Raw genomic sequence first — 54,902 nt, forward strand, 5'->3', positions numbered from 1 at the left:
TTCCACCAGCCGTTCGGCAAGGCTTTTCTTGTTGTTCGAGGTCACAGTGCCGGACGCAATGAAGGACAGCCGGTTGCCCGCTGCCTCGATCACGCCCCAGCCGGTCCGCCTCAATCCGGGGTCGATGCCCAGCAATCGAATCGCATGTGTCATGGAACAAATCGGTAACAAAACTTGCCCGTTGACGCCAGCCAAAGCGCGCCTTACCACGGGAAAGCCTGTCCAAAACTCACCATCGAGGCAGCGCAAATACGCGATTTCATTCATTGGACCCGTTCGGTACCGCATCCAAGCGATGTCGAAACTTCCGTCTCTGCAATCCGAAGGCCCATGTTCGACATCTTCAGTTCCTACTCGCCGCACCTGATCGCGTTCCTGGCAGTAGTCGTCTTCATAGCCGGATGCGTGCGCGGATTTGCGGGCTTCGGAGCGGGCATGATTTTCATGCCAATGGCAACCAGCGTCATGTTGCCATCGACAGCTGCAGCTGCCTTTCTGGTGATAGACGGCCTTGTCGCCCTGCCGCTGATCTTCCGGGTCCTGAAGCTCTGCAATTGGTCAACTGTTCTGCCGGCGGTCCTCGGATCCGTGATCTTCGTTCAGGCAGGTGCCTGGCTTCTCGCCAATCTTGACGTGCTGCCGCTGCGCTGGTTCATCTTCGCAATTGTCGCCGGTCTTCTGCTGCTGCTGATATCCGGCTGGCGGTATCGCAGAAAACCCACCAGGCCTGTCTCGTTCGGCGCCGGTGCTGTCGCCGGAATTCTCGGTGGTGTTTCCCAGGTCTCCGCCCCGCCGATCGTGGCGTTCTGGCTCTCAAGCGCGAAGGAACCGGCCGTCGTTCGGGCGAACCTCATTGTTTTCTTCCCGCTCGCCAGCCTTGGCACCTTTGTCGCCTATGCCCTGAACGGCTTCTTTACCCTTGAGGTTTTCCACCTGCTGTTGATGGCCGTTCCCGTTTATGCGCTGGCAATCTATCTTGGTTCCCACGGCTTTTCAAAAGCCGATCCGCGCCTGTACCGCAAACTTGCTTATGGACTGATTGCGCTGGCCGCCCTGACCAGCATGCCCGCTCTGGATCCGTTGTTCCGCTGATCCGGCCGCCTTTGCAGAAACGCCTTCGGCACCAGACCGAACCACAGATCCCGGATTCCAAGGCTGTTCGTCACGTGAACAGAAAATCGGTTTCGCTTAGTTGCTCGAGCGTCAATTCGGACAAAAACACAGTGTCCTCATAAAGGCTCAGGATCACGCCGAAATCGGTTGCCTGAAGATCAAGGTCCTCGAAGCCGATGCCGTCATAGTCTGAAAAACGGAGCCTGTCCCAGCCACTCCTGAAATCAGTGATCGTATCGGTGCCAAAGCCCTCACGGAAGATGAATGTGTCCTGCCCCCAGCCACCTTCTAGCCAGTCATTCCCTGCCCCTCCGGCCAGCTGATCATCGCCATTGCGCCCGAAAAGCCGGTCATTCCCCTCACCACCAAAGAGTTTGTCCTGTCCGCCGCCGCCATCGAGACGATCATTCCCGGCTTCGCCATACAGCCGGTCGGCCTGCGAACCGCCAAAGAGCCGATCCGTCCCGAAACCGCCATAAAGCGTATCCCGGCCTGCCTCTCCCTTGAGCAGATCATCGCCCACCCCGCCGAACAGTCGGTCCTGGTCCCTGCCGCCGTACAGCTTGTCGTTGCCTAGACCACCGATCAGGAGGTCATTGCCGTATTCGCCATAGAGACTGTCGTCGCCACTGTCACCGTAGAGCTTGTCCCTGTCGCGCCCACCGTAAAGGACGTCGCTGCCATCGCCGCCGTGAAGCGTGTCGCGGCCGTACTCGCCGTAGAGGCGATCGTTGCCGGCACCACCGAACAGGCTGTCCGCGTTTTTGCCGCCGTAGAGCACGTCATTGCCACCATTGCCGTGAAGCGTGTCATAACCCTGACCGGCATAGAGACGGTCGTTTCCGGTTCCGCCGCGAACATCATCCTGCCCCTGGCCACCATGGATGAGGTCATTGTCGCCGCCGCCGGAAATCGTATCGTTGCCCCTGCCACCGTTGAGCCTGTCGGCACCGCTCCCTCCGTTCAAGGTGTCGGCGCCACGATTGCCCTTGAGCCAGTCGTCGCCGGCCCCGCCGCTAAGCGTGTCATTGCCGCCAAGACCGACAAGGATATTGTTCCGGTCGTCTCCCTTGATCACATCGGAGAAGCCCGACCCGACAACATTTTTGATATTTGTCCGTCGAGTTTCTCCGGCGTCGCCACTTGACCCCGGAGTGTCATCGTTAAGGTCGATATGAGCGGCTTGCGCGGAATTCGCGTAAGTCACCCAGTCTTCCCCGGAGTCGCCATCGATGGTGTCGATGCCTTGGGAGCCGATGAGCGTCTGTGTGCCGACACCGCCCTGAAGGATTTCCGGGCTGCCTTCTTCAAGCTGACCGGCAATTTCCTGGTCAGCGTCACGCCCGCTGGTCCCGTTCTCGTCGTTCTCAAGACCTGCAAGGTGAACAGCGTGTCTCCCGGCTTCACCTGACGCCCCCTCCTCAGACACGGCCGGATCTGTTTCGGTCGCCGCGTCCAGCCGGTCGGCAACCGGGAAGAAATCCTCTACTGCACCCGGATCCAGGAGATAGGCAAGAAGGTCTGGTAAAAAGGGGTCATCCAGCAGGTCCGCAGAAGGGACACCACCTCCCGACCCCACGGAAGATCCCTGCGCAATCAGGACGTCATCCGGAAACAGGTCCTCAAGGGAGCCCATGTCTTCAACCGGCTCACCGACGTCTTGGCTCTCGGCTGCATCCTCTGCACTTGAGAGAAACGTCTCCTGCTGATCCGGCGCCTCAGCAGTCGCAACCAGGCTATCGGCGCCCTCCGGCCCGTCCGCGGTCTCGACGGCGAGTTCCGCCAGCTGCCCGGTAAAACCTTCAAGAACAAGGGCAAGCGCGATTGCAACATTTGCAATGAGAACCGTCTGTGCAACACCACGCAGCAATCGCCCGCGGCTTGAAACCGCAACCGGCGCTTTTGTGCTGGACCCTGCCCAGCGTTCAAGGATCAGGTTTTCTCGAAGATTTGCGTCTTCGCTCTGCAGCAGTGCAACGTCGGCTGTGTTCTGCTCTCGCTCGGCAGCGTCGATTTCAGCAATTTTTTGCGCCAGTTCTGCCAGCTCAGCCTTGTCTGGCAGAGGATCCAGAAGGTCGCTCGGTTTTCCAGCTCCGCGTGGCCGCGGTGTAAAGGTCTGCATTCGTCTGCTTCACCACTCGAGGAGCACATTCAGGCTCAAGTCCGGCCCACTCTTTACATAATATGTAAAAAATGAACTAATATGGTGAAACAGAAAACTTTACCAATGGTAATTTAGGAAGGTCAATCAAGTCTTAAATCGACAACTTCCCTTGCCATTTTTCGCATTTTACAGCCATGAGGCGAGTTAATTCTGCCTCGAATGCTTCACGGGTTTCAGATGCCTGCGCGAGAATACTAAGGGCCACAATCGCGGCATCCACCGCTTCTTCCCGCACCTCGGCGAGACCTTGCCCCTTATACGTGCTGCCTGGCGCGCCCGTCGCAGAAAGCACGGCCTGAGCCACTTCTCCGGCCTCTTCGGCAAGTTTGAGTGCCCGCTCCTGCAGCGTCTTGGCATCGTTTTGCGTAAGCTCAAAAATGTTGAACATGACTTCTCCGGACCAATCGCGCCGCCGCGCAATCAAGACAAAACAAAACCCCGGCAAAGCCGGGGTCTTCAATTCTCAAATCGAGACGATGCTCAGGACGCCAGCGCTGCCATCGTGTCGTCATCCACGTCGAAATTGGCAAAGACGTTCTGAACGTCATCGTCGTCTTCGAGCATGTCGATCAGCTTGAAAAGGGTCTGTGCCTTTTCAGCGTCTACCGGCGTCAGGTTCTGCGGTTTCCAGATGATCTTGGTGGATTCCGCCTCACCAAGCGCATCTTCAAGCGCCTTGGCAACCTCATTGAGATCTTCGAAGGCCGTATAGATGGTGTGACCGTTTTCGTCGGACTGAACGTCTTCAGCACCGGCTTCGATCGCCGCTTCCAGAACGGCATCAGCCTCGCCAGCTTCCGGCTTGTAGACGATCTCGCCAACACGATCGAACATGAAGGAGACCGAGCCGGTCTCGCCCAGGGAGCCGCCACATTTGGTGAAGTAGGAACGGATGTTGGACGCGGAGCGGTTGCGGTTGTCGGTCAAGGCTTCGACCACGACGGCAACGCCGGCCGGACCGTAGCCCTCGTACCGAATTTCCTCATAACTCTCCGCGTCACCAGCCTGGGACTTGTTGATCGCACGCTGGATGTTGTCCTTCGGCATGGACTGGGCCTTGGCGTTCTGGACGGCCAGGCGCAGGCGCGGGTTGGAATCCGGATCCGGGTCGCCCATCTTCGCGGCGACGGTGATTTCCTTGGACAGTTTGGAGAACATCTTGGAACGGGCCGCATCCTGGCGTCCCTTGCGGTGCATGATGTTCTTGAATTTTGAATGGCCTGCCATGGCTCTTCTCGGCTCTTTACGGATGATCTCGATGAAAACTGCGCCGCTTATAGGCAAGTTGGCGGCGAAAATCCAGCTCAGTGAAATTATCGATCGGCAACCGAGCTGCGACTGTTCCAGAAGGATGGCACCACCGGCTCCAGACGCCCGCCGATCCTGAGCGGCGCGATGCGCTCGGCAAGCCCGGTTCGGTCGTCGGTCTCGATGGCAACGCCGCAAATGGTCGGATCGCCGGAGGCCGGCGTGAAGCGGGCGCCCGGGATCTTGCGCTGGAACCTGTTGACCGGCTCTTCCTTTTCCATGCCGAGCACACTGTCATAGGCGCCGCACATGCCCGCGTCGGACATGTAGGCTGTGCCGTTTTCCAGAATCTGGTGATCGGCGGTCGGAACATGCGTGTGGGTCCCGACAACAAGGGAGACACGGCCATCCAGAAAGTGGGCCATGGCCTGTTTTTCACTGGTCGCTTCGGCATGCATGTCCACGATGATCGCGTCGGCAACATCGCCGAGCGGACAGTCATTGACTGCGCGGTCGATGGCTGCAAACGGATCGTCAAGTGCATCCATGAAGACGCGGCCCATGACGTTGGCAACCATCACCCTTGCACCATTGCGGGCCGTGTAGAGATGCGCGCCCCGCCCCGGTGTTCCGGCCGGATAGTTCAACGGCCGCAGCAGCCGGTCCTGACGTTCGATGTAAACAAGCGTATCGCGCTGATCCCAGACATGATTGCCCGTCGTCACCACATCGGCCCCGGCATCCAGAACGTCCTGGAGAATGGCCTCGGTAATACCAAAGCCGGCGGCAGAGTTTTCGCCGTTGACGATCACGAAATCGAGCTGGTTGTCCTCCACCAGCTGCGGCAATTCCTCAATGGCGGCGGTCCGGCCGACGCGGCCAACAAGATCGCCCAGAAACAAGATACGCATAAGTCCTCGCTGGATCAGCCGAAGGCACGATAACCGTCTTCGGTCAGGATTCCATCCAAAGGCTTGTCATGCGCTTCCACGGGCACGCGGTCAACCTCCTGAAGCGCAAAGGCAAGACCTATGCGCAAAAGCGGCCCGTTTTTTTCAAGGGCGGCAATGGCGTTGTCGTAAAACGCACGGCCGTAGCCGATGCGGTTGCCCTGCCCGTCGAACCCGGCAAGCGGCATCAGCAGCACATCCGGGCGCAGCTCTTCCGCCGCCGGTCCCGGTTCCATACAGCCAAAACCGGCCGGCACCAGCTCGGTGTCCCTGTCCAGATGGCGAAAGATCAGGGAGGGACCGACCATGACAGGCAGACAGAGCCTGTGTCCCAATTGCCGCAGCCGGTCGAGCAACGGCCGGGCGTCGATCTCATCCCGGATCGGCCAGAAGCCGGAGACAATCGCCCCCGGCGGCAATGGCAATGCACCGGCGTGATCGACCAGCATCAGACCGCGTTCGATCCGGTCTGTGACGGGCATCGCGGCCCTTCGCGCCAGCACTTCCTTGCGCAGGGCGGCTTTTTCATCGGCTGGGGAAAGAAGGTCGTTCATTGGGCCTCGGTTTGGTTGCAGCGATCGCCCCGCATCCCAAACCAGAGAACGCGCGGCCGCCCGACCGTTGGATCTGCAATCCCGGAGAACCTACAATGTAGGTGGGCGCCGTATGCAACGGACCACGGCCCAGCGCAGGGACAGCTCCCGAAGGAATGCGTAAGGCCCCGGGGATAATGTTCCTGACGTGTCGGGCAGCCGCAAGTACCGCATATAATCCGGCCCCGGCGCAATTACCAGAGCGTCATGAATTTCATCACAAACGAAATGCAGATGCGCTGACAACCAACCTTGTTCAGGAGACGTCGGACGACTTGAGGCTCTTGGACAGGCTGTCGGCCAGACTTTCGATGCGGGCCGCTGCCGTGTTCACCGCCCGGGACAGCTCTTCTTCGTTCTGGCTCATATCGTCCAGAGCGGCCACCTGCCGCTTTTTGGCGTCTGCCAGTTCTTCCTGAAGTGCCGCGACCTGCCGCTCCAATTCGGAGACCTGATCTGTGGCCATGATGCCAGCCATCACGGTCAGCCGCTGGTCGCCGATCTCGCCAAAAGCGCCGCGCAGCTCGTTGATCCAACCGTCGAACCGTGCCGCCAGCCCCTGCAGGCGCTCTTCCTCGCCGTCGTCACAGGCCATGCGGAAAGACTTGCCGTTGATCGTGACCGTGATTTGCGCCATCAGCCGTCAGCCCCCGTGCGCATCAAGGACACTGCGGATGGTTTCCATTGCAGAGACCAGCCGGCGGGAGACATCCTTGTTGGCTTCTTCCAGACGGGACGCCCGGGCTTCGCTTTCATCAAGGGAGGCGGCAAGTTGGGATCTGTCCTCGCCAAGCCGTTGCAGGTCATCCTGCAGGGCATTCAGCGACCGGTCGGCATCCATCCGGCGCTGGACAGCGGTTTCCAGATGACCGACGGCCTGGTCCAGGCGCCTGACCGCGTCAGCGAGGCTGGTTTTTTCCATGCAGTCCACTTCCGCCATTAATTACGTTGTCCCAAGTGTTTTTGCGGCGGTCCGCCCGGTCCTTTCAAGCATCAGACTGGAGATTTAGCGCTTCCGCCCCGGCATGACTGCCCAAAAAACGGGCAAATCGTGCAACGTTCCACAACGCAAGTCCATTGGCGAAAAAGCAAATCTTTATCAGGGCCTCGAGCTTAGGCACCGCATCTTCTCCCAGTCAATGCCACCATTGGCAGAATCCTCAACTCTATAACGCCCGGGAAGAAAATTTATTCCCCAATCCGCCAACCAGGGCCGTACGAGCTGTTTTATTGACTCAGGTGCGGTTCCTGATATTTGTCTGGCGCCTGATCGAAATTGACGATAGTTAACTTTTGAGCAACGTACCTCAAATCTGCCTTGCCGAGCACTCTGCTCAGTGTAAGGGGCTCCAAAGCAAGCAACGGGAAGAAGATGACCGATCTTGAGAAACACCAGCGCATGGCAAATGCGATCCGCTTTCTTGCCATCGATGCCGTGGAACAGGCCAAATCCGGTCACCCCGGACTGCCTATGGGCGCTGCGGATATCGCAACCGTGCTGTTCACCGAATTCCTGAAATTCGACCCGACGGCGCCGCACTGGTCCGATCGCGACCGCTTTGTCCTGTCCGCAGGTCACGGCTCCATGCTGCTTTACAGCCTGCTTTACCTGCTGGGTTACGAAGACTTCTCACTCGACGAAATCAAGAATTTCCGCCAGCTTGGTGCCCGCACGGCCGGTCACCCGGAATTCGGCCACGGGGCCGGCATTGAAACCACCACCGGTCCTCTCGGCCAGGGCCTCGGCAATGCCGTTGGCATGGCCATCGCAGAACGCCTGCAGGCCGACCGCTTTGGTGCGGATCTGGTGGATCATTACACCTATGTGCTGGCCGGTGACGGCTGCCTCATGGAAGGTATCAGCCAGGAAGCCCTCTCCCTGGCGGGTCACCTGAAGCTGAACAAGCTCATCGTCATCTGGGACGACAACGGCATTTCCATTGACGGCAAGGTCGACATTACAGATTCCACCGACCAGCAGGCACGTTTCGCTGCTTCGGGCTGGAACACGCTCAGTGTCGACGGCCACGATCCGGACGCGATTGCCGCCGTCATCCGCCAGGCCCAGGCCAGCGACCGTCCGACCTTGATCGCGGCCAAGACCACGATCGGCTTCGGCGCACCGACCAAGGCCGGCACCGCCAAGGTGCATGGCGCTCCGCTTGGCGCGGAAGAAATCGCCGGCACCCGCGAAGCCCTCAACTGGCCGCATGAACCTTTCGAGGTCCCGAGCGACATTCTCGATGCATGGCGCATCGCGGGCCTGCGCTCCGCCCAGGCCCACAAGGACTGGCAGAAACGTTTCGCCGAAGCCGACGCCGAAAAGCGGGCCGAATTCGAGCGCCGCAACCGCGGTGATCTTCCGGCAGGCTACGAAGCGGCCATGCTTGACTACAAGAAGAAACTGGCCGAAGACCAGCCGACAATGGCGACCCGCAAGGCGTCCGAGGCCGTGCTCGGCGTGATCAACGAAGTGGTTCCGGAAACCATTGGTGGCTCAGCCGACCTGACCGGGTCCAACAACACCAAGACGGCACAGACCGCTCCGATCACGCCGGACGATTTCTCCGGCCGCTACATCCATTATGGCATTCGCGAACACGGCATGGCCGCTGCCATGAACGGCATCGCGCTGCATGGTGGTCTTGTCCCCTATTCCGGCGGCTTCCTGATCTTCTCCGACTACTGCCGCCCGTCAATCCGCCTCGCAGCCCTTATGGGACAGCGCGTCATTCACGTCATGACCCATGATTCCATCGGTCTTGGCGAGGACGGCCCGACACACCAGCCGGTCGAGCATTTCGCTGCCCTGCGCGCAATCCCGAACCTCAACTTCTTCCGCCCGGCCGACATCACCGAGACCCTCGAGTGCTGGCAGCTGTCGCTGGAAAACCGGGACGGTCCGTCTGTTCTGGCCCTGACCCGCCAGAACCTGCCGTCCCTGCGCAAGACCTTCGAGGAAGACAATCTGTGCGCCAAGGGCGCCTATGTGCTGATCGACAGCGACGACGACGCAGCCGTCACGATCTTCGCCTCCGGTTCGGAAGTCGAAATCGCGGTGGACGCGCACAAGGAGCTGACAGAAGCCGGCATCGCCACCCGCGTCGTCTCGGTCCCGTCCTTCGAGCTCTTCGAGGCCCAGTCCGACGACTACAAGGCGGCCGTCATCGGCACCAGCCCGGTCAAGATCGCCATCGAAGCCGGCATTCGCATGGGGTGGGACCGCTTCATCGGCAATGACGGTGCCTTCGTCGGCATGACCGGATTTGGCGCCAGCGCGCCCTACAAGGCGCTCTACGAGCATTTCGGCATCACCAAGGATGCGGTTGTCGCCGCAGCCAAGGAAAAGCTCGCTTCTTAATCGAAATCAATTCCCGGCGACATAATTTCCTCCTATGTTGCCGGGCCTTCGTGCACGTGATGTGCTGTTTCAGTGACCACTCTATGTGGCTTTTAAACCGGTTTAAGCCCCGATCAGGCAGACCGGAGATTGCGGGAGTTGATTATGGTAACCAAGGTAGCAATCAACGGGTTTGGACGCATCGGCCGCAACGTGTTGCGCGCCATCGTCGAATCCGGCCGTACCGACATTGAAGTCGTAGCGATCAACGATCTCGGCCCGGTAGAAACCAACGCGCATCTGCTACGTTATGACAGCGTCCACGGCCGTTTTCCGGCTGAGGTTGCCGTAGACGGCGATACTATCTCCGTGGGTGGCGGCAAACCGATCAAGGTGACCGCGGTTCGTGACCCGAAGGAATTGCCCTGGGGCGAGCTCGGTGTGGAAATCGCGATGGAATGCACCGGCATCTTCAATTCCAAGGAAAAGGCAGCCGCCCACCTGGATGCCGGCGCCAAGCGCGTGCTTGTTTCCGCACCGGCTTCCGGTGCCGACAAGACCATCGTCTTCGGCGTCAACACCGATGCGCTGACCGCAGAAGACCTGGTGGTGTCCAACGCATCCTGCACCACCAACTGCCTGGCACCGGTCGCCTATGTCCTCAATGAAGCCATCGGCATCGAAAAGGGCTTCATGACCACGATCCACTCCTACACGGGTGACCAGCCAACGCTGGACACGCTGCACAAGGATCTCTACCGCGCCCGCGCCGCGGCCATGTCCATGATCCCGACCTCTACCGGCGCCGCCAAGGCCGTCGGCCTGGTTCTGCCCGAGCTCAACGGCAAGCTCGACGGTGTCGCGATTCGCGTTCCGACGCCGAACGTTTCCGTGGTCGATTTCAACTTCATCGCCAAGCGCGAGACGACCGTTGAAGAGATCAACGACGCCATTCGGGCCGCAGCCAACGGCAAACTGACCGGCATCCTGGGCTTCACCGACGACAAGCTTGTGTCGATGGACTTCAACCATGACAGCCATTCGTCTGTTTTCCACTGCGACCAGACCAAGGTCATGGACGGCACCTTCGTGCGTGTTCTGACCTGGTACGACAACGAGTGGGGCTTCTCCAACCGCATGGCTGACACGGCCATTGCCATGGCGAAGCTGATCTGATCCGCGACCGGAAAAGTGCCGGACAATTTCCGGCGCCTTTCCCACGATCTTGAACGGACCGCAGGGACAGGCGGCTGCCGCAAACCGGGCTCGATTTTCCTTTCAGGCGCGCGTCGGGTAGACTTGACTTACACTGGTAGAGTTAAAGTCTGGAGACACCGCCATGACCGCACTCCTGGTCATCCTCGGTTCGTTATTTGCAGTCGGCTGCCTTGTAGGCCTTCTTTTCTACAGGGCTGATCTTTCCAGGGAGGAGGAGCGCATCCCCTCGGATCAGGATTGGGCGCCCGGATTGGAGCCGTCCGATGCCGCGCATACCATCATCCACGACGCTCCCGGCGTTCGCCCTCCTTCTGCAAAAGATCCGTAGCTACCGTTCTCAGCAACTTCCGGAGACCCCGTGCTCGAACTTCTCACCGTCATTTCCCTGACCATTGTTGTTGCCATCGTTCCGGGCCCGGATTTCGCCGTGGTTCTGCGCAACGCGCTCATCGGCGGCCGTCTGGCCGGCATCATGACCGCGCTCGGCATTGCCCTGGCGCTTGGCGTTCACGTCACTTACGCGCTGGCCGGCATTGGCCTCATCGTGTCCCAGTCCATTCTGCTCTTCAATGCACTCAAACTGATCGGCGCCGCCTACCTGGTTTTCCTGGGCGTTACAATGTATCGCACCGCCTCCCGGGATATGCCTGCGGACGGGACTTTGGCCGGCATGCCGCCCCTGAAAGCGCTGCGCTGGGGCTTCTTCACAAATGTGACAAATCCGAAGGCGACAATGTTCGCGCTCAGCGTGTTCTTGCAGGTCACCTCTCCTGAAACGCCGCTTTGGACCCAGATCGGTTACGGCGTCATCATGGCCAGCGGCGTGTTTTTGTGGTTTGTGCTGGTCACGATGTTCTTCACCCTGCCGGCCGTCCGGCTTCAATTCATGCGCGCCAAACTCTGGATGGAGCGTTCATTCGGTGTTCTGCTGACGCTCTTCGGCATCGGCATAGCCGTGACGACCAACTCGACCCGCCCCTGACGACAGGTGTTCTTCCATGGCTTTCAAAACTCTTGACGATCTGACTGACATTGCCGGCAAACGGGCTCTGGTCCGGGTTGACCTGAACGTCCCGATGGACGGTGGCAAGGTGACAGACACCACGCGTATCGAGCGCGTCCTGCCAACCATCCGGGAACTGTCCGGCAAGGGCGCGAAGGTGATTCTGCTTGCCCATTTCGGCCGCCCCAAAGGCGAACGGGTGGCGGACATGTCGCTGGCGCCGGTTGCGCCCGCCGTTGCAGCTCTTTTGGACAAGCCGGTGCTCTTTGCCGATGATTGCATCGGTCAAGCCGCCGAGGACGCCGTTCTGGAACTTGGCGACGGTGATGTTCTGCTCCTGGAAAACACCCGCTATCACAAGGGCGAGGAAAAGAACGATCCGGACTTTGCCAAGGCATTGGCCGCCAATGGCGACATCTATGTCAATGACGCGTTTTCAGCGGCCCACCGGGCACATGGGTCTACCGAGGGCCTGGCAAAGCTGCTGCCAGCCTATGCAGGTCGCACCATGCAGGCCGAACTGGAAGCCCTCGGCTCCGCACTAGGCGAGCCGGTCCGGCCGGTGCTTGCTGTGGTCGGAGGCGCCAAGGTGTCTTCGAAGATCGACCTTCTGGAAAATCTCGTCTCCAGGGTCGACATGCTGGTGATCGGTGGCGGCATGGCCAACACGTTCCTTGCCGCAAAGGGCGTCAATGTCGGCAAGTCCCTGTGTGAACATGACCTGGCCGACACTGCCAACCGGATCATGAAAGCTGCCGATGCCGCAAATTGCGAAATCGTCCTGCCTGCCGATGCTGTGGTTGCCAGGGAATTCAAGGCAGGCGCCGACAATGAAACCGTCGCGCTGGACGCCATTCCGGAAGACGGCATGATCCTCGATGTTGGCGCCGCTTCCATCGACACGGTCAACGCAAAGATCGATGCCGCAAAGACCCTGGTCTGGAATGGTCCACTCGGTGCCTTCGAGATTGCCCCTTTCGACAAGGCGACCGTCGCCGCGGCCCAACATGCCGCCGCCAACACAAAAGCCGGCAAGCTCAACTCTGTCGCCGGTGGCGGCGACACGGTGGCCGCCCTCAATCACGCAGGTGCAGCGGAGAGCTTCTCCTATGTATCCACCGCAGGCGGGGCTTTCCTGGAATGGCTGGAAGGCAAGGAACTGCCGGGCGTCAAGGCGCTCGAAGCCTGAACCGGCAACACGGGGAGGACACCATGAAACGCCAGTTCACCAACATCCTGACCGAAGAGGTCGCCGTCACGGCGGCCTTTTACGAACAGCTCCTCGGGCTGGTGCCGCAGTTTTCTTCCGACTGGTTTGTCAATCTGGCCGATCCGGAAACACCGGGGCTTGAACTTGGCATACTCAACCAGACCAGCGACATCGTCCCGGCACGCGCCCAGCGCGCGCCGGCCGGTGTCATCCTGACCTTTGTGGTGGACGATTGCGACGCCCTTTACGAGCGCGCTCGCGACATGAAGGCCGTAATTATCGAGCCACCGCGCGACCTGCCCTATGGCCAGCGCCGCATGATCGTCCGGGACCCGGCCGGAACCTTTGTCGATATCAGTTCGCCGGTCGGATAGCGGTACGGGAGGGAGCGAAAAGTTAATTCGTGAAGCAAATTAATTTTCCCCCGGCATTTTCCGGCATGCCTTTGTATTTAAATTGATTTAAGGGAAACCAGTCCTCTTTCCATACCGGAAAATCTTGTTAGAACCACCGAGGATTGAGGCACCGCAACATCGGTGCCGAGTTTTTTTGCTAGCTTGTGACGCTAACGGATCCGGACCTTCGGGAGACAATTGATGGCACGCATTACCCTCCGCCAGCTTCTAGACCATGCCGCTGAACACGATTACGGCGTTCCGGCGTTCAACATCAACAACATGGAGCAGGCGCTGGCCATCATGGCCGCGGCGGACAAGACCGATTCTCCCGTCATCATCCAGGCCTCGCGCGGCGCGCGCGCCTATGCCCATGACGTCATGCTGAAACACATGATGGACGCGGTTGTCGAGATCTACCCGCATATTCCGGTCTGCGTTCACCTCGACCACGGAAATGCGCCGCAGACCTGCATGACCGCCATCCAGGCCGGCTTCACCTCCGTGATGATGGACGGGTCCCTGGAAGCCGACGGCAAGACCCCGGCCGACTGGGCCTACAATGTTGGTGTCACCAAGACGGTGACCGACATGGCGCATCTGGGCGGCATTTCCGTTGAAGGCGAACTCGGCGTGCTCGGGTCGCTGGAAACCGGCATGGGCGACAAGGAAGACGGCCACGGCGCTGAAGGCAAACTCAGCCAGGATCAGCTGCTCACCGACCCGGAAGAAGCCGTCAAGTTCGTCAAGGAAACCAAGGTCGATGCCCTGGCCATCGCCATGGGCACCAGCCATGGTGCCTACAAGTTCACGCGCCAGCCGGACGGCGACATCCTGGCCATGCATGTGATCGAGGAAATTCACCGCCGCCTGCCGGACACGCACCTTGTCATGCACGGCTCGTCCTCCGTGCCGCAGGACCTGCAGGACATCATCAACCAGTATGGCGGCGAGATGCCCCAGACCTGGGGCGTGCCGGTGGAAGAAATCCAGCGCGGCATCAAGAACGGCGTTCGCAAGGTCAACATCGACACCGACAACCGCATGGCCATCACCGGCCAGATCCGCCGGATCCTGACGGAAAATCCGGGTGAGTTCGACCCGCGCAAATACCTGAAGCCGGCCCGCGATGCCATGGAAAAACTGTGTGTCGCCCGCCTCGAAGCCTTCAACACGGCCGGCCAGGCTTCCAAGATCAAGAAGATCGTTACGCTGTCCGACATGGCAGCGCGTTACCAGTCCGGCGAACTGGATCCGAAGGTCGCCTGATTGGGCACAGCCGCGGCCATCTTGCCGCGTCCTTTGTTCACTTTCTTGAAAGAGGGGCCTTGCGTCCCTCTTTCGCCGTCTTTAGGGACAAGAACCCGATGTGAGATCAATCAGGACCGCTGCCCGTGAACCGCCCCCGCCTTTACCTTGTCACTCCGCCGCAATTCGATGCCGAGGAACTTGCCGGCAAATTGCGCCAGGCCTTTGGCGGCGGTGACATAGCCTGCGTCCTGATCTACATGCCTGGAGCCGGCACCAAGGATCTGCAGGCAGCTGCCAGTGTTCTGGTCCCGGTGATCCAGGAAGGCGGCGCTGCGGCGATTGTCTATCAGGATACACAGGCGGCCGGTCGCAGTGGCGCAGATGGCGTTCATGTCGACACGTCGTTGGACGATGTCAAACTCGCGGTCGAGAGTTTCCAGCCGGAGCGGATCGTCGGCACCGGCGGCACCAAGCAGAAACATGACGCGATGGAATGGGCGGAGACCGGCGTCGACTACATTTTGTTCGGCAAGCTGGATCTGCCTGAGAAAGCATCGGCGCATGACAAGACCCTGCGCAGCGCCGCGTGGTGGGCGGAGCTTTTTGAAACGCCCTGTGTGGCGCTTGCCGGCAACACGCTCGACACCCTAGCCGATGTCGCCGCAACGGGCGCCGATTTCGTCGCACTCAAGGATGCCGTCTGGCAGTCCGACACCGAAATTTCATCCCTCATTGCGGAAGCCAACGGTATTCTGGAGGCTCACCCGTTCCCAGTAGGTGATTGAGCCGGAGGACCTGCGAAGCTGATGCCGATTTCTGCCCCCCGCATATCATCGACAAGCTGGACCGCGCTGCTCTTCGGAGCCGCCGTTGTCCTCGGCATGCCTCCCCAGCCGGTTCTGGCGCAGCAAAGCGACCCCACTACAGAAACATCTGCGCCGGCGGAAGCAGAAGATCAGACAGCGGCGCCGGTTCCGGCGCTGATCGATGTTACGACACGGGACAAGTCCTTGCGCGGCATCATCGATGCCGGTCCACCCAAACTGGGTGACGGCGAACCGGCCAACGCATCGACGGCCTATGCCGCCTTTCAACGCGGCTGGTTCCTGACTGCATTGGGCCTGGCGACACCGCTGGCCGAACAGGGCGACCAGGCAGCGCAGGCGTTGCTGGGCGTGTTGCACGAGGCTGGTCTCGGCATTCGGCAGGACAAGGCCAAGGCCGCCGATTGGTATTCACTGGCTGCCGGCAAGGGCGATGCCGGATCGGCAATGCAGCTGGCGCAGTTTTACCTGCTCGGCACGGGGGTCGACACCGACAAGAAGAAGGCTGCCGACTATTTCCAACAGGCAGCAGATGCGGGCAATGCCTCTGCACTTTACAATCTCGCTCTGCTTTATCAGGAGGGCGAAGGTCGCCCGTTTGACGAGGCCAAGGCCCGCGAACTCCTGGAACAGGCGGCCAAGCTCAACGATCCGGAAGCCCAATATGCGCTGGCGCTTTCCTTCCTCGAGGCTCAGACCGGGTTGAACGACCCGGGACAGGGCGCATTCTGGATGGGGCGGGCGGCCCGGCGCGGCCACACGTCCGCACAGGTCTATTACGGTATTCTCCGCTTCCAGGGCAAAGGCGTGGATCCGGATGAAGCAGAGGCTGCGGACTGGTTCGAACGGGCGGCCACTGCCGGGAACCCGGTCGCCATGAACCGGCTTGCGCGCATCTATGCCCACGGCCGCGGCCGGGAGCAGGACTTTGCCGCGGCCGCCGGTTGGCACCTGATTGCGCGCACGCTCGGAGTTGCCGATTTCAATCTCGACCGCGTCGTGGAAAGTCTCGACGAGACAACCATGGCCGAGGCGCGAAAGCTCGCGGAGCAATATTCCGCAACGCTGATGGCGCCTTCGGAAGATCCGGCCCGCGAATCTCCGTAAACCTCGCGATTGCGCCTCGAATTGTAAGCATGTTTGCCTTTTTTCCTTGAATTCAGCAGGGTTTTGTGGTGGACAGGCGCGAGCAATTTTCGGCGCCTCGGCCTCCGGCCGCAGTCCGCGCCGCTTTTCGAATCCAATACAAGTCAAGAAGTCGGTCGTTCCATGAAAATCAACGGAAACGAAATCAAGCCCGGTAACGTGCTGCAGCATCAGGACACCCTGTGGGCCGTGGTCAAGGTCCAGCACGTCAAGCCCGGCAAGGGTGGCGCCTTTGCCCAGGTCGAAATGAAGAACCTGCTGGACGGCCGCAAGTTGAACGAGCGTTTCCGTTCCGAAGACAAGGTCGAGCGCGTCCGCCTGGAACAGAAGGACTTTCAATACCTCTACACCCAGGACGACATGCTGATCTTCATGGACACGGAGACCTACGAGCAGCTTGAACTTCAGTCCGACTTTGTCGGCGACCGCGCTGCCTTCCTGCAGGATGGCATGATGGTGACCGTGGAACTGCACGAAGAGCGCCCGATCGGCATCACCTTGCCCCAGCACGTCACGCTGGAGATTTCCGAAGCCGATGCGGTCGTCAAGGGCCAGACCCAGTCGTCTTCCTACAAGCCCGCCTTGATGGAAAACGGCGTGCGCGTCATGGTTCCGCCCTTCATCACCGCCGGCGAGAAGATCATCGTCGACACCGGCACGCTGGAATATGTCCGCCGCGCGGACTGATCGCTGCCCCTCAATCTGATCTGGCGCGCCCGGAACCGTTCGGGCGCCGCCCAACAACAAGTGACAATCTATGGCCCGCACAGCTCTCCTCAACGTGATGACACAAGCCGCCATCAAGGCCGGACGTTCCCTCGTTCGTGACTTTGGCGAAGTGGAAAATCTTCAGGTATCCCGGAAGGGGCCCGGTGATTTCGTGTCAGCGGCAGACCGCAAGGCAGAAGAGATCGTGCGCGCGGAACTCACCAAGGCCCGGCCGACATTCGGCCTTGTCATGGAGGAAAGCGGCGAAGTTGAAGGGACGGACGGCCAGCACCGCTGGCATGTCGACCCGCTCGACGGCACAACCAACTTCCTGCACGGCATTCCGATCTTCTGCACCTCGATTGCGCTGGAGCGTGCCGGTGAAATTGTTGCCGCGGTCATTTTCAATCCGGTCATGGACGAACTTTACACCGCCGAACGCGGCCGCGGCGCGTTCCTGAACGACCGCCGCCTTCGTGTGGCCGGCCGTTCCGACCTGCACGATATGGTTTTTGGCACCGGCCTGCCCTTTATCGGCCGCGGCGACCATGGCCGCACCCTCAGGGAGCTGCGCTACATCATGCCGGAAGTTGCCGGTATCCGCCGCTGCGGTGCCGCAGCTCTCGACCTTGCCTGGACCGCGTCCGGTCGTCTCGACGGCTACTGGGAACGCGATCTGAATTCCTGGGACATCGCCGCCGGCATCCTGATGGTGCGCGAAGCTGGCGGTTTCGTCAGTGACCTCGCCGGCAAGAACAAGATGCTGGAAAGCGGCGACGTCGTTGTTGGCAACGAAGACGCCCACAAGCATCTGCTGCGTCTCCTGAAGCAGGCGGAAGCCCCCGCGAAGGGGTAAAAGGCCCCTTCCCTTGTCCGGTAAAATTCCCGCACATTCAGCGTCATCCTGAGGAGCCGCGCAGCGGTGTCTCGAAGGAGACGGCCACTTGTTCTGGAACGTGCGGCCGATCCTTCGAGACGGACCTGACGGTCCTCCTCAGGATGAGGTGGTGTGTTGGATAACGCTGTCGGAATTCGGCCTTTCCAGACTTTATTGCCTCTTCGGACCTTTAAGAGGTTTCCAAGCCGTTAAAAATCACGCTATCAATCAGTTACGTCCAATTCAGGTGATTGATAGAGCAATATGGCCCGTGAATTTGACCCCTACAGCCTGTCCAGTCCGCGGGCCTATCTGACATTCATGATCATCTTTCTGGTGATCGTTGCCTTCATCGCCTTTATCCTGTTCTCGCAGATTTCGATTGCGTTCATGAGCAATCCCGGCCTCAACGGGCTGATCGTGCTGGTCGGGGTGTTCGGGGTCCTGCTGCTGTTTGGCCGCGTGATCCGCCTGTTTCCGGAAATCTCCTGGGTCAACAGTTTCCGTATCGGTGACCCGGCGCTCGACACGCGCTCGCCGGTGCTGCTGGCTCCGATGGCTGCACTTTTGGGCAACAAGGCCGGTGATATGGCGCTGACGCCGACAACTGCCCGCTCGATCCTTGATTCCATCGGCATGCGTCTTGAGGAGAGCCGCGAGATCTCCCGCTATCTGACCGGCCTTCTGGTGTTTCTCGGCCTGCTGGGCACCTTCTGGGGTCTGCTTCAGACCGTCAGCTCGGTTGGTGCCACCATCCAGTCGCTGGATGTCGGCTCAGGCGATGCCAACGTCATCTTCGAAGACCTGAAAGCTGGCCTTGAGGCCCCGCTCTCGGGCATGGGCACAGCGTTTTCGTCCTCGCTTTTCGGCCTGACAGGCTCGCTGGTGCTCGGCTTTCTCGACCTGCAGGCAGGCCAGGCCCAGAACCGTTTTTACAATGAGCTGGAAGACTGGCTCTCCACCGTCACGGACATCGATCCGGAAGACGGCATGTTCAGCGCCAGCGACTCGCCCGGCGTGGAGCAAATTCAGGCTTCGATCGGCGCACTGCAAAAGAGCGTTGAAGAAGGTGGCAGCAAGAATGCGGCCCAGGCCATGGCCAATCTGGCCGAAGGCATCCAGGGTCTGGTCAAGCATGTCCGCTCCGAACAGCAGATGATGCGTGACTGGGCCGAGTCCCAGGGTGAACAGCAGAAACGGATCGAGGGTCTGTTGACCTCGATTTCCGCCGCCTTCGACCGGGCCAAGGAATAACAAGGAGCAGCGACGATGGCAGGAGGCTTGCGCGCCCGCCGCCGCGGACAGGCGACCGACTACTGGCCTGGCTTTGTCGATGCCATGGCAACGCTCCTGCTCGTCATCATCTTCCTGCTCTCGATCTTCATGATCGCCCAGTTTTTCCTGTCCCAGCAGCTGTCCGGCCGCGACACGGTGCTGAACCGGCTCAACGCCCAGATCAGCGAACTGACCGAGTTGCTGGCGCTGGAACGCGCCAACTCAGGCGAACTCGAAGACACGATCCTTGGCCTTCAGGCCAGCCTGTCGGATGCCGAAGCCGAACAGTCCCGCCTGCTCGGCCTTCTGGAAAGCAGTTCCGGTGCCGCCGATGCGGCCGGCGGTCGGGCCACCCAGCTTGAAAACCTGCTCGACGACGAACGCCAGATCAGCCAGGAAGCCCTTGCCCAGGTGGAACTGCTGAACCAGCAGATCGCCGCCCTGCGCCGCCAGATCGCGGCAGCCAACGCCGCGCTGGAAGCCTCCGAGGCCAAGGAGGCGGACAGCCAGGCCAAGATTGCCAGCCTCGGCAAACGCCTCAATGCCGCACTGGTTCAGCGGGTCCAGGAACTGTCCCGCTACCGCTCCGATTTCTTCGGCCGTCTGCGCGAGATCCTCTCCCAGCGCTCCGACATTTCCGTGGTCGGCGACCGTTTCGTGTTCCAGTCGGAGGTCCTGTTCGACAGTGGCCAGGAAGACATCAATCCGGCCGGCCAGGAGGAACTGGACAAACTAGCCGAGGCCATCCAGGAGCTCAGCGCCCAGATCCCGGACGAGATCAGCTGGGTGCTGCGCGTTGATGGTCACACGGATGCGCGCCCGCTTTCCGGCACAGGCCGCCTGCGTAACAACTGGGAACTGTCCGCCGCCCGCGCGATTTCGGTGGTGCGGTATCTCATTGAAAAGGGCGTCGATCCCAAACGGCTTGTTGCAGCCGGGTTTGGGGAATTCCAGCCGCTGGAAGACGGCGAGACGCCAGAGGCGCTGGCCAAAAACCGGCGCATCGAGCTGAAACTGACCGAACGGTGAGACACCCGTCCCGCATTGGCTGGGGAGCGTGTTCTTAACCCGTGTGGCCTGTCGCGATTGACCGATTTTCCGGCAGCAGCGCTCCGGACAACATACCTGCACAAACCAGGCTGGCATCATGAGCCTTGATGGCTTGCCCTGAATTAGAGGCAAACAGTGAATGCTCTCTTGAGATGCCTTTCGATCGCAATATGTCTGATCGCTGGACCAGGTCAGGCAGAAGAAATGCGCCTGAGCAGACTTGTCGACTCGACTCTTTTCAAGAACCTTCTCGATCAGGGAATCTGGTCGGCAGACGTTACACAGACGTCAATCGAATATCGTTGCCTGGCCTGCCAGAAACCAGTGGCAGCCAAACTCGAAATTATCAGCCCATACACAAAGGCATCATTTGCCTCTCCGGGAAGCAGGTTTCTTGCCGAGCGAAAGGTCTTTTGCGCACGGCTGGTCACCGAGCCGGATGGACGTTGCATGAACTTTTTTCCTGTTTCCATGCGAGGCGGTGCCTTAAAGGGATTTCAGGCCGAACATGAGATGCATGGTCAACGGCAAATCCAGATTGTCCTGTTTGTCAGCGAGCGGCCCCTTGGTCCTGAATTGATCCAAGTTACAATCTTTGCCGATGCCGATACGGAATTACCCTCTGGCACGATAGAAATGTTTCGTTGGCATATGGCGCGACTGACTGCCATTTGGTGAGACGGCACGCAGCTCCATTGCTTCACATTCGTTGTCAATCCACCGTGACGCATCATACGTAGCAAATGTGAATGCGGACTTCGTTCGATCGAGTAGACTGGATATCAACCGGTGACAGAAAATCACAACCATCACACGCCCACGGCTCTGAGACGAAGCCTCTGGTTCATTTCGGTCTGTTTTTGCTCCGTCTTGTGGTCGTCAGCAGCTATGTCGACGGAACAGGTGAGCCAAGGCATTGACGTGGAAACGGGATGTCAGGCTACCGGCCATTGGCTTGATCCCGAGACCCGGCAAACGCTTGATTCAAGCGAAACCCTGAAACAGGCGGCCAATCCCGGTGTCGTGCTCCTTGGCGAATCCCACACCTCCCGGGAAGACCACCTCTGGCAGCTTCAGACCGTGGCCGGGCTGCATGCTTATCATCCACAGATGGTCATTGGCTTTGAAGCGTTCCCGAGGGAAGTCCAGCCCGTCCTGGACGAATGGTCGGCCGGAAAGCTCTCGCGGCAGGCGTTTCTGAAGAAGGTACGCTGGAGCGAGGTCTGGGGCTATGACGCCGATTTCTACATGCCCCTGTTTGAGTTTGCCCGACAGAACCGCCTGCCGATGATTGCCCTGAACGTCGATAGGGGGCTCGTCTCCCGTGTCGGACGTGAGGGTTGGGACGCCATTCCCGCCGCTGACCGTGAGGGCCTCGGCGACCCGGCCGAAGCCAGTGCCGATTACCGGGAGGCGCTCGCCCGCGTGTGGGCGACCAAGGCTGCTCTCAGACACGGGTCAGCCGCGCCCGGTGATGACAAGGCGGCTCCGGCGAGCGCGGCCCCAAGCATCGAAGACATCCTGAAAGACCCCGGCTTTGTAAGGTTCGTTGAGGCACAGCTGACCTGGGACCGGGCGATGGCGGAGGCACTGGCAGATGCCCGGCAGACTGACCAGGACGCTCTCGTTGTTGGCATTTTGGGACGCGGCCATGTCGAACATGGCTATGGCGTGCCGCACCAGCTTGCGGATCTCGGCACGGATCCCGTGACGCGTTTCCTGCCGGTCCGAACCGGAGAAGATTGCGCAGCGGTTGAGCCAACGCTGGCGGAGGCAGTGTTCCTCGTTGATGATCGAGCCTCTGATGCAGATCCAGCCGACAGGCCGCGCCTCGGCGTTTTCATCGAGACCGCAGATGATGGCGGCGTCCGGTTGCTGGAAATCGTTGACGACAGCATTGCCGCAGCAGCGGAGCTGACGGCGGGGGACGTCATCATTGAAGCCGCCGGTGTCGAACTGAAGACATCAGCCGATCTGGTGGAGGTGGTCTCACGCCAGGCGCCGGGCACATGGCTGCCACTCGCCGTGTTGCGCGACGGGGACCGGCTGGAGCTTGTGGCCAAGTTTACAATGAAGTCGGACGAGTAGCGTGTTCAGGGCCGCTTTCCTTGTCCTGATCCTCGGGGTTCTGTCCCTCCCGCCGGCAGACGCGTCCGGGCCTGCAGCGCCAACACATCACGATCTTGTGGTTCAGCTGGACCCGGCGTCCCGCTCCCTCACTGTGACAGACGAAATCACGGTGGAAGGGCGCACGCGGCTTTTCCTGCGGTTTGCGGACTGGATGGTCCTTGAAGAAATCAGTTTAAACGGCAAACCGATAGACGAGGTGACGCGGGCGGACGGTGTTGTTGTGCCACTTGCAAACGCTGACGCTCAAACGGTTACCGTGCGGCTTCGCGGAGAGGTCCCGGGGCTGGAACAAGGCGACCGGGGCCGGGATTTGCCTGATGCCTTTGCTGGGCCGGAAGGCGCTTTTCTGTCGGGTTACGCTGGCTGGTTTCCCTATGTCGGCGACAAGGTGATCAGCTATCGGCTGGACATCTCGGTGCCAGCTCCCTTTCGGGCCGTGTCCTTCGGTGCGCTGAGCGCTGAAACCACAGGAAACAATGGCAACAGAGCCGTTTTTGAGCAGGCTCTCTCGCTGGAACCTCCTTCACTGTTCGTTGGCCCCTATGAGATTGGTGAAAGTCATGTTGGCAGCACACGTCTGCGAACCTATTTTCCGGAACATCTGAAAACGTATTCCGACCGGTATCTGGATACCTCCGGCAAGTACCTGGCAGACTTCAGCAACAAGATCGGGGCCTATCCCTTCGAGGACTTCCACATCATCTCGTCGCCGCTGCCTGTGGGGCTCGGTTATCCCAATCTGACCTATATCGGTGAGATGATCGTGCCGCTGCCTTTCATGCAGGGGCAGTCCCTTGCCCATGAGATCCTGCACAACTGGTGGGGCAATGGGGTCCAGGTCGACTATGGCAGCGGCAACTGGGCGGAAGGTCTGACCACCTACATGGCCGATTACGGCCTTGCCCGTGACAAGGGGATGGACGCAGCCCGCCAGATGCGCCTTGGCTGGTTGCGTGACTATGCAGCGCTGCCCGCCAGGCGTGACCAGGCGGTCAACCGTTTCATCAGCAAGCGGCATCAGGCAGCCCAGGTCATCGGCTACAACAAGACCGCCCACATCTTCCACATGCTGGAAGGCGAAATCGGCGCGAGTGGCTTCTCCGAAGGCATTCGCCGGTTCTGGACCGAACACCAATTCAAGATTGCCGGCTGGTCCGACCTTCAAGACGCCTTTGAAGCCACGTCCGGCAGGGATCTTGCCTGGTTCTTCGATCAATGGATTACACAGCCGGGAGCACCCTCGATTGCCGTTGCTGATGTCACGACCGCCCGTGAAAATGATACCTATCTCACCTCCCTGACGGTGAAACAGTCTGAGCCAGCCTATAGGCTGCGCCTGCCAATTGATCTCGAAACGACTGCCGGTGTCGTTCGGCACCATGCCGAGATCGATGGCCCATCGACAACGCTCCGATTTGAAACGAACGATCAGCCGACACGCATCAGCCTCGACCCGGACTTTGATCTCTTCCGGCGCCTCCTGCCGGGCGAAAGCCCGCCGATCCTGCGCGATGTTACCCTGGCCGCCGCGGTCGATGTTGTAGTGCTCGACAGCAGCCTTTCAGCGGACGCGGCAATGTCAGTCGTCCCTCGCATGGTGGATCGGGGCGCAAAACTGCGCCTGGCGAAGAACTATCAGGCCAACGACCGTCCGGCGCTTGTCTTTGGCACACGAGACCGGCTGGAGCGGTTTGCGGCCACTCACGGGCTGGAACGATTGCCGGCTTCCGCCATGGACGCAGAGGCGGCAGCCTGGGTCGACAAAACGGCGTCTGGCGCGTCCGTCCTGCTGATATCCGTCAACCTTCCTGAAGACCTTCAGGCCGTCAGCCGGGCACTCAGGCATTATGGCCGCCAGAGCTTTGTAATCTTTGCTGACGGTCGTGCCGTGGACCGCGGCATCTGGCCGAGCGGCGAGAGCCCTCTTTCCATTGCGTTGCCCGAAGACGGAGCCAGGTGACTGAGCATGGTCTCGGCGACGGGATTTTTGTCTTAAGTCCGTCGATAGATGCTCATGACAGGGCCGCCGGGACTGGCTTCCGTTTTCTTGAGTTTTAGCGTCCGGCGGCGCGCATTGCTGCCAAAAAGCCGTTTGCCTGCTCCCGCGACGACCGGAAAGGTCCAGATCCGGAATTCATCGATCAGGTCTTTCGAGAGGAGAGACTGGATCAGCGCCCAGCTGCCATGGATCTGCAGCAACGGACCTTCTTGCGCCTTCAACTGCGCGATCTCGCGGAACACATCGCCGGAGATGGCCTTTGAGTTGCTCCAGGCAAGATCCGTTGTCCGGGAGGTGACCACGTATTTCCGGGCTTCGTTCATCGCCCTTGCGGCCGGATCTTGCGGCTGGTTCGGCCAATGGCCGGCAAACAGATCATAGGTCTTGCGGCCGAACAGCATGTCATAGCGTTCCGTCATGGCTTCCCGCTGCACATGGTCCATCACACCGTTCCAGTAGGGCGCTGCCCAACCGCCATCCTCAAATCCGTATGATTTGTCTTCCTCCGGCTGGCTTGGCGCCTGCATCACACCGTCGAGCGTGACGAAGGTCAGCGCGGCTATGTCTCTCATTGGTTCGTCTCCTTTTCCAGGAACACCACCAGTCGGATCAGAGTTGCGTCCCAACCGTCTTCATGAACCGTGCAGGCTGTGTCACTCGGTATTCCCTCATGAATGATGACCACATCCGTACCGGTGTCCTTGGCAAGAAAACGGAACGTAACGGTCATCGGGATGCCGGCCAGTGGATCGGGTGCCTGCCAGATCCAGGACAAGACGATCTGACCGGGCGATTCGATCTTTTCGAATGTGCCGGCAACAACAGCTTCACGCCCTTCCGGCATCAGGTAACGCAACCGGAACCGGCCCATCGGGACAAAGTCGTATTCCAGAGCGTCGACGCTGATCTCGTCACTTGGCGTAAACCACAAGGTGAGCGTCTCCGCGCTAGCAAAGGCGTCGAAGATCTTGTTGCGGTCCGCCCTGATATGACGCCGGACGATCAAGGGAACAGGACTGTCGGCCATCACGTTTCCTTATCCGTCTCGGGTGCGGTGACGAACTGTTCCAGGCGTAGCAATGTGCCTTCCCAGAAGCTTCTGTGCCGCCCGATCCAGTCTTCGGCTTCCTTCAGCGGCGCGGTTTCCAGATGAAATCGGTGTACCCTGCCTTCTACCTGCCGTCGAACAAGCCCTGCCTGTTCCAGCACCTTGAGATGTTTTGAGATCGTCGGCTGGGCAACGTTGAAAGGAGCACGCAATTCGTTTGCCGAAAGCGCTCCCTGGCTGGCCAGCATTGAAATCATCTGTCGCCGGGTGCCATCCCCCAGCGCGTGGAAAGCCCGATCCAACGGAACCTGATATTGAATAGCCATTTGGCTATATAATATCAGCAAGCGGGACCGGTCAAGCTCATTCAAGCACGCAGCTTTGGCAATTGCGAAAGACAGACCATTTGGAGCGGACACGCCGAAACAAGGCGCGCCATTTGACCTATCCATCTTCAGATGGATTGCCCTTCCCCAGCAGCCTGACTAGCTTTTGGCAACACCCCTTGCAGCGGCCATGACGGCCGCGCGAGTGGGCAATTTCAGACGTTCCAGGATGGCGTGGACATGATCCTTCACGGTGGCAACGGAAATCCCAAGCGCCCTTGCGATCTCCTTGTTGGATCGTCCGGCAATCAGATGTTCGGCCACCATGCGCTGGCGCGGCGTCAAAGGGTCAAGCAGACAACCTGGCGATGGCTCCTCGGAAACTGTTACGAGGGGAGCCCCAAGGATTGCGCTGGCCTCAAGATCAATCTTCAAATGGGTTCCGGGTCTTGCCAGGGGAGCCAGAGCCTCAAGCGCTTTTGCCGGCATCGCCTGCTTGGGGTCACCGGTCAGGTCGTCCAGCGCTGTGGCCAGCGCATCAAGCATTTTTGGATCAACGGACATGAAAGGACTTCCCCATGAACAGCATGCCTCTGGAGATCACTAATTTTTTCCTTGCAATGCAAGCCGGTCCGTCTGGCCAGGAGCTTCTGGGCGCCCTTTTCACGGATGACGCTGAATATGCGGAGCCTTTTTCCGGACAAGATGAACCTCATCGCGGCCGTGACGCCATTCTTGCTGCTTTTGCAGGCAGCCGCACGGAGGATTTCGACGATGCCGTCATCCATCTCGGATCGGTCGAAATTGCCGGCGAGACAATCACCGTGGCCTGGACCTGCTATTCCAGGGCGATCCCGGGTGGTCAGGGAAGCGGCAAAAACATCTTCCGGCTTGAGAACGGCAAGATCGTTTCCCTTACCACAACGCTCGACATGCCCTGACCTCAGCGTGCTTGCGTCATCGCATGACAAACGGATTGGCCATCGGCGCGCCCGAGGTGTTGATCCAGGTGGTCTTGGTCCGGGTGTAGTCCAGCACCGCCTCCAGCCCTCCTTCCCGGCCATAGCCGGACTGGTTATAGCCGCCGAAAGGCGCGATCGGCGAGATCGCGCGATAGGTGTTCACCCAGCAGATGCCGGCGCGCAGCCGCGAGGAGACCCGGTGCGCCCGGGCAACGTCCCGCGTGAAAACACCCGAGGCCAGTCCATAGTCGGACTTGTTGGCCAAGGCGATGGCCTCGTCCTCCGTGTCAAAGGGCATCAGCGACATCACTGGACCGAACATCTCCACGTTTAGCGTCTCGATGTCCGCTGAGGGACACTCAACCAGAGTGGGGGCCATGTAGTTGCCCGGCTGATCGAGCGGCACGCCGCCAAAATGTATCGAAGCCCCCTGTGCCTGCGCTTTCTCCAGCGTCTCCCTGATCCTCTCAACCTGGGTCTTCGTGCAAAGCGGCCCGACATGCGTTGCCGCATCCAGCGGGTTTCCGACGCGGATACCGGATGCCTTTTCCTTGATGCGGGCAACGAGCGCATCAAAGATGCCGCGTTGAACGAGGCCACGTGAGCCGGCAACACAGCTTTGTCCGGATGCGCCGAAATTGCCGGCAATCAGACCGTTGGCCGCCCCGTCCAGATCCGCGTCGTCAAACACCAGCACCGGGGACTTGCCGCCCAGCTCCAGCGAGGTGACGGCGAAGTTTTCAGCCGAATTACGCACCACATGTCGCGCCGTTTCCGGACCGCCGGTAAAGGCGATCCGGTCGATGTCCGGATGACGTGTCAACGGGATGGCGCAGTTTTCCGCATCTCCCGTGATGACCGAAACCACCCCGGGCGGAAAGCCGGCCTCTTCGGCGAGCGAGGCAAATTCAAGCATCGGCACCGGCGCCATCTCTGACGCTTTCAGGATGACGCAACACCCTGCTGCAAGCGCTGGCCCCAGTTTCGTCGCCGTTAAAAACATCTGTGCGTTCCACGGCACGATGGCCGCAACCACGCCGATGGGTTCGCGCTTGGTGAAGACATGCATGTCCGGCTTGTCGATCGGCAGGACTGCCCCTTCGATCTTGTCGGCAAGCCCGGCATAATAGCGATAGAAGTCGCCGACATAACTGGTCTGACTGAGTGTTTCGGCCAGGAGCTTGCCGCTATCGGCCGTTTCCAGCCGGCCAAGTTTTTCCGCATTCGCCTCGATCAGGTCGGCCAGACGGTGCAGCAGCTTGCCGCGCGCGGTTTGCGTCATGTCACGCCAGGCCGGGTCGTTCAGGGCGCGGCGCGCGGCCGCAACGGCAGCCTCGACGTCTTCCGGCGAGGCACAGGCAAAGGTTGCCCACGCTTCCCCGGTCGACGGATCTTCGGTGGTCATCACCTGGCCCTGTGCGCCCTCGCGCCGTTTGCCGTCGATGTAAAGCTGATAATGCTGCATCACTCCCCCTCAGCCGAAGGCCGGCATGACGTCTTCGATGAACCGGGTCAGCGAGGCTTTCTTGCGCTCAAAGCTCATGCCGCTGTCGATCCAGAACGAATACTCGTCATAACCAAGATCCTCGTAGCGCTTGATGCGGTCAATCACTTCCTGCGCCGTGCCGACAGTGAGATCCCGCGCCATGTTCTCCGGCGCCATCATGGCGTTGCCCGCAATTTCATGGTCGCCGAGTTCCTCGATCAGGCCCTGGCGCACCGGCCGCTTGTTCTGGAACCAGGCGCCGAAATAGCAATAGAAGCGGGACAGTTCCTGAGCAGCGAGTTCCACGTCATCCGCATCGCTGGCCACATAGGTGTGATGCAGCAGCATGATTTTCGGTCGCGGCCCGTCATGGCCGGCGCAGGCAGCGTTAAACCGTTCCATCAGGGTCTCGATTTCTTGCATACCTTGCCAGAGTGGCGTCACCTGGATGTTGAAACCGTTGTGAACCCCGAATTCGTGGCTGTTCGGATCACGTGCGGCGATCCAGATCGGCGGACCGTTCTCCTGCAGAGGTTTGGGCGCGGAGGTGGAGGCCGGGAACTGGAAATAGGCCCCTTCATGGGCGCAGTCTCCCTGCCAGAGTTTCGGGATCAACGGTGCGGTCTCGCGCATGCGCTGCCCCGCCTCCCAGGCGTCCATACCGGGCATCAGGCGTTCATATTCATACGAATAGGCCCCGCGCGCGATGCCAAGCTCGAGCCGGCCACCGGTCATCAGGTCTGCGGCGGCGGCTTCCCCGGCCAGCTTGATCGGGTGCCAGAACGGCGCAATCACGGTGCCGGTGCCCAGGCGGACATTCTTCGTGTGATGCGCAAGGTCAACGAGCGACATGAACGGGTTCGGCGCGATGGTGAATTCCATGCCGTGGTGTTCACCGGTCCAGATGGCGCGCATGCCACCCTCATCGGCAAGCCGGCACAGGGACAGAAAGTCCTCGTAGAGCTGGTCATGCGGCTGGTCTGGCGTCAACCGCTCCATATGGGCAAACAGGGAAAACTCCATGTCAGGCGCCTCCGCTCAGTGTGTGGATCTCTCCCGAGGCGCTGTCCCCGAGATAGAGATTGAAATTCTGATTGGCCGTTTCCCTGGCAAACCGGGTCAACATGCTGGTAACCGCCGGTGAAGCGCAGGAAATCCCGGACAGCTGGTCGATCTCGACCGCGACCAAAGGGCTGTCCGCTGCGACCTCAAGCACTTCTGCCAGGAGATAGGCAAAATGCGACGACTGCTCCGGATCCTCGAAAACCGAATAGACAGGTCCGAGCCGGGCCCCGACGCCAAGCCGCTTGAGCTCCAAATTCAAGGTGTCGCGCGCTGCTGCTTTTTCCTGAACGGCACAGGAGGGCGGACGGAGTCCCTCCGGTGTCTGCTCCAGGAGCACTTTGTTTCCGAACTTGAGAATGGTCCCGGCAACATTCCGCCTTGCCGCCGGGTCCCGGGTGCTGTGCTCCAGACCCAGGGTGAAGAACTGGCCGCCGGCATAACCAAGCCCTGCCCCCGGTTCCTGGTCGAAACCGGTCACTTCACCCATCAGGATCACGTGATCCCCGGCGGGCACAACCTTGTGTGTCTTGCAGGAAAACCGGGCGAGTGCGCCAGAAATGACCGGCACGCCATGTGCATCCGGCGCGTGGTCCACCTGCGCGAACCGGTCTCCCTTGTACCCGGCAAAGGTATTGGCCACAAACCTTTGGTCTTCCGACAGCACGCTCACGCAAAAGCGCTCGCAGGACAGAAAGCTCTCATAGCTCGACAGAAACTTGCCCGGGCAGACCAGCAAAAGCGGTGGGTCCAGCGACACGGAAGAAAAGGAATTTGCCGTGAAGCCGACCGGCTGTCCGTTTTCGTCCAGAGTGGTCACCACCGTGACGCCGGTCATGTAGCGTCCGAAGGCATCGCGCAGGCTGCGCGGATCAACAGTCCTCATGTCAGGCACTCCGTTGCAAACGCTTGAATGGCCGCCGTCACCTCAGCCGCATGGGTCATGGGCATCATGTGGGCGGCATCCGCCAGGACCCTGCATCGGCCGTCGGCTGCCAGGGCCGCCATCGCCTCCGACATGGCCGGCGTGGAATTGGGCTCCTCCCCCCCGGTCATGAACAGAGCAGGACAGGTGAGTGACCGGAGACCGGCATCACTTGGTCCGTCCTCGCTGGCAAAAACCCTATAGGCGTGCCGATAGCCTTCCGGATCCACTGACCCTAGCCAGCCGGCACAGGCGTTCCGTTCGGGCGAGGCCCGGTCGCCGAACCATCGCGTCAGGGTCGGCTCGGGGTCGGGCACACGGACGCCGTCAAGTTGGCCTGCCCGATGGCGAACAGCCTCGCCGGCTGCAGCGGTTCGGCGGTAGATGGCATTCAGCGCCACCACGCCGCGCACAGCGTCCGGAGAGCGGATCGCCAGATCCAGCGCGATCATCGCGCCCATGGAATGACCAACCAGAACCGTGTCCCGGTGGAGCAACCCGGCAAGTCGATCGCTGAACGCCTGAAGCGTCGGCTCCTCCGCAAATCCGTCGCTCTCGCCGTGACCGGCAAGGTCCGGTGCGACGACGTCAAAAGCCCGGGCAAGACCGGAGACCTGTCCGTTCCAGGCCTCGGCGCGCAGCCCAACCCCGTGGATCAAAACCAGACGCGGGCCATCTCCTTCACCGAAAAAGGCTGTGCTGCCGATCCTAGATCGCGGCCGGGTTGTCCAGGTCATGACCCATCTCTTTCAGATCCTGGTAGCGATCGCCGATGCGGTGAAACGGCCGACCCGATGTGGCCCCGGCAAGCGCCACGACAATTTCATCTGCCCGCGGCGCATCGGGCACCGAAAACTGCAGTGTCAGATAATGGGAGCGGCGACCTGCATCATTCTTGTCCATCAGGGGGATCGAGACCGGCGCATTTGCCGGACCACGCGTGTTGGTAAAAGCCAGGTAGGATTTGGCACCGACGGCCTCGCGAAAATGATTGCCGAAACGCAGCGTGTGGATCAGCGCGGACGCATGCTCGATCTCTCCGTCCAGACCGACAACAGCGGCCTTACCATAAGCTTCGATGGCCTCTCCGCCGCCCGCGAGCTTCAGCATTCTCTCGGTCAGCAGGGCGCCAAGTTCCGGACCATAGGCGGCGATCTCCGACTTGAGATCCTCCACAAAACGCCCGGACCAGGGATTTCGGACAATCGCGGCAACGCCGAACATGCACCAGGGTGCCTCGGTTTTCCGAAAACCTTCGATCAGGGTTTCCTCTTCATAGGTGACGATTTTTCTGATGTCCGGCCGCATTCCGGCTCCCTCTTCGCATTGGCCTTTGTTCAGAAAACTATCGGTGCGGTTGACTTCCGGCACAAACGAATGATTTTGACCCAATTGCATTAGCTCAACTAATGGGAAACTTGACCATGAGCAAAGCACTGCCTCCCTTGAACTGGTTCCGGGCCTTTGAGGCCGCGGCCAGACACCTGAGTTTCACGGCGGCGGCCGAGGAAATCGGCATGACGCAGTCTGCAGTCAGTCAGCAGATCAAATCGTTGGAAGTCCGACTTGGCGTACCCCTGTTCGAGCGCAAACCAAGAAGTCTGGCCCTGACGGATCATGGCCGGCGCCTCCTGCCGCAGGTCGATGCGGCGCTCGAAACCCTGTCAGCCGCCACGGGCGCCTTCTTTACGGACCAGCCGGCCAGGCTTCTGACAGTGTCGGCCTCTGTCAGCGTCCTGCAATGGGTCATCGCCCCCTTGCTGCCGCGCTTTCGGGCAGAGCACCCGGACCTGTCGCTGCGGTTCATCAGCGCCATCTGGCCCGACGAATTCAGCCGCACGCTTGCCGATATCGAGATCCGTTTCGGATCCAGGAAACAGGCCGCGCCGAAGGCCGTTCCACTCGGCTCCAACAAGCTGATTGCACTGAAGCCGAAAAACGTCGCGGTGCCCTTCGAAGAAATGCCGCTGATAGATGCAATCGGCATTTCCGGTGGCTGGCCGGCGTGGGGCAAGGCGACAGGCAGCCCTGTTCAGTCGCCATCGATTTTTGTGGATTCTTATGGCGCCGCCCTGGATCTGGCCGTTCAGGGAAACGGTGCCTGCCTGGTCAATGAGTTGCTGTCCCGGCACCCCTTGCAACACGGCTTGATTGCCCGTGTTTCGGACGTGCTGATCGACGCCAAGGAAGGCTATTTTCTGTCTTGCAACAGTGACACCGAAGACGCCAGAACCTTCACCGGCTGGTTGACCGGCGTTGCGGCCGGCAAGACAGCTTGACTTTTCGCACCATGCGATGGTCTTTCAGCACATGCAGATCCTGAAAGGCCACTGGCAACTCATCCTGATCACCCTGGTGCTGTTCCTGTTCTGGAACACGGTGTTCGTGATTCCACTCAAGATTCTCATCGTCTATCTGCATGAATTGGCCCATGCCCTGGCGGCAATTCTGACCGGCGGTTCCGTCGACGAGATTTCGCTCTCACCCAATCAGGGCGGTCATGTCATTGCCCGGGGCGGCAACCGCTTCATCACGCTGACGGCGGGCTATCTCGGTTCTCTCCTGTTTGGTGTCGCCCTGCTGCTGCTGGCCTTGAAAACGGAAGCAGACCGCATGGTGCTGGGTGTGCTTGGCGGCCTCACGCTGGTTGTCACGGCGCTTTACATCCGCGACTGGTTCGCGCTCGCGTTCTGCCTCGCGACCGGCATCGCCATGCTGGCCGCCGCGCGCTATCTCAGCGTCCAGGCCAACGACCTGATCCTGAGGGTCATCGGCCTGTCGAGCATACTCTATGTGCCATACGACATTTTCGACGACACGATCCGCCGCTCGGGCCTCCGCTCCGACGCCTATATGCTGGCGGAAGAATTCGGCGGCCCGACGGTCTTCTGGGGCGGCCTGTGGCTGGCAGCGAGCCTGGCCATCATCTATTACTGCCTGCGCCACGGCCTTGGCGAAAACAGCAACATGTCATTTTCCGGCAAACGCAAAAGCGAAGACTAGAGGGGCTGATATCTCGCCAGAACCGACATGATGGATCTACAGGCCGCCGCCCCAGTAAAAACAGGACAGAGCGACCAGGAACCAGAGCCCCATCGTCAGCCAGTATCCCGCAGGTTCTTCCGACCGGTGATAGGCGCGATGCAGCCAGACCTTGCCCGTCACGAGATCGTAAAGCACCCAGACCAGCAACGCGATACCCAGTAGGGTCATCCAGGTCATGGCGTATCCTTTCCTGCTATCAGAGTTGCATGTGCCGTCGAAGGCTGTCGTGGAACCAGGTGATCGGATCTTCAGCGCCGGGGCCTTTCGACAGGGGCCCGGGTTCAAAGGCAGGCGAGGACAGCCCGCGCTGGACTTTCTCGCAAATCCAGATGTCCTCGGTCTGGAAATCACCGGTCTCAAGCGGATGCTGCGTCCAGTTTTCCGACGAGATCAAATCGCTCTTCTTGTCGTAGCCCGGCACATGCTTGCGCTCGTCCGTCGATTGCCACGGTCCGACCCACTGGTAGACATCCAGACGCGTCCGATCGGCTGACAGCGGTTTCAGCGCGGTCAGCGAGAGACCATAGGGTGTCGGTACCACCAGCGTGAGCGGGAACAGAAAATAGACACCGCCATAACCTGGTGTTGACGCGCTCCTGATCATGCCGGTGCGTCCGCCTTCATTGCGGATCTTGGCCGGCAACCGGTGACGAACGCCCTCCTCGTTGGCATACCAGATCATATGATCTCCCGCCCGGTCCCAGACATTCTTGTCCGGTGTCGGCCCACCGAGTGTTTTCTCGTGTAGATAGGCCAGGTGATAGCCATCGAGTGCGTTTTCGACGAAAACTTTCCAGTTGCATTTGACGTCGTAGTGAAGCGGGACACACGCCTTCACGTCGGCCGCAAAAAGATCATGCGGCCAGGCCTCGTTGGCAACCGGTCCGATCCAGGCTTCGAAATCGGCAGCCGGGTTCGCATTGACGAAGACCAAGTCTCGAAAAACACCGAGAGCTGCCGGCTTCAGTCCGAACTCTGACCTGTCCAGCCCCGGAAAACAGCTCTGCATATCCGGAACACCGCGCAAGGCGCCGTCCAGTCCGTAGGTCCAGCGATGATAAGGGCAAACGATGCTGCCACCGGCATTGCCGCTCGGCCCGTCGAAAAGGGCCGCGCCGCGATGGCGGCAGTGGTTGTGAACCGCGTGCAGCGTTCCGTCCTTGGTCCGAAGAACCGCAACATCATAGGCCCCGATCTGCAGCGTGACATAGTCGCCGGGGTCGGGGCACATCTTGCTGGTGCCGGCATAGCACCAGGCATCAGCGAACAGATGGCCGCTCTCTCGGTTCAACCAGTCAGGTTCGACATACGCGCTGCGCGACAGACGGAAATTCTCGGTCATGTTGCCCTCGCCAGAGTGGACAGAAGAAGCCGCGCCGCCCGCTTCGAATCCTGTGAAAAGGACATCGGCACATTGATCGGGTGCAGCGCCTCGACGTTGAAATAGATCCCGGTGATTCCTGCAGCGACAGCCCGGACATCCTTTTCGTCAGCTTGAGAATGGGCCGCGGCGATCTCCCTTGCCAGCACGTCGACAAAATCGCCCAGCCAGCTTTGCAGATGATCACCCAGCGCCCTGTCCTCCAGGGCAGCCGCGCTCAAGGCGTTGAACACCAGAACAGCCTGCGGATTGGCGTAACGGGGATCGAACAGTATCTCGATCAGCGCCTCCATGCGGTTTTCCCCTGGCAACATGTCAAGGAGCGCCGCTGTGCTGCTGCGGCTCTGCGCCAGAAACCTTTCGACAAGCGCTGCCAGAAGGTCATCCCGGTTGCCGACATTGTGCCGGATCAGCGGCCGGGCAAGCCCAGCAATCTCGGCCGTCTTGCCGAGCGTCGCTCCTTCGACGCCATAACGCGCAACGCAGGCTTCAAACGCATCCAGGATCTGCTCCCTGCGATCGTCCTTGATGTCGGGCCGAGCCAAATGTCACCTCAAAATAGATTTTCAATCTTGACAAACAAATATCGTCGCCACATTTAATTGTCAACCTTGATAATTTTGGAGAATGTCACTTGGACCGCATTCTATCACCTCTCAGCCCAGCCTGGCTCGAAGGACTGCAGGTCTTCATAGACGACTGGTTCTTTGTTTTTGCACTGGTGTTCCTGCTGTTCGAACTGGGCCGGTACTGGCTGCTCAAAAAGCTGAACTGGACCCTGATCGGGGATACGCTGACCAACTACGTCATGCTTGCCATGTTCATCGGCATCACCGTCGTCTTCCTGGCCGCGTTTTATGTTGCCGCCTTTTATTACGTCTGGCAGTTCGCGATCTTCAACATCGAGATCAACTGGGCAACCGTGCTGATCTGCATCGTGCTGGCGGACCTGGTCTACTATTGGGAACACCGTTTCCTGCACCGGGTGAATGTCGGCTGGGCGACCCATTCGGTTCATCACTCTTCGCCGTTTTTCAATATCTCGGTGGCCTATCGCTTCGGGCCGATGGATTCCTTCTGGCCGGTGCTGTTCCACCTGCCGCTTGTCATGCTTGGGTTTAATCCGGTAGTCGTGGTCTTTGCTGAAGTCATCGTTCAGGTCTACCAGACAGCGCTGCACACAGAGGCGGTCAAGAAACTGCCGCGGCCAATCGAAGCCGTCCTGAACACGCCTTCCCATCACAGGGTGCACCACGGCTCGAACCCGGCCTATCTCGACAAGAACTATGCCGGCATCTTCATCATCTGGGACAGGATGTTCGGCACTTTCGCGGAAGAACGAGAACCGGTCACCTATGGCCTCACCCGCCCCATCAACTCCGTCAATCCGCTGATCGCCTTCTTCCATGGCTTCCACCGGCTCGGTCAGGAGATCTGGCAGATGCCCGGCCTTGCCAACAAGGTCCGTGTCCTGACGAACCCGCCGGGCTGGCAACCGAAATCCGGCCCCCAAACCCCCAGGTCCGATTAACAGGAGGCACGCATGCCAAACCATCGCCAACGCCTTGCCGCCGTTTTTATCAGTGCCGCCATCCTGGCCGGTGGTGCATGGGCCGCGAGCCTTGTCCCTGGCGCCGGCGCCAGCGCCGACGAGTTAAGAACCGGTGAAACCAGACAAGGCCTGTCTGTCACTGTGAAGAACATCCGCAACACCCGGGGACAGGTCATTGTTCTTGTCATGGAGGACGCCCACGCCTATCAAAGCGGAAATTACGAGGCTGCCGTGGGCTACCTGGAAATCCCGGCTTCGACGGGATCGGTACGGGCCGACTTTCCGGAGCTTGCCGGAGGGCGCTACGCTGTGATTGCATTTCACGACGAAAACAGGAATCGCGATCTTGATCTGGAAGGCGAGATCCCTGTGGAGGGGTATGCGCTGTCCGGCGCGCGCGACGCCTATGACGAGCCGCCTTTCCAGCGGGCCGCATCGAAAGACCCGACACGGACCATCAAGATGCACTATCTGAAGTAGGCCCGCTTCCACCATGAGCCGAACACAATGAGGCTCACCCCGGAGAGCTTCAGCCAGGGAGATCGGCGACTAGCCACCACGCCCGGTGCGCTATTTCATTCGCCGCATTTCCAGCCTCAGCCAGACATTTTCCCCCTTCTTCGGGTTGACCCAAAGACGCGATCCCTTGACGGACAGGGAGTGGTCGTAAGGCACAAGCGCCGGCAGCCTGGTCCTCACTGTCACGTCGACCTCCTGCTGCGGCTTGGGTTCGTTCCCGAACAGGCTGTCGATCCTCATGGACAGGGTGAGCTGACCGGCGTCCGACAACCGTCCCTTGAACGTATCGAACATGGGTTTGTCGGAGGAAAAAACCTTGCCATCCAGAATGAAAATCTCGCCTCCCCGAACAGTGACCCTGGCCCGTGCCAGCAGCGAACGCAGATTGACGCCGCTTCTGTCCTGCGAGCCATAGTGCCAGCGATGAAACTGGAGCAGCCAGGTGCCGTTATAATTGTTTGGCGTTGTTTCGAATGTCTTGAGCAGTGCAGTCAGCGTTTTTTCGGTAAGGAAGCCGCTTTCTTCGAGCCGGTTGCGGATCTGGTAACGGCGCAAGGCCGCACGTGACTTCGGCCCGAAGGCCCCGTCGGCGGTGCCGACGTCATAACCGAGCGCATTCAGCGCGACCTGAATGCGTTTATAGTCGTCCGGCACCAGAGCCAGCTGGCGCTCGAGATCGTCGGGTGACCTGGAAAGCGGTTTCGCTGGCAGCGCCGACCCGGCGGCCTTCGGGTCAAGACGGGCGAGCTTCGACCGGTCGAACCCGCTTTCCGGCTGCGTCTCTTCGGCAGTGTCCCGGTTCACCGGTGTTCCGGATTTCAGGGCAGCAAGTTTCAGGCGCGCCAGATCCACGAACCGCCCGCCGGGAAAGCGATTGAGATAGGCCTCGAAAAAAGCGGGGTCTTCCGACTGCCGGATCGAGTTCCAGTAGACCATTTCAGCCTGCTGCGGACCTGACATTGCAGGCTCTGATGCACTTCCCTCAGGCTCGCCTGTCAGGGACGGCAACGGTTTGAGAACCACCTCACCGGTCAGCGAGGAATTGTCCCAGGGAACCTGTTTGCCGTCCGTCGCCCGCAACACGTCATTACGCACACGGATCAGATTGCGCGTGATGCCCTCACCGGGCGTGCCGAGATGTTGGACCAGCGCGGATGTGAAGGGGCTGTTCCGTCCGGCGCCGTCAAGCGCAACATTTCCCGGCTGTGTGGCAAAACTGATCAATGTGCCGACACCGGTTCCGATCTGGGCCAGACCTCTGCCAACGGCCGCAGACCGGCTCACCCCCATCGACCGCACCAGATTGCCTGCAAGCGGGTTGTTGCGGCACGCATCCAGAAAGACCAGACTCGTCTTGGAATTGCGCTCCATCGCGGCCAGAATCAGATCGACCTGGACCAGCTCGAACTGAATATCTTCTTCATGCAGAAGCTGCGCATCGATCGGGGCCAGATAGTTTTTTCCGTTCACCTGCAGACCGTGCCCGGCATAATAGAACAGCGCGATATCCGTGTTCTTCAGCGCCGTCACGAAAGACCTGATCGTCTTGCGCATATCCTGATAGGACAGGTCCACGCCCCTGGTCACCTGGAAGCCGAGAGACTCCAGCTTGGCCGTCATGTCGTTTGCATCATTGCCCGGATTGGGCAGCGACGGCACATTGAGATAGCTGGAATTGCCGATGACCAGGGCAAGCCGTCTGTCGGCAAGCGACGGCTGCACAAGTCCCAGTATCACGCACAGAAAAACAGATATCCGCAGGAGTATCATCAGATCCTCCAGAGTGAGCCCACCTTCAGTCCCCGGAATTGCAGCACAGCTTCGGCGTTCCTGCAAGCAAGCGCCTGCTGAAGAAGGGTGTCCTGCACAGTCCTCTGACCGGCGGCACAGGTTTGGGAACAGATCACACCGGTTTGAAAAGGCAGTTCAGGCTGCGAGAGGAACACGCCCCTAGGGCAGCCGGTCCCGGTCAATAAACTTGCGCAAGGCAAATCGGGAGCGGACAGCCCGGACACCAGGCACTTTCATCAGTTTGGCCTGCAGGAAGGTTTCATACTCCTCCAGTCCTTCAACCGCGACCTCAAGCAGAAAATCCTGCGCACCTGTCATCAAGGCTCCCGTCACGACTTCCTCGAAAAGGGCAACCTGTCTCTGGAATTTCCGGATTTCTTCCGTGTCCTGCCGTTCAAGCTCCACGGACACAAATGCGGTGATGCCAAACCCGGCGGCCTTCCGGTCAATCGTCGCGCTGTAACCGGCGATAAGACCCGCCTCTTCCAGTCTTTGAAGACGTCTTTTGCACGGGGTCGGGGACAGGCCGATAAGTTCGGCGAGCTGGACAACCGACATCCGGCCGTCTTCGCACAGGGCGCGCAGCATCTTCCGATCTATATCGTCAATAGTGATAGTCACTCTGAATTTTCTATTTTTGGAGCGTTTATCTCTAACTTTCCTATCGATAGCCCTCAGAAGATAGTTTTTCAACCACTCTGCGGGGCTAAAATGGCACCAGACCTGCATTCTGGAGGAGGACAGAATTCCCATGCCGCTCACACTGACCGAAGAAAAAGCACCGGACGGCCATGAACGCCTGCTCTATGCAGAAGACCCGGCCAGCGGATTGCGCGCCTATATCTGTCTTCATTCCACGGCATATGGCCCGGCTGCAGGTGGCTGCCGCATGTGGAATTACGCAAGCAAGGAGGAGGCACGCACCGACGTCCTTCGCCTGGCAGGCGGCATGACGAGCAAGAATGCCATGGCGGGCATCGAACTGGGAGGCGGCAAGTCCGTTATCATCGGCGACGCCCGGACTGACAAGTCTGAGGATCTTTTCCGGTCCTTTGGCCAGGCGGTTCATAGCCTCAGCGGGACCTACTACACCGCAGAAGATGTCGGCATTTCGCCGGAAGACATGGCGATTGTCGCAAAAGAGACCCCATATGCTGTCGGGCTGGACGGTGGGCCCCACGGCAGTGGAGATCCCTCGCCGTTCACGGCTGAAGGTGTTTTCCAGTGCCTGCGGGCCGCGCGCGAGATCCTGTCGGGCAGCGATAACCTGAAAGGACAGCGCGTTCTGGTGCAGGGCCTCGGTCACGTCGGCATGTCCCTCGCCCAAAAACTGCATGCTGCCGGTGCGCACCTGATCGTTTCCGATATCAATCAGGCTGCGCTGGACGAGGCACGGCAGAAACTCGATGCGGAGATCTGTCCGGTGGAGGCAGTCTTCGAGACTGAATTCGACATTTTTGCCCCCTGCGCCCTGGGCGGAGTTCTGACAGCTGAAACAGCACGCAAATTGACCGCGAACCTCGTTTGCGGCGCCGCCAACAACCAGTTGGCAACACCGGAAGTGGCTGAAATCCTGCGCGCCCGCAACATCCAGTATCTACCCGACTACGTGGTCAATGCGGGTGGCATCATCAGCGTGGCCGGTGAAATTCACAAGGCAGGCCCCGGATATCGCGAAGAGCGCCTGACCGGGATCGCCTCGCGGATCCGCGACATCCTCGCCGACAGCCTGCGGACAGGAAAAACAACGATACAAGTCGCCGATGACATGGTTGAATCGATCCTGACCCAGGCACTCCAAGTCCGGAAAGGCGCAGCATGACCGATGACGTCAGCCCCCTATCGCTCAATGTCCCGGAACCAGGCTGTCGCCCCGGTGACACGCCTGATTTTTCCGACTTTGAAATTCCGCGCGCCGGATCGGTGCCGCGTCCTCCGGTGGACATCGACCCGGACGACATGCGCGACATGGCCTTTTCCATTGTCCGCGTCCTGAACAAGAACGGTGAGGCCGTCGGCGACTGGGCCGGCTCGCTGACCAGCGACGACCTCAAGACGGGTCTGCGCCACATGATGACCCTGCGCACCTTCGACGCGCGGATGATGAATGCGCAGCGACAGGGCAAGACAAGTTTCTACATGCAGCACCTGGGCGAAGAAGCCGTCAGCTGCGCCTTCAGCTGCGCCATGCGGCCGGGGGACATGAATTTCCCGACCTACCGCCAGGCCGGCCTGCTCATCGCCCGTGACTATCCCATGCTCACGATGATGAACCAGATCTACTCAAACGCGGACGACCCGCTTCATGGCCGCCAGTTGCCGATCATGTATTCCTCGAAGGAACACGGTTTCTTCTCCATTTCCGGCAATCTCGGCACACAGTTCGTGCAATCCGTCGGCTGGGCCATGGCATCGGCGATTTCCGGAGACACGAAGATCGCAGCAGGCTGGATTGGCGACGGCTCCACTGCCGAAAGCGATTTCCATGCCGCAATGGTGTTTGCCTCGACCTATAGAGCGCCCGTTGTCCTGAACATCGTCAACAACCAGTGGGCCATCTCGACCTTTCAGGGCATTGCCCGCGGCGGTGTCGGAACCTTCGCCGCCCGTGGCCACGGGTTTGGCATCGCTTCCATCCGCGTCGACGGCAATGATTATCTGGCAGTGCATGCCGTCGCCAAATGGGCGTGTGAGCGTGCGCGCAAAGGCCTCGGACCGACCCTGATCGAGCATGTCACCTACCGCGCTGGCGGACATTCAACCAGCGACGATCCCTCCGCTTACCGGTCAAAGACCGAAGCTGCCGCCTGGCCGCTCGGCGATCCCATCGAGCGATTGAAAAAACACCTGATCGTCCTCGGCGAGTGGAGCGACGAACGCCATAAACAGGCGGAAGCCGAGATCCTGGACGAGGTGATCGCCGTTCAGAAAACGGCGGAAGCGGTCGGCACGCTTGGTGGCGGCAAGGCACCGAGCCCGCGCGACATGTTTGAAGGCGTATACGAGACCATGCCGCCACACCTGATCCGGCAGCGCCAGGAAGCGGGGTTCTGACATGGCACAGATGACCATGATCGAAGCGATCCGCGAGGCCCATGATGTTGCCATGGCCGCCGACGAAAAAGTCGTCGTCTACGGCGAAGACGTTGGCTATTTCGGGGGTGTCTTCCGGTGCACCGCCGGATTGCAGGAAAAATACGGCAAGTCGCGCTGTTTCGATGCACCGATCAACGAGGCCGGCATCGTCGGCACGGCCATCGGCATGGCCGCCTACGGACTGAAACCGGTGATCGAGATCCAGTTCGCCGACTATGTCTATCCCGCCTATGACCAGATCGTCTCCGAGGCAGCACGCCTCCGGCATCGCTCCAATGCTGACTTCACCTGCCCGATCGTCATTCGCATGCCGACCGGCGGCGGAATTTTCGGCGGCCAGACCCACAGTCAGAGCCCGGAAGCGCTTTTCACGCACGTCTCCGGTCTGAAGGTTGTCATGCCGTCCAACCCCCGCGATGCAAAGGGGCTTTTGCTCGCCTCGATCGCTGATCCCGATCCCGTGATCTTTCTGGAGCCCAAGCGGCTCTACAACGGACCGTTTGACGGGCATCACGACAAACCCATCGTTTCCTGGAAGAAGCATGCTTTGGGGGACGTCCCGGACGGTGACGAGGAAGTGCCCCTGGGCAAGGCAGCGCTCTACCGGGAAGGCAAGGACGTGACCGTCCTGGCCTATGGCACAATGGTCTATGTCGCCGAGGCGGCGGTGGAACAGTCGGGCGTTGATGCCGAGATTATCGATCTGCGCACCTTGATGCCCCTCGACCTGGACGCAATCGTGTCCTCCGTTGAGAAAACGGGCCGCTGCGTCATCGTGCATGAAGCCACCAGAACGTCCGGCTTTGGCGCCGAACTCATGTCTCTTGTTCAAGAAACCTGTTTCTATCACCTGGAGGCTCCCATGATCCGCGTCACGGGCTGGGACACCCCTTACCCTCACGCCCAGGAGTGGGAGTATTTCCCTGGACCGGCGCGGGTCGGCGAGGCCCTGAAAAAAGTCATGGAGGCCTGATCCATGGGTGTGTTCGCAATTCACTTGCCGGATGTCGGGGAAGGCATCGCCGAGGCGGAACTGATCGAGTGGAATGTCAAGCCGGGCGATCTGGTTCGCGAAGATGACGTCCTCGCATCCGTCATGACCGACAAGGCCACGGTCGAAGTTCCCTCCTCCGCTGAAGGCAAGGTGCTGGAACTCGGCGGTGACGTGGGTGACCTTGTCCCGGTTGGTGCGGTTCTGGTCCGCATTGAAGTGGACGGGGAAGGCAATGAAACTGCCGCAAAGGAGAGCGCAGCGCCGTCTCCCTCCCCCGTTGAAACGCCCGGCTCCGAAACACCGGCCAAGCCTGCACCGGTTGAAGAAATGCCGGGATCATCTCTCGCCGAGACCGCGGCAAAACCGGCTGACCCGGTCGTCAGCAGACCGGCCATCCCCCGTGCAAGCGGCACCAAGCCCCTGGCTTCACCCTCCGTGCGCGCACGTGCCAGAGAAGAGGGTGTTGACCTGCGCCAGGTTCCCGGCAGCGGCCCTGCCGGCCGGATCAGCCATGACGACCTGAACGCCTGGATCGCCACCGGAGGCATCCGACAGGGGACGGTCACACGCGCGCAAAACACCGGCATCGAAGAAATCCGCGTCATCGGCATGCGCCGCAAGATCGCGGAGAAAATGGCCCTGTCAAAACGACAGATCCCGCACATCACGATTGTCGAAGAAGTCGAAATGTCGGCCCTTGAAGATCTGCGGGCCGCCCTGAACACCAAACATGCCGGCGACCGTCCAAAGTTGACGATCCTTCCATTTCTGATGCGGGCCATCGTGGAAGCCGTGCGTGAGCAGCCAGATTTGAATGCCCGTTATGACGACGACGCGGGGGTCATTTATCGCCACGGCGGCGTGCATATCGGTATCGCCACGCAGACACCGGCCGGACTGAATGTCCCTGTCGTGCACCATGCCGAGGCCGGCAATCTCTGGGACAATGCAGGCGAAGTTGCCCGGCTCGCAGATGCCGCACGGGACGGCTCGATCAAGCGCGACGAATTGAATGGCGGAACCATCACGATCACCTCGCTGGGGGCTCTCGGCGCGATCGCCACGACCCCCATCATCAACTACCCGGAAGTCGCCATTGTCGGCATCAACAAGATGCAGATCCGTCCTGTCTGGGACGGTCAGCAGTTCCAGCCCAAAAAGATGATGAACATCTCCTGTTCCTTCGATCACAGGGTCATTGACGGCTGGGATGCAGCCGTTTTCGTCCAGAAACTGAAAACGCTGCTGGAGACACCAGCCATGTTGTTTGTCGAAGGATAAGGCTGATGACGGATATCAAATGCAAGTTGCTGATCATCGGCGCCGGACCTGGCGGCTATGTCTGCGCCATTCGCGCCGGACAGCTCGGCATCGACACGGTGGTTGTGGACGAGGCAAAACCGGGTGGCACCTGCCTGAATGTTGGCTGCATCCCCTCCAAGGCGCTTATCCATGCGGCCGATGAATTCTTCAAGATCACCCATGCAGACAAGGGCCCGCTCGGCATCCGTGCTGAAAACCCGACAATCGATCTGTCGAAGACCATTGCCTGGAAAGACGGTCTGGTGGACAGGCTGAATTCAGGTGTTGCGGCCCTCATGAAGAAGGCCAAGGCACGTTTTGTCTCGGGCCGCGCCCGTTTTCTGGATGGCAAAACGGTACAGGTCACGGGCGACGGCGACCCCTTCCATATTCGGGCGGATTACGTCGTCGTCGCCACGGGCTCTGCTGCCGTTGAACTGCCCTTTCTGCCATTTGGCGGGCCAATCATGTCCTCCACGGAGGCCTTGAGCCTCACGGAGATCCCGAAGACACTCGCCGTTGTCGGTGGCGGTTATATCGGACTGGAACTGGGCACCGTTTTTGCCAAACTCGGCAGCAGGGTCACGATTGTCGAAGCAGAAGACAGCATTCTGCCAACTTACGACAAAGGCCTGACAAAACCGGTTGTCAAACGTCTGGGCGAGCTGGGCGTTGCGCTTATGACCGGCACCAGGGCCCAGGGCCATCAAGGCGATACTCTTCAGACCGACAAGGGCAATGTCGACGCTGAAAAGGTTCTGGTGACTGTGGGCCGCAGACCCCGCACCATCGGTATCGGCATCGATGAGCTTGCGCTCACCCTGGACGGGCCCTTCATCAAGATCGACAAGACCTGCCAGACCTCAATGCGCGGCATCTATGCGATTGGCGACGTCACCGGCGAGCCGATGCTGGCGCATCGGGCAATGGCGCAAGGAGAAATGGTTGCCGAACACATCGCCGGCCAGGCCGTTGAATGGGACAGGCGCGCCATCCCGGCTGTCTGCTTCACGGACCCCGAACTCGTGCTGTGCGGTGCCTTGCCTGGCGAAATCGAGGGAACCAGGTCGAGCGAGTTTCCGTTCCAGGCCAACGGGCGGGCAATGACAACCGAACGGGAAGATGGTTTTGTTCGTGTTGTCTGGCGCGAGGCCGATCATGCGATTGTCGGCCTTCAGGCGGTGGGAACCGGCGTTTCTGAATTGTCCGCAGCCTTTTCCCTGGCCATCGAGATGGGCGCTTGCCTGGAAGACCTTGCAGGAACCATCCATGCCCACCCCACCCAGTCCGAGGGACTGCAGGAAGCCTGTCTGCGCGCCCTGGGGCACGCGCTCCATATCTAGACCTGGGGACAGTTGCGAATTCCTGCGGCGCATCTGAAAAGCGCATGCCCTCATCCTGCTTCAGAGGGCTGCGCCGGGAGCGCAACGACACAAGTCTTTAAAAGTTGGCGCCACCGGCAAAGATCACGATCAGGCCGGCACCTGTCGCCATCAGTTTTTGCCAGGGTTTCCGGTATCCGATGAGCCCGAATGAGACCAGGCCGAGCCCAAGCCCGATCTTGACGGCCGACAACAGCGCCGGGACCGGCGTATCTGCCAGATCTATCAGGGCAGGGTTTGCAATCATGGCCAGCGGGATCAGGTAGAGACCGACACCAAGTGCCATCGCCGTCAGCGCAACCTTCAGCCAGTTCTCGCCGATCATGCCGGCCGCGATGAAAACCGCGCCGCACACCGGTGGCGTGATTGTTGAAATCAGCGCAAACCAGAAAACGAAGAGATGCGCCTGAAGCGGCTCCAGCCCTTGCTGGATCAGCGCCGGACCAGCCACAGAGACACAGATGACGTAGGCAGCTGTCGTCGGCACTTCCATGCCCAGGATCAGGCAGGCAAGCGCCGTCAGCAGCAATGACGGCCACAGATAGCCTCCTGAGCCGGACAGGATCAGCGAGGTGATTTTCACGCCGAGGCCGGTGACGGCGAGCACACCGATAATGATCGATGCACACACGATAATTGACGCGATGACGGAGACCTGCCGGGCTGCAGTCAGAACCGCGTTTTCCATCCGGGCGAGGATCTGCTTCAGATCAAATGTGCCACGTGCGTTGAAAAAGAGCAGGATGAAGCCTGCCAGGATTGCCAGACAGGCGGCATATTGCGGCGTATAGCGCACCACGAACATGCCCACGAGCAGCACCGTAAAAGGGATCAGGAAGAAGCCGGAGGTGATCGCCACCTGACGGAACCGTGGCTGATCCTCCTGATCGATCGCCGCCAGATCGAAGCGCTTTGCGTAAGCGTTGATGCCGATCCAGACCGCCAGGAAATAGAGAATGGCCGGCAGCAGCGCGGCCGCCATGATCTCGGTATAGGGAACCCGGGTCAGTTCCACCATGACAAAGGCCCCTGCCCCCATCAGCGGCGGCATGATCTGGCCGCCGGACGACGCAACGGCCTCGACCGCGCCCGCCAGGCGCTTCGGATAGCCGAGCCGCGTCATGGCCGGCAGGGTGATCGCCCCGGTGGACGCCACATTGGCGGAGGCGGAGCCCGAAATGGAACCAAACAGCGCAGACGACAGAACGGACACCTTGGCCGCGCCGCCTTTCAGGCGGCCGGCGGCGGCCGCCGCCACATTCATGAAGCCCTGCCCCGCTTCTCCGGCGTTCAGAACGGCACCAAAAATCACGAAGATCGCAACCACGTTGACCGATACACCGGTCAGACTGCCCCAGATGCCGCCTTCGGCGATCGTCAGCGTGCCGAGAAAACTCGCCAGCGGCGTTCCCGAATGGCCGAATTCGCCGGGGATGTGCTGACCATAGAGGCCATAGGCGAGCGCAAGGGCTGCAACAATGGGCAATGGCCATCCAATCGCGCGCCGCGCTGCTTCGAGCACCGTGACGAGCAGCACGATGGCGACAAGTTTCTGGAAATCACCTTCCAGAAATCCGTATTGGTCGGACAGCATCGACTGGTTGGTGGCCACCCAAAGGCATGCCGCGACACCAGCAAAACAGAAGACCGCACCGCTGACCCGGGAAAGCCCGCTTCCACCGGCAAAAAGGAAGATCCAGGGAAGGGCGAGCGCCAGATGGAGCGGACGGCTGACCAGATTGGGCACCAGACCTGAAAAAATCAGGCCAAGATGAAAGGCCACCAGCGCCAGCGCCAGAAGGATCATTGCCGTTCGCCAGAACGGATTGGATGCAGGTTCGCCGCGGATCATGAAACCACTTGAAAGATGGGTGCTTGGAACAGGAACGGGGGCACGGCAGGCTCAGGCAACTGACCGTCAACCTCCCAGACAGAAAGTGCCAACGGCGCACAAACCCGCAGGCCGTGCGCCGCTGAAGGGTAGAATGAACGGATTACTTCTGAGCGTCCGTGAGCGAAATGCCCGCTTCTTCGTAGTAGCGGACGGCACCCGGATGCAGTTTGCCGGTGATGTTCGCCATCAACCCCTGATCCACGCCATTCCACCAGGGGGCTTCTTCACCCATCTTGGCTTTTTCCTGCCAGAATGTCTTGGTCAGCGCATAGGCCGTGTCATCGTCCATCGCCGTGGTGGTGTAGGCCACGACCGGCAGGGACGTGGTGACGATGTCAGTCTCCTGTCCGGCATAGGTTCCGGCCGGAATGACCAGCCGGGCGCGCTTGGTCTTGGCGATCTGGTCGTCGTCCAGCGACAGGACATTGACGCCGGTCGAAGCAGCAGCCTCGATCACATTCGGCGCCGGCCAGGATCCGGCGGTCACGAACCCGTCGATCTGACCGTTTTTGAGCGCTGCGACTGCGTTGGACAGCTCGACTTCGGCCAGGTCGACCTTGCCTTCCAGTCCGAAGAGCTTGAGATACTTCTCGCCTTCTCGCGCGCCGAAAGAGCCCTTGCCCAAGAGAATGGTCTTGCCTTCCATGCCGGCAAAGTCCGTCACACCGCTGTCGGCGGACATGACAAAATGCATGGTCAGCGAGGGGATCGGGAAGAGGGCCCGGATCTCGTCGAACTTGGGATCGCCCTTGCCTTTGAACATCGCCTTGCCGCCCTGGGCAAGCGAGACCAGAACCGGCGGTGTGGTAAAGACATAGTCGCCACCGCGCGCACGCGCTTCCATCACGTTCTGGACGGACCCCTGGCTCTCCTCGACCGTGACGATCATGTCGCCATTGCTGCCGGCCTTGACCGCTTCGGCGATCTGCACGGCCATCTGGTAGTAGGACGAGGTGGATTTGGCGGACTTGTAGGTAATGCGGGTTTCGGCCTGTGCCTGTGTGACACCGGCGGCAAGCGCCAGGGCGGCGCCCAGCTTGAGCAATGTGTTTTTCATGATGATCTCCCAGAAAGCTCAAGAGACTATGTCGGCTTTTCGGGAGTGGCAACGCGATTTCGGGACAAACCGGTACGCCTTGTTTCAAAGAAGCAAAAAAGCCGCCGGTGTTGCCACCGGCGGCTTTCAAACAATCGACAAGATATCGGTCTTACTTGGTGTCGTCGTCCGAAGCGGCCTCGCCGAAGACGTCCTCAACGGAGGCCGTTTCCTCTTCGCTGTCGGCGTCACCAGCCTCGCTGGTGTTCAAAGACCCCAGATTCGCAAAGACGGCGTCGGCATCGATTTCTTCTTCCTCGTCCCGCTTGACCGGCTGGTTCGGGTCGAAGGAGAAGGCGGCCGCAATCGCGTCTTCGCTGGTCGATTCTTCGACCGGGATCAAGGTTTCTTCTGCACCCGGAACCGGCTGCGGAGCGTTCTTCGCTGCCTTTTCGACTTCCATGTCCAGTTCAAGCTGGCTGCACAGGCCGAGCGTCACCGGGTCGGACGGCGTCAGGTTGGCCGAGTTCCAGTGGGTCCGGTCGCGAATGGCGGCAATGGTTGGCTTGGTGGTGCCGACAAGGCGCATGATCTGCGCATCTTTCAGCTCCGGATGGTTGCGCACCAGCCACAGGATGGCATTCGGACGGTCCTGACGGCGGGAGACCGGCGTGTAGCGCGGGCCCTTGCGCTTGGTTTCCGGAACGACAACCTTGGACCCCTGCAGCTTCAGCTGGTAATTCGGGTCCTTCTGCGCCTTCTCGACTTCTTCACGGGTCAGCTGGCCGGTCAGGATCGGGTCCAGGCCCTTGATGCCCTGCGCGGCTTCGCCATCGGCAATGGCCTTCACCTCAAGCGGATGCAGCTTGCAGAAGGATGCGATCTGCGTGAAGCTCAGCGCGGTGTTGTCTACGAGCCAGACGGCGGTTGCCTTCGGCATCAGCGGCGTGTTCGCCATCGGATAAATTCCTCTCGTCTGCTCCCTCGCCCGGCAGGGCGAAAAAGCGGTGTTCCGTGTCAGTTTCCTGGGAAGTGGCCGGAATATAGGAGAATTCCGGCCGAAACGCAAATGGGAACACACAGGATGCGGTCCCCTCGCAGATTGCGTGGCCTCAGCTTTCCAGCGTCAAGACGATTTTGCCAATATGGCCAGAGCTTTCCATGCGCCGGTGTGCGTCAGCGGCTTCACTCAGCGGAAAGGTCGAATCCATCACCGGGCCGATCCGGCCCGATTCGATCAGCGGCCAGACCTTCTCGCGCAGGCTGTTTGCAATCTCGGTTTTGAAGGCATCGCTGCGCGGTCTCAGGGTCGAGCCGGTATGGGTCAGACGCTTCACCATCAGGCGGGAGAAGTTCACATTCTCCGCTATTCCGTTCAGCGTCGCGATCTGGCAGATCCGCCCCTCGATCGCAGCCGCTTTCCAGTTCCGTTCCACGTAATCTCCGCCGACCATATCGAGGATCACGTTCACACCTTCACCATCTGTGGCTTCCAGCACCGCTTTTTCAAAAGCCTGTTCCCGGTAATTGATGACGTGGTCCGCCCCCAGCGCCTTCACCGCCTCTGCCTTGTCTGCAGACCCGACCGTGGTGAACACCTCTGCTCCGAACGCCTTGGCAAGCTGAATGGCCGTCGTGCCGATCCCGGACGTGCCACCATGAACCAGAAAACGCTCACCGCTTTTCAGGCCGCTCCGGTCGAAGACATTCGTCCAGACCGTGAAGAAGGTTTCCGGCAGCGCGGCGGCCTGGATCATGGTCAGTCCCTCCGGCACCGGCAGGGCATGGCCTTCAGGCACCTTGCAATACTCCGCGTAACCGCCCCCGGGCGCCAGCGCGGTCACTTTTGCGCCAATTGGGTGGAGCGTCGCTCCCGTGCCACAGGCAACCACCTCGCCGGCCACTTCCAGCCCCGGCAGATCGGAGGCGCCCTTGGGAGGCGGATAGGCGCCCTTGCGCTGCAGCACGTCGGGTCGGTTGACCCCGGCTGCGGCCACACGGATCAGGATCTCGCCCTGTCCCAATTCGGGAACCGGCCGGGTTTCGATTTTGAGAACCTCCGGTCCGCCGGGTTCGGAAATCGCAACAACCGTCATGCTGTCCGGCAGTTTCTGCATGTCAGACCATTCCTTTTGGTTCATTTTGGGACTGGCTAGGCGATCTGTGCCTGGCATATGGTAAATTGACACTTACACTATCTGCAGGCAGGCGCCCCGGACAAGTAAGCCTTCCGGACCCTGCCCGAGACATGCTTGGGAGCAAGACGATGGGCCTCTTTGACGACGATGTCCCCAGAAAATCGGAGACCGCGGAGATTTTGGTCGGGCAGGATCTGTCGCGCCTGTCGGAGGAGGAACTGTCCGAGCGGATCGAGGCTTTAACCGAGGAAATTAACCGTACCCAGAAGGAGCTCGAGCAACGCAGCACTATTCGCAATGCTGCTGACGCCTTCTTTCAGAAATGATCCTGTAAATTATTACATTTTTTGAAGAAAGCGATATTCAGATCGAGCACTTACAGTAAACACGGTAGGTAAAAATTTACTCGTTTACCTCTTATTAATCTTTCCAAAGTATAAATTTAGTCATCCAGTCATCTGGATGTGAGTGGCTCCTGTCCACTCTGTTTGACGCCTCCCTGTTAAAGACTCAGAGCCGCAACCGTGCGGCTCTTTTTTTTGCCTCCACCTCATAGTATCTTGTCAGAGTTCTGGTTAATGGCCGTTTACCGTTTCAGTTGGCACGTGCTTTGCTGGATATACGGCATGAAGACCTGCATCGTTCCAAAAAGGAACACTCGGATCGGGATGACACATTTCGAGACGAAACAAAAAGATGCGGGACAACCGGAAGAGTAACTGAGGCGTAGCAATCCTATGACGGAAGACATTAAAAAAGCCGGTGACACCTTAGGCGCAGTTCACATCGCGCATCACCTCGCCAGCTCCGACAGCTTCCAGACGCTGTTTCAGGAAGGCATGTCGCTGGTTGAGGAAACCGCGATGTATCTGGACGGCGAAGGCCGCGAGGAAGCCAAGGAACTGCCACGCCCCGCCTCCCTGGCTTATGCTACCGAATCCATGCGCCTGACCACGCGTCTGATGCAGCTGGCGTCCTGGCTGCTGCTGCAGCGTGCCGTCAACGAAGGCGAAATGTCGCGCGAACAGGCCGGCAGCGACAAGAACAAGGTGCGCCTCGACAAGCTCTCCAGCTCCACCGGCGGCCCGGCCTGGAACGACCTGCCGGCAACCCTGCGCGTTCTGATCGAGCGTTCCACCCGTTTGCAGGAGCGGATCGTGCATCTCGACACGATGCTCTACCGCAAGTCCGAAGAACCGGTCGAAGAGGCCACCAACGACAATCCGGTCGCCTCGCAGCTCAACAAGCTGCATGCCGCTTTCGGCAAGCTCGGCTGATCCCGGTCAAAGCTCTTTCGCATCTGAAAAGCCGCCGCAAGGCGGCTTTTTTGTTGGCCGCACGGCAAACAAGCCTGCGAACGCCCGACAGGCGCGCCATGTCAGCCAACGTCACACTGTACCCACAGAGCCACGAACCAGACTGTTACAAATCCTGCATCCGGCCGGTCTGTTGAGCGATCCGCATCGTCTCGTGCTCTTCCATGGCAAGCAGCGCCTGGAGAAGTTCCTTTGCCTCGGGAATGTCAGCGCGCCGGAGCAGGTCCCGATAGAGATCGATGGCCTGGTTGTGCACGTCGAACACGGTCAGGCAAATCTCGTTGAAGTTCATTTTCTCAAAGGGCACGTCGCAGCTGCGCTTGAGATCGATCTGCTCATGACTCAGATAGTCATAGACCCAGGTGTTGAGCGCGCTCAGATCAGCACCCTGCTCGAAACCTTCAATGATCTTCTCCAGCGCCGCCTCGTGATCGGCAAGGTAAGACAGCAGCATCCTGGCCATCTCCTGGTCATGTAGCGCCGACCCGGTTGTCAGGCGCTCGCCAAGCTGACGGTGCATCAGACGGGTCCAGTCGATGAGATCAGAGATCGTTTTGACTTTCATGCGCTTAGTCCTTTTGGCCGGTCAACGGCATCCTGCGGCAAAGCCGGACGATCGAGGCTGGAATGGTTCAGGTCTCTTGTTTATCCGGCACCGGACGGGCACATGGCAAGGTTCGAAAGCCGGAATGAACAAGTCCTGACGCGCCCCCGCAAACTCGCATGGAGCGGCGTCTCCTCTCCCAGACAAAAAAACCCGGCCGCAAGGCCGGGTTTTCGTTCGAAACTGTCGATGGTCTGAGGTCTTAGGAGCCCAGGAAGCCAGCGAACTTGTTCTTGAAGCGGGACACGCGGCCGCCGCGGTCCATCAGCTGACGGTCACCACCGGTCCAGGCCGGATGGGACGTCGGGTCGATGTCGAGCGTCAGGGTGTCGCCTTCCGAACCATAGGTGGAACGGGTGGTGTATTCAGTGCCATCGGTCATGACGACCTTGATGGTGTGGTAGTCGGGATGAATATCCGCTTTCATGGCCGGTCCTTTCAAACGCCTCGCAGCTGTCTTTCCAGAAGAACCGCCACGTCAGCGAAAACGAAGTAAAGGGCCGCCGATCCGGATGCGGACGCCGCCCTCAGAAACATGAGGCGGGGATATACCTGAAGCCTGCCTCCAAGACAAGAGGCAAATTCCGGCAATATCCAACGAATTCCAGCGGCGCGGTTTGCGCCTTTTCCGAACGCTTCGGGTTTACCGTTCCCAAAAATGATCAAAAGCAATTGAGCGCCGGGGCGAACGTGCTAAGACGAACAAAAATCGAGGAGCTTCCTGTGGCAGACGCCCCTGTTTCAGACCGCAAGACGGACACAAAGACCAATCGCCGTTCGTTAAAACCGCTGACGCGGCTGATCCCCTATCTTCAGAAACACAAGGGCATGGCCATCGGTGCACTGGTCGCCCTGTTCTCGGCCGCAATCATCACGCTGATCCTGCCGGCCGCCGTGCGCCGCATGATCGACTTTGGCTTTGGCGCCGACGATCCGGCGCTGGTGAATTCCTATTTCGCCGTCCTGATCGGCGTGGTCTGCGCCCTGGCAACGGCCAGTTCGATCCGCTACTTCCTGGTCATGTGGATTGGAGAGCGCGTTGTTGCCGAACTTCGCTCCGATGTCTTTGCCCACCTGACCCGGCTAAGCCCCGCCTTTTACGACAGCGCCAAGTCCGGCGAGATCCTGTCGCGCCTGACCGCCGATACGACCCAGATCAAGTCCGCCTTCGGCGCCAGCGCCTCCCAGGCGATGCGCAACCTGATCATGTTCGCCGGCGCCTCGGTGATGATGGTGGTCACCAGCCCGCGTCTCTCCGTGATCGTGCTGGCTGCCATTCCGGTTATTCTCGTTCCCATTCTCGGCTTCGGTCGTCAGGTTCGCAAACGCTCGCGCTTTGCCCAGGATACCCTGGCCGATGCCTCCGCCTATGCCGGCGAGATGCTCGGTTCGGTGAAAACCCTGCAGGCGTTCACGCATGAAGACAGAAGCGCCGGGCGCTACGGCGGCGCCGTCGAGGAGGCTTTCAAGGCTGCCCGCAAGGCCATCATGGCCCGTGCGGCGCTGACCGGCTTTGCCATCATGGTGATCGGCGCCAGCATTGTTGCGGTTCTATGGATCGGGGCCAGCGACGTGTTTTCCGGCCGTATCACAGGGGGGGAACTCAGCCAGTTCCTGCTTTACTCCATTCTCGCCGCCGGGTCGCTGGCAACTCTCTCCGAGGTCTGGGGCGAACTCTCCCAGGCCGCCGGTGCCGCCGAGCGCCTGTCGGAGCTTCTGGATGTGCAGTCGGAAATCCGTGCCCCCGCCAATCCGGTCAGGCTGCCGGAAAGCCCGCGCGGAGACATTGCCTTCCGAAACGTCTCCTTCGCCTATCAGAATGCGGAACACATGCCGGTGGTCCGGGACCTGGAGCTGACCATCGCGCCGGGAGAAACCGTTGCTGTCGTCGGACCTTCCGGTGCCGGCAAGTCCACCTTGTTCAGCCTGCTGATGCGCTTTTACGACCCGGTCTCCGGGACGATCCGGCTCAATGGTGTTGGCCTGAGCGAGCTTGATCCGGAAGATCTGCGCCGACACATCGCCCTGGTGCCCCAGGACACAGCGATTTTCGGGGCCAGCATTGCCGAGAACATTGCCTATGGCAGGCCCGATGCCAGCCGGGAAGACGTGGTTGCAGCGGCACAGGCTGCCCTGGCCGCCCCCTTCATCGAGGCGATGGCAGATGGCTACGACACGATGGTCGGCGAGCGCGGTGTCACGCTGTCCGGCGGACAACGCCAGCGCATTGCCATTGCCCGCGCCGTCCTGAAAGACGCCCCGGTCCTGCTCCTGGATGAAGCGACGAGCGCGCTTGACGCGGAGAGCGAACGGCTGGTGCAGCAGGCGCTCGACAAGCTGATGGAAGGCCGCACAACGCTGGTGATTGCCCACCGTCTGGCAACGGTCCTGAAGGCCGACCGTATCGTGGTAATGGAAGACGGCCGCATCGTCGAAACCGGCACCCATGCCGAGCTGACGGCCGCCGGCGGCCTCTACGCCAAACTCGCGCGCCTGCAGTTTGATGCCGAGCAGGAGGCCCTGGCGGGGTAGGGCCCGCAAGCGACAAG

58 protein-coding genes and 1 other RNA gene (1 of these 59 running past the window's edge) are annotated in these 54,902 nt (G+C 60.2%); 30 read left to right on the plus strand and 29 right to left on the minus strand.

The window, feature by feature from the left end:
* Window positions 1-153, minus strand: the beginning of a protein-coding gene (gene ruvC, locus ACO6TG_RS11200) for a crossover junction endodeoxyribonuclease RuvC (protein WP_422378247.1). The gene continues 372 nt to the left of window position 1, outside the view; the window shows 153 of its 525 coding nt (coding positions 1-153); its start codon is at window positions 151-153; the stop codon falls past the left edge of the window.
* Window positions 154-330: 177 nt separating this feature from the next.
* Here ruvC and ACO6TG_RS11205 point away from each other — a divergent pair, with 177 nt between their 5' ends.
* A complete protein-coding gene (locus ACO6TG_RS11205; protein ID WP_422378248.1) occupies window positions 331-1,092 on the plus strand; it encodes a sulfite exporter TauE/SafE family protein in 762 nt (253 codons plus the stop codon).
* Window positions 1,093-1,162: 70 nt separating this feature from the next.
* On the opposite strand, the gene ACO6TG_RS11210 is transcribed toward ACO6TG_RS11205, so the two are convergent.
* The 8 genes from ACO6TG_RS11210 to ACO6TG_RS11245 all read right to left on the minus strand — a co-directional run bounded on the left by ACO6TG_RS11210 (window position 1,163) and on the right by ACO6TG_RS11245 (window position 6,990).
* Entirely contained in the window at window positions 1,163-3,235 is a 2,073-nt protein-coding gene (locus tag ACO6TG_RS11210) for a calcium-binding protein (RefSeq protein WP_422378249.1), read from the minus strand.
* Window positions 3,236-3,368: 133 nt separating this feature from the next.
* Entirely contained in the window at window positions 3,369-3,665 is a 297-nt protein-coding gene (locus ACO6TG_RS11215) for a MazG-like family protein (RefSeq protein ID WP_422378250.1), read from the minus strand.
* 92 nt (window positions 3,666-3,757) lie between these two features.
* Complete coding sequence (locus ACO6TG_RS11220; RefSeq protein WP_422378251.1) at window positions 3,758-4,504, minus strand: YebC/PmpR family DNA-binding transcriptional regulator; 747 nt, start codon at window positions 4,502-4,504, stop codon at window positions 3,758-3,760.
* 86 nt (window positions 4,505-4,590) lie between these two features.
* The gene (locus tag ACO6TG_RS11225) at window positions 4,591-5,436 is read right to left on the minus strand and encodes a TIGR00282 family metallophosphoesterase (RefSeq protein WP_422378252.1); all 846 of its coding nucleotides are present in this window, start codon (window positions 5,434-5,436) and stop codon (window positions 4,591-4,593) included.
* A gap of 14 nt (window positions 5,437-5,450) precedes the next feature.
* Window positions 5,451-6,029: a 5-formyltetrahydrofolate cyclo-ligase gene (locus ACO6TG_RS11230; RefSeq protein WP_422378253.1), complete on the minus strand. Its 579-nt coding sequence runs from the start codon at window positions 6,027-6,029 to the stop codon at window positions 5,451-5,453.
* A 49-nt stretch (window positions 6,030-6,078) separates the two neighbouring features.
* Window positions 6,079-6,233, minus strand: a non-coding RNA gene (gene ssrS, locus ACO6TG_RS11235) — 6S RNA.
* A gap of 91 nt (window positions 6,234-6,324) precedes the next feature.
* On the minus strand, window positions 6,325-6,705 hold the full coding sequence (locus tag ACO6TG_RS11240) for a cell division protein ZapA (protein ID WP_422378254.1): 381 nt from the start codon (window positions 6,703-6,705) through the stop codon (window positions 6,325-6,327).
* A 6-nt stretch (window positions 6,706-6,711) separates the two neighbouring features.
* The gene (locus tag ACO6TG_RS11245) at window positions 6,712-6,990 is read right to left on the minus strand and encodes a DUF4164 domain-containing protein (RefSeq protein WP_208988247.1); all 279 of its coding nucleotides are present in this window, start codon (window positions 6,988-6,990) and stop codon (window positions 6,712-6,714) included.
* 450 nt (window positions 6,991-7,440) lie between these two features.
* Here ACO6TG_RS11245 and tkt point away from each other — a divergent pair, with 450 nt between their 5' ends.
* The 16 genes from tkt to ACO6TG_RS11325 all read left to right on the plus strand — a co-directional run bounded on the left by tkt (window position 7,441) and on the right by ACO6TG_RS11325 (window position 24,455).
* Complete coding sequence (gene tkt / locus ACO6TG_RS11250) at window positions 7,441-9,429, plus strand: transketolase (protein WP_422378255.1); 1,989 nt, start codon at window positions 7,441-7,443, stop codon at window positions 9,427-9,429.
* A 144-nt stretch (window positions 9,430-9,573) separates the two neighbouring features.
* Window positions 9,574-10,584: a type I glyceraldehyde-3-phosphate dehydrogenase gene (gap, locus tag ACO6TG_RS11255; protein WP_422378256.1), complete on the plus strand. Its 1,011-nt coding sequence runs from the start codon at window positions 9,574-9,576 to the stop codon at window positions 10,582-10,584.
* Between the two features lie 163 nt (window positions 10,585-10,747).
* Window positions 10,748-10,954 (plus strand): hypothetical protein, encoded by a 207-nt coding sequence (locus ACO6TG_RS11260; RefSeq protein WP_422378257.1) that lies wholly within the window; start codon window positions 10,748-10,750, stop codon window positions 10,952-10,954.
* Between the two features lie 30 nt (window positions 10,955-10,984).
* Window positions 10,985-11,608, plus strand: a complete 624-nt coding sequence (locus ACO6TG_RS11265) for a LysE family translocator (RefSeq protein WP_422378258.1) — start codon at window positions 10,985-10,987, stop codon at window positions 11,606-11,608.
* 16 nt (window positions 11,609-11,624) lie between these two features.
* Window positions 11,625-12,818: a phosphoglycerate kinase gene (locus ACO6TG_RS11270; RefSeq protein WP_422378259.1), complete on the plus strand. Its 1,194-nt coding sequence runs from the start codon at window positions 11,625-11,627 to the stop codon at window positions 12,816-12,818.
* Window positions 12,819-12,841: 23 nt separating this feature from the next.
* Window positions 12,842-13,213 carry a VOC family protein gene (locus tag ACO6TG_RS11275; RefSeq protein WP_094072472.1) on the plus strand — a complete coding sequence of 124 codons (372 nt, stop codon included), beginning with the start codon at window positions 12,842-12,844 and terminating at the stop codon, window positions 13,211-13,213.
* 222 nt (window positions 13,214-13,435) lie between these two features.
* The gene (gene fba / locus ACO6TG_RS11280) at window positions 13,436-14,503 is read left to right on the plus strand and encodes a class II fructose-bisphosphate aldolase (protein ID WP_422378260.1); all 1,068 of its coding nucleotides are present in this window, start codon (window positions 13,436-13,438) and stop codon (window positions 14,501-14,503) included.
* A gap of 125 nt (window positions 14,504-14,628) precedes the next feature.
* Entirely contained in the window at window positions 14,629-15,270 is a 642-nt protein-coding gene (locus ACO6TG_RS11285) for a thiamine phosphate synthase (protein WP_422378261.1), read from the plus strand.
* Window positions 15,271-15,291: 21 nt separating this feature from the next.
* Window positions 15,292-16,416: a tetratricopeptide repeat protein gene (locus ACO6TG_RS11290; RefSeq protein ID WP_422378262.1), complete on the plus strand. Its 1,125-nt coding sequence runs from the start codon at window positions 15,292-15,294 to the stop codon at window positions 16,414-16,416.
* A 162-nt stretch (window positions 16,417-16,578) separates the two neighbouring features.
* The gene (gene efp, locus ACO6TG_RS11295) at window positions 16,579-17,142 is read left to right on the plus strand and encodes an elongation factor P (protein ID WP_094074798.1); all 564 of its coding nucleotides are present in this window, start codon (window positions 16,579-16,581) and stop codon (window positions 17,140-17,142) included.
* Between the two features lie 70 nt (window positions 17,143-17,212).
* Window positions 17,213-18,019, plus strand: a complete 807-nt coding sequence (locus tag ACO6TG_RS11300) for an inositol monophosphatase family protein (RefSeq protein WP_422378263.1) — start codon at window positions 17,213-17,215, stop codon at window positions 18,017-18,019.
* 285 nt (window positions 18,020-18,304) lie between these two features.
* Window positions 18,305-19,294, plus strand: a complete 990-nt coding sequence (locus tag ACO6TG_RS11305) for a flagellar motor protein MotA (protein WP_422378264.1) — start codon at window positions 18,305-18,307, stop codon at window positions 19,292-19,294.
* Window positions 19,295-19,309: 15 nt separating this feature from the next.
* A complete protein-coding gene (locus ACO6TG_RS11310) occupies window positions 19,310-20,344 on the plus strand; it encodes a peptidoglycan -binding protein (RefSeq protein WP_422378265.1) in 1,035 nt (344 codons plus the stop codon).
* 225 nt (window positions 20,345-20,569) lie between these two features.
* On the plus strand, window positions 20,570-21,043 hold the full coding sequence (locus ACO6TG_RS11315) for a hypothetical protein (protein ID WP_422378266.1): 474 nt from the start codon (window positions 20,570-20,572) through the stop codon (window positions 21,041-21,043).
* Window positions 21,044-21,253: 210 nt separating this feature from the next.
* The gene (locus tag ACO6TG_RS11320; protein ID WP_422378267.1) at window positions 21,254-22,453 is read left to right on the plus strand and encodes a ChaN family lipoprotein; all 1,200 of its coding nucleotides are present in this window, start codon (window positions 21,254-21,256) and stop codon (window positions 22,451-22,453) included.
* A 1-nt stretch (window position 22,454) separates the two neighbouring features.
* Window positions 22,455-24,455: a M1 family metallopeptidase gene (locus ACO6TG_RS11325; RefSeq protein ID WP_422378268.1), complete on the plus strand. Its 2,001-nt coding sequence runs from the start codon at window positions 22,455-22,457 to the stop codon at window positions 24,453-24,455.
* Window positions 24,456-24,487: 32 nt separating this feature from the next.
* Here the strand turns inward: ACO6TG_RS11325 and ACO6TG_RS11330 are convergent, their stop codons facing one another.
* The 4 genes from ACO6TG_RS11330 to ACO6TG_RS11345 form a co-directional block, all read right to left on the minus strand.
* Window positions 24,488-25,066, minus strand: a complete 579-nt coding sequence (locus ACO6TG_RS11330; protein WP_422378269.1) for a dihydrofolate reductase family protein — start codon at window positions 25,064-25,066, stop codon at window positions 24,488-24,490.
* Window positions 25,063-25,521, minus strand: coding sequence for an SRPBCC family protein (locus tag ACO6TG_RS11335; RefSeq protein WP_422378270.1), 459 nt, complete (start codon window positions 25,519-25,521; stop codon window positions 25,063-25,065). Before ACO6TG_RS11335 ends, ACO6TG_RS11330 begins: the two co-directional genes overlap by 4 nt.
* Window positions 25,521-25,913 (minus strand): ArsR/SmtB family transcription factor, encoded by a 393-nt coding sequence (locus ACO6TG_RS11340; RefSeq protein ID WP_422378271.1) that lies wholly within the window; start codon window positions 25,911-25,913, stop codon window positions 25,521-25,523. Before ACO6TG_RS11340 ends, ACO6TG_RS11335 begins: the two co-directional genes overlap by 1 nt.
* Before the next feature lie 114 nt (window positions 25,914-26,027).
* Window positions 26,028-26,432, minus strand: coding sequence for a response regulator transcription factor (locus ACO6TG_RS11345; RefSeq protein ID WP_422378272.1), 405 nt, complete (start codon window positions 26,430-26,432; stop codon window positions 26,028-26,030).
* Window positions 26,433-26,446: 14 nt separating this feature from the next.
* Between ACO6TG_RS11345 and ACO6TG_RS11350 the strand changes: the two genes are divergently transcribed.
* Window positions 26,447-26,809, plus strand: a complete 363-nt coding sequence (locus ACO6TG_RS11350) for a nuclear transport factor 2 family protein (RefSeq protein ID WP_422378273.1) — start codon at window positions 26,447-26,449, stop codon at window positions 26,807-26,809.
* A 16-nt stretch (window positions 26,810-26,825) separates the two neighbouring features.
* Here ACO6TG_RS11350 and ACO6TG_RS11355 read toward each other — a convergent pair whose 3' ends face one another.
* The 5 genes from ACO6TG_RS11355 to ACO6TG_RS11375 are packed head-to-tail and all read right to left on the minus strand — an operon-like array spanning window position 26,826 to window position 31,611.
* Window positions 26,826-28,295, minus strand: a complete 1,470-nt coding sequence (locus ACO6TG_RS11355; protein ID WP_422378274.1) for an aldehyde dehydrogenase — start codon at window positions 28,293-28,295, stop codon at window positions 26,826-26,828.
* Window positions 28,296-28,304: 9 nt separating this feature from the next.
* Window positions 28,305-29,339, minus strand: coding sequence for an LLM class flavin-dependent oxidoreductase (locus ACO6TG_RS11360; protein WP_422378275.1), 1,035 nt, complete (start codon window positions 29,337-29,339; stop codon window positions 28,305-28,307).
* Window position 29,340: 1 nt separating this feature from the next.
* Window positions 29,341-30,264 carry a flavin reductase family protein gene (locus tag ACO6TG_RS11365; protein WP_422378276.1) on the minus strand — a complete coding sequence of 308 codons (924 nt, stop codon included), beginning with the start codon at window positions 30,262-30,264 and terminating at the stop codon, window positions 29,341-29,343.
* Window positions 30,261-31,040: an alpha/beta fold hydrolase gene (locus ACO6TG_RS11370; RefSeq protein ID WP_422378277.1), complete on the minus strand. Its 780-nt coding sequence runs from the start codon at window positions 31,038-31,040 to the stop codon at window positions 30,261-30,263. Before ACO6TG_RS11370 ends, ACO6TG_RS11365 begins: the two co-directional genes overlap by 4 nt.
* Window positions 31,012-31,611 (minus strand): amino acid synthesis family protein, encoded by a 600-nt coding sequence (locus ACO6TG_RS11375; RefSeq protein ID WP_422378278.1) that lies wholly within the window; start codon window positions 31,609-31,611, stop codon window positions 31,012-31,014. The genes ACO6TG_RS11370 and ACO6TG_RS11375 overlap by 29 nt, the downstream gene beginning before the upstream one ends.
* 116 nt (window positions 31,612-31,727) lie before the next feature.
* On the opposite strand from ACO6TG_RS11375, the gene ACO6TG_RS11380 reads away from it, so the two are divergent.
* Together ACO6TG_RS11380 and ACO6TG_RS11385 are read left to right on the plus strand one after the other, a co-directional pair.
* A complete protein-coding gene (locus tag ACO6TG_RS11380) occupies window positions 31,728-32,582 on the plus strand; it encodes a LysR family transcriptional regulator (RefSeq protein WP_422378279.1) in 855 nt (284 codons plus the stop codon).
* A 31-nt stretch (window positions 32,583-32,613) separates the two neighbouring features.
* The gene (locus ACO6TG_RS11385) at window positions 32,614-33,306 is read left to right on the plus strand and encodes a M50 family metallopeptidase (protein ID WP_422378280.1); all 693 of its coding nucleotides are present in this window, start codon (window positions 32,614-32,616) and stop codon (window positions 33,304-33,306) included.
* Window positions 33,307-33,342: 36 nt separating this feature from the next.
* Here ACO6TG_RS11385 and ACO6TG_RS11390 read toward each other — a convergent pair whose 3' ends face one another.
* From ACO6TG_RS11390 to ACO6TG_RS11400, 3 genes are read right to left on the minus strand one after another with little or no spacing between them, the layout of a single operon-like run.
* Window positions 33,343-33,525, minus strand: coding sequence for a hypothetical protein (locus ACO6TG_RS11390; RefSeq protein ID WP_422378281.1), 183 nt, complete (start codon window positions 33,523-33,525; stop codon window positions 33,343-33,345).
* 19 nt (window positions 33,526-33,544) lie between these two features.
* Entirely contained in the window at window positions 33,545-34,690 is a 1,146-nt protein-coding gene (locus ACO6TG_RS11395; RefSeq protein ID WP_422378282.1) for an aromatic ring-hydroxylating oxygenase subunit alpha, read from the minus strand.
* Entirely contained in the window at window positions 34,687-35,274 is a 588-nt protein-coding gene (locus ACO6TG_RS11400; RefSeq protein WP_422378283.1) for a TetR/AcrR family transcriptional regulator, read from the minus strand. Before ACO6TG_RS11400 ends, ACO6TG_RS11395 begins: the two co-directional genes overlap by 4 nt.
* A gap of 89 nt (window positions 35,275-35,363) precedes the next feature.
* Here ACO6TG_RS11400 and ACO6TG_RS11405 point away from each other — a divergent pair, with 89 nt between their 5' ends.
* Both ACO6TG_RS11405 and ACO6TG_RS11410 read left to right on the plus strand, forming a co-directional pair.
* Window positions 35,364-36,260, plus strand: a complete 897-nt coding sequence (locus ACO6TG_RS11405) for a sterol desaturase family protein (protein WP_422378284.1) — start codon at window positions 35,364-35,366, stop codon at window positions 36,258-36,260.
* Between the two features lie 12 nt (window positions 36,261-36,272).
* Window positions 36,273-36,761, plus strand: coding sequence for a DUF2141 domain-containing protein (locus ACO6TG_RS11410; protein ID WP_422378285.1), 489 nt, complete (start codon window positions 36,273-36,275; stop codon window positions 36,759-36,761).
* 90 nt (window positions 36,762-36,851) lie between these two features.
* Here the strand turns inward: ACO6TG_RS11410 and ACO6TG_RS11415 are convergent, their stop codons facing one another.
* Both ACO6TG_RS11415 and ACO6TG_RS11420 read right to left on the minus strand, forming a co-directional pair.
* Window positions 36,852-38,570: a caspase family protein gene (locus tag ACO6TG_RS11415; protein ID WP_422378286.1), complete on the minus strand. Its 1,719-nt coding sequence runs from the start codon at window positions 38,568-38,570 to the stop codon at window positions 36,852-36,854.
* 180 nt (window positions 38,571-38,750) lie between these two features.
* Window positions 38,751-39,212, minus strand: a complete 462-nt coding sequence (locus ACO6TG_RS11420) for an Lrp/AsnC family transcriptional regulator (protein ID WP_422378287.1) — start codon at window positions 39,210-39,212, stop codon at window positions 38,751-38,753.
* 130 nt (window positions 39,213-39,342) lie between these two features.
* Between ACO6TG_RS11420 and ACO6TG_RS11425 the strand changes: the two genes are divergently transcribed.
* The 5 genes from ACO6TG_RS11425 to lpdA are packed head-to-tail and all read left to right on the plus strand — an operon-like array spanning window position 39,343 to window position 45,326.
* A complete protein-coding gene (locus ACO6TG_RS11425; RefSeq protein ID WP_422378288.1) occupies window positions 39,343-40,413 on the plus strand; it encodes a Glu/Leu/Phe/Val family dehydrogenase in 1,071 nt (356 codons plus the stop codon).
* The gene (locus ACO6TG_RS11430) at window positions 40,410-41,645 is read left to right on the plus strand and encodes a 3-methyl-2-oxobutanoate dehydrogenase (2-methylpropanoyl-transferring) subunit alpha (RefSeq protein WP_422378289.1); all 1,236 of its coding nucleotides are present in this window, start codon (window positions 40,410-40,412) and stop codon (window positions 41,643-41,645) included. The genes ACO6TG_RS11425 and ACO6TG_RS11430 overlap by 4 nt, the downstream gene beginning before the upstream one ends.
* 1 nt (window position 41,646) lies before the next feature.
* Window positions 41,647-42,660: an alpha-ketoacid dehydrogenase subunit beta gene (locus tag ACO6TG_RS11435; RefSeq protein WP_422378290.1), complete on the plus strand. Its 1,014-nt coding sequence runs from the start codon at window positions 41,647-41,649 to the stop codon at window positions 42,658-42,660.
* 3 nt (window positions 42,661-42,663) lie between these two features.
* Window positions 42,664-43,962 carry a dihydrolipoamide acetyltransferase family protein gene (locus ACO6TG_RS11440; protein ID WP_422378291.1) on the plus strand — a complete coding sequence of 433 codons (1,299 nt, stop codon included), beginning with the start codon at window positions 42,664-42,666 and terminating at the stop codon, window positions 43,960-43,962.
* Between the two features lie 5 nt (window positions 43,963-43,967).
* Window positions 43,968-45,326, plus strand: a complete 1,359-nt coding sequence (lpdA, locus tag ACO6TG_RS11445) for a dihydrolipoyl dehydrogenase (protein ID WP_422378292.1) — start codon at window positions 43,968-43,970, stop codon at window positions 45,324-45,326.
* A 97-nt stretch (window positions 45,327-45,423) separates the two neighbouring features.
* Here lpdA and ACO6TG_RS11450 read toward each other — a convergent pair whose 3' ends face one another.
* The 4 genes from ACO6TG_RS11450 to ACO6TG_RS11465 all read right to left on the minus strand — a co-directional run bounded on the left by ACO6TG_RS11450 (window position 45,424) and on the right by ACO6TG_RS11465 (window position 50,412).
* Entirely contained in the window at window positions 45,424-47,217 is a 1,794-nt protein-coding gene (locus tag ACO6TG_RS11450; RefSeq protein WP_422378293.1) for a TRAP transporter permease, read from the minus strand.
* 142 nt (window positions 47,218-47,359) lie between these two features.
* On the minus strand, window positions 47,360-48,316 hold the full coding sequence (locus ACO6TG_RS11455; protein WP_422378294.1) for a TAXI family TRAP transporter solute-binding subunit: 957 nt from the start codon (window positions 48,314-48,316) through the stop codon (window positions 47,360-47,362).
* A 151-nt stretch (window positions 48,317-48,467) separates the two neighbouring features.
* The gene (locus tag ACO6TG_RS11460; protein WP_422378295.1) at window positions 48,468-49,253 is read right to left on the minus strand and encodes a DUF1013 domain-containing protein; all 786 of its coding nucleotides are present in this window, start codon (window positions 49,251-49,253) and stop codon (window positions 48,468-48,470) included.
* A 154-nt stretch (window positions 49,254-49,407) separates the two neighbouring features.
* Window positions 49,408-50,412 carry an NAD(P)H-quinone oxidoreductase gene (locus ACO6TG_RS11465; protein ID WP_422378296.1) on the minus strand — a complete coding sequence of 335 codons (1,005 nt, stop codon included), beginning with the start codon at window positions 50,410-50,412 and terminating at the stop codon, window positions 49,408-49,410.
* A 149-nt stretch (window positions 50,413-50,561) separates the two neighbouring features.
* Between ACO6TG_RS11465 and ACO6TG_RS11470 the strand changes: the two genes are divergently transcribed.
* The gene (locus ACO6TG_RS11470) at window positions 50,562-50,759 is read left to right on the plus strand and encodes a DUF1192 domain-containing protein (protein ID WP_422378297.1); all 198 of its coding nucleotides are present in this window, start codon (window positions 50,562-50,564) and stop codon (window positions 50,757-50,759) included.
* 411 nt (window positions 50,760-51,170) lie between these two features.
* Window positions 51,171-51,710 (plus strand): DUF1465 family protein, encoded by a 540-nt coding sequence (locus ACO6TG_RS11475; RefSeq protein WP_094072500.1) that lies wholly within the window; start codon window positions 51,171-51,173, stop codon window positions 51,708-51,710.
* Window positions 51,711-51,855: 145 nt separating this feature from the next.
* On the opposite strand, the gene ACO6TG_RS11480 is transcribed toward ACO6TG_RS11475, so the two are convergent.
* Together ACO6TG_RS11480 and rpmE are read right to left on the minus strand one after the other, a co-directional pair.
* The gene (locus ACO6TG_RS11480) at window positions 51,856-52,314 is read right to left on the minus strand and encodes an ATPase (protein WP_422378298.1); all 459 of its coding nucleotides are present in this window, start codon (window positions 52,312-52,314) and stop codon (window positions 51,856-51,858) included.
* Between the two features lie 241 nt (window positions 52,315-52,555).
* A complete protein-coding gene (rpmE, locus tag ACO6TG_RS11485) occupies window positions 52,556-52,780 on the minus strand; it encodes a 50S ribosomal protein L31 (RefSeq protein ID WP_094074805.1) in 225 nt (74 codons plus the stop codon).
* Window positions 52,781-53,181: 401 nt separating this feature from the next.
* Here rpmE and ACO6TG_RS11490 point away from each other — a divergent pair, with 401 nt between their 5' ends.
* Entirely contained in the window at window positions 53,182-54,885 is a 1,704-nt protein-coding gene (locus tag ACO6TG_RS11490) for an ABC transporter transmembrane domain-containing protein (RefSeq protein ID WP_422378867.1), read from the plus strand.
* The last annotated feature ends 17 nt before the right edge of the window (window positions 54,886-54,902 follow it).

Source organism: Roseibium sp., from assembly GCF_965233565.1.
Classification (GTDB): Bacteria; Pseudomonadota; Alphaproteobacteria; order Rhizobiales; family Stappiaceae; genus Roseibium.

What these genes read in the sequence shown, in the direction of transcription:
- ACO6TG_RS11450 (WP_422378293.1), bottom strand. Translation starts at nt 47,217, where the DNA reads ATGATCCGCGGCGAACCTGCATCCAATCCGTTCTGGCGAACGGCAATG.
- ACO6TG_RS11355 (WP_422378274.1), bottom strand. Translation starts at nt 28,295, where the DNA reads ATGCAGCATTATCAGCTTTACATCGACGGCAAACGGCGCGAGGGCGCA.
- ACO6TG_RS11270 (WP_422378259.1), top strand. Translation starts at nt 11,625, where the DNA reads ATGGCTTTCAAAACTCTTGACGATCTGACTGACATTGCCGGCAAACGG.
- ACO6TG_RS11395 (WP_422378282.1), bottom strand. Translation starts at nt 34,690, where the DNA reads ATGACCGAGAATTTCCGTCTGTCGCGCAGCGCGTATGTCGAACCTGAC.
- ACO6TG_RS11475 (WP_094072500.1), top strand. Translation starts at nt 51,171, where the DNA reads ATGACGGAAGACATTAAAAAAGCCGGTGACACCTTAGGCGCAGTTCAC.
- ACO6TG_RS11465 (WP_422378296.1), bottom strand. Translation starts at nt 50,412, where the DNA reads ATGCAGAAACTGCCGGACAGCATGACGGTTGTTGCGATTTCCGAACCC.
- ACO6TG_RS11455 (WP_422378294.1), bottom strand. Translation starts at nt 48,316, where the DNA reads ATGAAAAACACATTGCTCAAGCTGGGCGCCGCCCTGGCGCTTGCCGCC.
- ACO6TG_RS11360 (WP_422378275.1), bottom strand. Translation starts at nt 29,339, where the DNA reads ATGGAGTTTTCCCTGTTTGCCCATATGGAGCGGTTGACGCCAGACCAG.
- ACO6TG_RS11305 (WP_422378264.1), top strand. Translation starts at nt 18,305, where the DNA reads ATGGCCCGTGAATTTGACCCCTACAGCCTGTCCAGTCCGCGGGCCTAT.
- fba (WP_422378260.1), top strand. Translation starts at nt 13,436, where the DNA reads ATGGCACGCATTACCCTCCGCCAGCTTCTAGACCATGCCGCTGAACAC.
- ACO6TG_RS11315 (WP_422378266.1), top strand. Translation starts at nt 20,570, where the DNA reads ATGCGCCTGAGCAGACTTGTCGACTCGACTCTTTTCAAGAACCTTCTC.
- ACO6TG_RS11225 (WP_422378252.1), bottom strand. Translation starts at nt 5,436, where the DNA reads ATGCGTATCTTGTTTCTGGGCGATCTTGTTGGCCGCGTCGGCCGGACC.
- ACO6TG_RS11300 (WP_422378263.1), top strand. Translation starts at nt 17,213, where the DNA reads ATGGCCCGCACAGCTCTCCTCAACGTGATGACACAAGCCGCCATCAAG.
- ACO6TG_RS11320 (WP_422378267.1), top strand. Translation starts at nt 21,254, where the DNA reads ATGTCGACGGAACAGGTGAGCCAAGGCATTGACGTGGAAACGGGATGT.
- ACO6TG_RS11375 (WP_422378278.1), bottom strand. Translation starts at nt 31,611, where the DNA reads ATGCGGCCGGACATCAGAAAAATCGTCACCTATGAAGAGGAAACCCTG.
- ACO6TG_RS11365 (WP_422378276.1), bottom strand. Translation starts at nt 30,264, where the DNA reads ATGAGGACTGTTGATCCGCGCAGCCTGCGCGATGCCTTCGGACGCTAC.
- ACO6TG_RS11415 (WP_422378286.1), bottom strand. Translation starts at nt 38,570, where the DNA reads ATGATACTCCTGCGGATATCTGTTTTTCTGTGCGTGATACTGGGACTT.
- tkt (WP_422378255.1), top strand. Translation starts at nt 7,441, where the DNA reads ATGACCGATCTTGAGAAACACCAGCGCATGGCAAATGCGATCCGCTTT.
- lpdA (WP_422378292.1), top strand. Translation starts at nt 43,968, where the DNA reads ATGACGGATATCAAATGCAAGTTGCTGATCATCGGCGCCGGACCTGGC.
- ACO6TG_RS11345 (WP_422378272.1), bottom strand. Translation starts at nt 26,432, where the DNA reads ATGTCCGTTGATCCAAAAATGCTTGATGCGCTGGCCACAGCGCTGGAC.
- ACO6TG_RS11330 (WP_422378269.1), bottom strand. Translation starts at nt 25,066, where the DNA reads ATGAGAGACATAGCCGCGCTGACCTTCGTCACGCTCGACGGTGTGATG.
- ACO6TG_RS11290 (WP_422378262.1), top strand. Translation starts at nt 15,292, where the DNA reads ATGCCGATTTCTGCCCCCCGCATATCATCGACAAGCTGGACCGCGCTG.
- ACO6TG_RS11430 (WP_422378289.1), top strand. Translation starts at nt 40,410, where the DNA reads ATGACCGATGACGTCAGCCCCCTATCGCTCAATGTCCCGGAACCAGGC.
- ACO6TG_RS11480 (WP_422378298.1), bottom strand. Translation starts at nt 52,314, where the DNA reads ATGAAAGTCAAAACGATCTCTGATCTCATCGACTGGACCCGTCTGATG.
- ACO6TG_RS11435 (WP_422378290.1), top strand. Translation starts at nt 41,647, where the DNA reads ATGGCACAGATGACCATGATCGAAGCGATCCGCGAGGCCCATGATGTT.
- ACO6TG_RS11490 (WP_422378867.1), top strand. Translation starts at nt 53,182, where the DNA reads ATGGCCATCGGTGCACTGGTCGCCCTGTTCTCGGCCGCAATCATCACG.
- ACO6TG_RS11410 (WP_422378285.1), top strand. Translation starts at nt 36,273, where the DNA reads ATGCCAAACCATCGCCAACGCCTTGCCGCCGTTTTTATCAGTGCCGCC.
- ACO6TG_RS11385 (WP_422378280.1), top strand. Translation starts at nt 32,614, where the DNA reads ATGCAGATCCTGAAAGGCCACTGGCAACTCATCCTGATCACCCTGGTG.
- ACO6TG_RS11335 (WP_422378270.1), bottom strand. Translation starts at nt 25,521, where the DNA reads ATGGCCGACAGTCCTGTTCCCTTGATCGTCCGGCGTCATATCAGGGCG.
- ACO6TG_RS11245 (WP_208988247.1), bottom strand. Translation starts at nt 6,990, where the DNA reads ATGGAAAAAACCAGCCTCGCTGACGCGGTCAGGCGCCTGGACCAGGCC.
- efp (WP_094074798.1), top strand. Translation starts at nt 16,579, where the DNA reads ATGAAAATCAACGGAAACGAAATCAAGCCCGGTAACGTGCTGCAGCAT.
- ACO6TG_RS11440 (WP_422378291.1), top strand. Translation starts at nt 42,664, where the DNA reads ATGGGTGTGTTCGCAATTCACTTGCCGGATGTCGGGGAAGGCATCGCC.
- ACO6TG_RS11220 (WP_422378251.1), bottom strand. Translation starts at nt 4,504, where the DNA reads ATGGCAGGCCATTCAAAATTCAAGAACATCATGCACCGCAAGGGACGC.
- ACO6TG_RS11390 (WP_422378281.1), bottom strand. Translation starts at nt 33,525, where the DNA reads ATGACCTGGATGACCCTACTGGGTATCGCGTTGCTGGTCTGGGTGCTT.
- ACO6TG_RS11425 (WP_422378288.1), top strand. Translation starts at nt 39,343, where the DNA reads ATGCCGCTCACACTGACCGAAGAAAAAGCACCGGACGGCCATGAACGC.
- ACO6TG_RS11380 (WP_422378279.1), top strand. Translation starts at nt 31,728, where the DNA reads ATGAGCAAAGCACTGCCTCCCTTGAACTGGTTCCGGGCCTTTGAGGCC.
- ACO6TG_RS11240 (WP_422378254.1), bottom strand. Translation starts at nt 6,705, where the DNA reads ATGGCGCAAATCACGGTCACGATCAACGGCAAGTCTTTCCGCATGGCC.
- ACO6TG_RS11370 (WP_422378277.1), bottom strand. Translation starts at nt 31,040, where the DNA reads ATGACCTGGACAACCCGGCCGCGATCTAGGATCGGCAGCACAGCCTTT.
- ACO6TG_RS11230 (WP_422378253.1), bottom strand. Translation starts at nt 6,029, where the DNA reads ATGAACGACCTTCTTTCCCCAGCCGATGAAAAAGCCGCCCTGCGCAAG.
- ACO6TG_RS11275 (WP_094072472.1), top strand. Translation starts at nt 12,842, where the DNA reads ATGAAACGCCAGTTCACCAACATCCTGACCGAAGAGGTCGCCGTCACG.
- ACO6TG_RS11460 (WP_422378295.1), bottom strand. Translation starts at nt 49,253, where the DNA reads ATGGCGAACACGCCGCTGATGCCGAAGGCAACCGCCGTCTGGCTCGTA.
- ACO6TG_RS11210 (WP_422378249.1), bottom strand. Translation starts at nt 3,235, where the DNA reads ATGCAGACCTTTACACCGCGGCCACGCGGAGCTGGAAAACCGAGCGAC.
- ACO6TG_RS11310 (WP_422378265.1), top strand. Translation starts at nt 19,310, where the DNA reads ATGGCAGGAGGCTTGCGCGCCCGCCGCCGCGGACAGGCGACCGACTAC.
- ACO6TG_RS11260 (WP_422378257.1), top strand. Translation starts at nt 10,748, where the DNA reads ATGACCGCACTCCTGGTCATCCTCGGTTCGTTATTTGCAGTCGGCTGC.
- ACO6TG_RS11470 (WP_422378297.1), top strand. Translation starts at nt 50,562, where the DNA reads ATGGGCCTCTTTGACGACGATGTCCCCAGAAAATCGGAGACCGCGGAG.
- gap (WP_422378256.1), top strand. Translation starts at nt 9,574, where the DNA reads ATGGTAACCAAGGTAGCAATCAACGGGTTTGGACGCATCGGCCGCAAC.
- rpmE (WP_094074805.1), bottom strand. Translation starts at nt 52,780, where the DNA reads ATGAAAGCGGATATTCATCCCGACTACCACACCATCAAGGTCGTCATG.
- ACO6TG_RS11350 (WP_422378273.1), top strand. Translation starts at nt 26,447, where the DNA reads ATGAACAGCATGCCTCTGGAGATCACTAATTTTTTCCTTGCAATGCAA.
- ACO6TG_RS11215 (WP_422378250.1), bottom strand. Translation starts at nt 3,665, where the DNA reads ATGTTCAACATTTTTGAGCTTACGCAAAACGATGCCAAGACGCTGCAG.
- ACO6TG_RS11205 (WP_422378248.1), top strand. Translation starts at nt 331, where the DNA reads ATGTTCGACATCTTCAGTTCCTACTCGCCGCACCTGATCGCGTTCCTG.